The sequence below is a fragment of the Burkholderia sp. BCC1977 genome, assembly GCF_905339595.1.
Classification (GTDB): Bacteria; Pseudomonadota; Gammaproteobacteria; order Burkholderiales; family Burkholderiaceae; genus Burkholderia.
Window position 1 is genome coordinate 1 of the sequence record NZ_CAJPGQ010000015.1, and the last position, 57,671, is coordinate 57,671.

At 63.1% G+C, this 57,671-nt stretch carries 40 protein-coding genes, 1 tRNA gene and 1 riboswitch (1 of these 42 running past the window's edge); of the genes, 17 read left to right on the forward strand and 24 right to left on the reverse strand.

What is annotated here, in order from left to right; genetic code table 11:
- Positions 1–248: 248 nt before the first annotated feature.
- A riboswitch (ZMP/ZTP riboswitch) is annotated at positions 249–349 on the reverse strand.
- 180 nt (positions 350–529) lie between these two features.
- The 9 genes from U5771_RS14770 (at position 530) to U5771_RS14810 (ending at position 7,107) form a co-directional block, all read left to right on the forward strand.
- A complete protein-coding gene (locus tag U5771_RS14770; protein ID WP_322024668.1) occupies positions 530–1,276 on the forward strand; it encodes an SDR family NAD(P)-dependent oxidoreductase in 747 nt (248 codons plus the stop codon).
- Positions 1,277–1,384: 108 nt separating this feature from the next.
- Positions 1,385–1,870 (forward strand): tol-pal system-associated acyl-CoA thioesterase, encoded by a 486-nt coding sequence (gene ybgC, locus U5771_RS14775; protein ID WP_322024669.1) that lies wholly within the window; start codon positions 1,385–1,387, stop codon positions 1,868–1,870.
- Between the two features lie 144 nt (positions 1,871–2,014).
- On the forward strand, positions 2,015–2,692 hold the full coding sequence (gene tolQ, locus U5771_RS14780) for a protein TolQ (protein ID WP_010091489.1): 678 nt from the start codon (positions 2,015–2,017) through the stop codon (positions 2,690–2,692).
- Between the two features lie 15 nt (positions 2,693–2,707).
- Positions 2,708–3,157 carry a protein TolR gene (gene tolR / locus U5771_RS14785; protein ID WP_057926179.1) on the forward strand — a complete coding sequence of 150 codons (450 nt, stop codon included), beginning with the start codon at positions 2,708–2,710 and terminating at the stop codon, positions 3,155–3,157.
- Complete coding sequence (gene tolA / locus U5771_RS14790; RefSeq protein ID WP_322024670.1) at positions 3,154–4,221, forward strand: cell envelope integrity protein TolA; 1,068 nt, start codon at positions 3,154–3,156, stop codon at positions 4,219–4,221. Before tolR ends, tolA begins: the two co-directional genes overlap by 4 nt.
- 109 nt (positions 4,222–4,330) lie before the next feature.
- Positions 4,331–5,626: a Tol-Pal system beta propeller repeat protein TolB gene (tolB, locus tag U5771_RS14795; RefSeq protein WP_322024671.1), complete on the forward strand. Its 1,296-nt coding sequence runs from the start codon at positions 4,331–4,333 to the stop codon at positions 5,624–5,626.
- 17 nt (positions 5,627–5,643) lie between these two features.
- The gene (pal, locus tag U5771_RS14800; RefSeq protein WP_006753270.1) at positions 5,644–6,153 is read left to right on the forward strand and encodes a peptidoglycan-associated lipoprotein Pal; all 510 of its coding nucleotides are present in this window, start codon (positions 5,644–5,646) and stop codon (positions 6,151–6,153) included.
- A gap of 19 nt (positions 6,154–6,172) precedes the next feature.
- Positions 6,173–6,922, forward strand: a complete 750-nt coding sequence (ybgF, locus tag U5771_RS14805; protein WP_124487923.1) for a tol-pal system protein YbgF — start codon at positions 6,173–6,175, stop codon at positions 6,920–6,922.
- Between the two features lie 108 nt (positions 6,923–7,030).
- Positions 7,031–7,107, forward strand: a tRNA-Lys gene (locus tag U5771_RS14810).
- A gap of 276 nt (positions 7,108–7,383) precedes the next feature.
- On the opposite strand, the gene yiaA is transcribed toward U5771_RS14810, so the two are convergent.
- Entirely contained in the window at positions 7,384–7,758 is a 375-nt protein-coding gene (yiaA, locus tag U5771_RS14815) for an inner membrane protein YiaA (protein ID WP_322024768.1), read from the reverse strand.
- 125 nt (positions 7,759–7,883) lie between these two features.
- On the reverse strand, positions 7,884–8,831 hold the full coding sequence (locus U5771_RS14820; RefSeq protein ID WP_322024672.1) for an AraC family transcriptional regulator: 948 nt from the start codon (positions 8,829–8,831) through the stop codon (positions 7,884–7,886).
- Positions 8,832–8,961: 130 nt separating this feature from the next.
- On the opposite strand from U5771_RS14820, the gene U5771_RS14825 reads away from it, so the two are divergent.
- From U5771_RS14825 to rfbD, 6 genes are all read left to right on the forward strand, one after another.
- Positions 8,962–9,291, forward strand: coding sequence for a carboxymuconolactone decarboxylase family protein (locus tag U5771_RS14825; RefSeq protein ID WP_057926191.1), 330 nt, complete (start codon positions 8,962–8,964; stop codon positions 9,289–9,291).
- Positions 9,292–9,423: 132 nt separating this feature from the next.
- Positions 9,424–10,257, forward strand: a complete 834-nt coding sequence (locus U5771_RS14830) for a class II glutamine amidotransferase (protein ID WP_322024673.1) — start codon at positions 9,424–9,426, stop codon at positions 10,255–10,257.
- Between the two features lie 589 nt (positions 10,258–10,846).
- Entirely contained in the window at positions 10,847–11,908 is a 1,062-nt protein-coding gene (gene rfbB / locus U5771_RS14835) for a dTDP-glucose 4,6-dehydratase (RefSeq protein ID WP_322024674.1), read from the forward strand.
- A gap of 11 nt (positions 11,909–11,919) precedes the next feature.
- Positions 11,920–12,813, forward strand: coding sequence for a glucose-1-phosphate thymidylyltransferase RfbA (gene rfbA, locus U5771_RS14840; protein WP_322024675.1), 894 nt, complete (start codon positions 11,920–11,922; stop codon positions 12,811–12,813).
- Positions 12,798–13,349 (forward strand): dTDP-4-dehydrorhamnose 3,5-epimerase, encoded by a 552-nt coding sequence (gene rfbC, locus U5771_RS14845; RefSeq protein ID WP_322024676.1) that lies wholly within the window; start codon positions 12,798–12,800, stop codon positions 13,347–13,349. The genes rfbA and rfbC overlap by 16 nt, the downstream gene beginning before the upstream one ends.
- A gap of 8 nt (positions 13,350–13,357) precedes the next feature.
- Positions 13,358–14,278 (forward strand): dTDP-4-dehydrorhamnose reductase, encoded by a 921-nt coding sequence (rfbD, locus tag U5771_RS14850; RefSeq protein ID WP_322024677.1) that lies wholly within the window; start codon positions 13,358–13,360, stop codon positions 14,276–14,278.
- Between the two features lie 9 nt (positions 14,279–14,287).
- On the opposite strand, the gene U5771_RS14855 is transcribed toward rfbD, so the two are convergent.
- The 21 genes from U5771_RS14855 to U5771_RS14955 form a co-directional block, all read right to left on the reverse strand.
- A complete protein-coding gene (locus U5771_RS14855) occupies positions 14,288–14,965 on the reverse strand; it encodes a GNAT family protein (protein ID WP_322024769.1) in 678 nt (225 codons plus the stop codon).
- Positions 14,965–16,293, reverse strand: coding sequence for an aminotransferase class I/II-fold pyridoxal phosphate-dependent enzyme (locus U5771_RS14860; RefSeq protein ID WP_322024678.1), 1,329 nt, complete (start codon positions 16,291–16,293; stop codon positions 14,965–14,967). Before U5771_RS14860 ends, U5771_RS14855 begins: the two co-directional genes overlap by 1 nt.
- Before the next feature lie 48 nt (positions 16,294–16,341).
- Positions 16,342–17,274, reverse strand: coding sequence for a UDP-3-O-acyl N-acetylglycosamine deacetylase (locus U5771_RS14865; protein ID WP_322024770.1), 933 nt, complete (start codon positions 17,272–17,274; stop codon positions 16,342–16,344).
- A gap of 47 nt (positions 17,275–17,321) precedes the next feature.
- Positions 17,322–24,890, reverse strand: a complete 7,569-nt coding sequence (locus U5771_RS14870; RefSeq protein WP_322024679.1) for an SDR family NAD(P)-dependent oxidoreductase — start codon at positions 24,888–24,890, stop codon at positions 17,322–17,324.
- Entirely contained in the window at positions 24,887–26,422 is a 1,536-nt protein-coding gene (locus tag U5771_RS14875) for an LTA synthase family protein (RefSeq protein WP_322024680.1), read from the reverse strand. The genes U5771_RS14870 and U5771_RS14875 overlap by 4 nt, the downstream gene beginning before the upstream one ends.
- A gap of 1 nt (position 26,423) precedes the next feature.
- Positions 26,424–27,209 carry an SDR family NAD(P)-dependent oxidoreductase gene (locus U5771_RS14880; RefSeq protein ID WP_322024771.1) on the reverse strand — a complete coding sequence of 262 codons (786 nt, stop codon included), beginning with the start codon at positions 27,207–27,209 and terminating at the stop codon, positions 26,424–26,426.
- A complete protein-coding gene (locus tag U5771_RS14885; RefSeq protein WP_322024681.1) occupies positions 27,196–28,419 on the reverse strand; it encodes a capsular biosynthesis protein in 1,224 nt (407 codons plus the stop codon). Before U5771_RS14885 ends, U5771_RS14880 begins: the two co-directional genes overlap by 14 nt.
- Positions 28,420–28,643: 224 nt before the next feature.
- The gene (locus U5771_RS14890) at positions 28,644–30,848 is read right to left on the reverse strand and encodes a capsular polysaccharide biosynthesis protein (protein ID WP_322024682.1); all 2,205 of its coding nucleotides are present in this window, start codon (positions 30,846–30,848) and stop codon (positions 28,644–28,646) included.
- Positions 30,845–31,645 carry an SGNH/GDSL hydrolase family protein gene (locus U5771_RS14895; RefSeq protein ID WP_322024683.1) on the reverse strand — a complete coding sequence of 267 codons (801 nt, stop codon included), beginning with the start codon at positions 31,643–31,645 and terminating at the stop codon, positions 30,845–30,847. The genes U5771_RS14890 and U5771_RS14895 overlap by 4 nt, the downstream gene beginning before the upstream one ends.
- Entirely contained in the window at positions 31,642–32,643 is a 1,002-nt protein-coding gene (locus U5771_RS14900; protein ID WP_322024684.1) for a glycosyltransferase family protein, read from the reverse strand. Before U5771_RS14900 ends, U5771_RS14895 begins: the two co-directional genes overlap by 4 nt.
- A gap of 64 nt (positions 32,644–32,707) precedes the next feature.
- Entirely contained in the window at positions 32,708–35,230 is a 2,523-nt protein-coding gene (locus U5771_RS14905; protein ID WP_322024685.1) for a DUF6270 domain-containing protein, read from the reverse strand.
- A 22-nt stretch (positions 35,231–35,252) separates the two neighbouring features.
- Positions 35,253–38,645, reverse strand: coding sequence for a heparinase II/III domain-containing protein (locus U5771_RS14910; RefSeq protein ID WP_322024686.1), 3,393 nt, complete (start codon positions 38,643–38,645; stop codon positions 35,253–35,255).
- A gap of 27 nt (positions 38,646–38,672) precedes the next feature.
- A complete protein-coding gene (locus U5771_RS14915; RefSeq protein ID WP_322024687.1) occupies positions 38,673–40,025 on the reverse strand; it encodes a hypothetical protein in 1,353 nt (450 codons plus the stop codon).
- Positions 40,026–40,077: 52 nt separating this feature from the next.
- A complete protein-coding gene (locus U5771_RS14920; protein WP_322024688.1) occupies positions 40,078–43,509 on the reverse strand; it encodes a heparinase II/III domain-containing protein in 3,432 nt (1,143 codons plus the stop codon).
- Between the two features lie 117 nt (positions 43,510–43,626).
- Positions 43,627–47,850, reverse strand: coding sequence for a glycosyltransferase family protein (locus U5771_RS14925; protein ID WP_322024689.1), 4,224 nt, complete (start codon positions 47,848–47,850; stop codon positions 43,627–43,629).
- 71 nt (positions 47,851–47,921) lie between these two features.
- Positions 47,922–49,190, reverse strand: a complete 1,269-nt coding sequence (gene wecC / locus U5771_RS14930; RefSeq protein ID WP_322024690.1) for a UDP-N-acetyl-D-mannosamine dehydrogenase — start codon at positions 49,188–49,190, stop codon at positions 47,922–47,924.
- Between the two features lie 88 nt (positions 49,191–49,278).
- Positions 49,279–50,460 carry a non-hydrolyzing UDP-N-acetylglucosamine 2-epimerase gene (gene wecB, locus U5771_RS14935; RefSeq protein ID WP_322024691.1) on the reverse strand — a complete coding sequence of 394 codons (1,182 nt, stop codon included), beginning with the start codon at positions 50,458–50,460 and terminating at the stop codon, positions 49,279–49,281.
- Between the two features lie 134 nt (positions 50,461–50,594).
- Positions 50,595–52,418: a polysaccharide biosynthesis/export family protein gene (locus U5771_RS14940; protein ID WP_322024692.1), complete on the reverse strand. Its 1,824-nt coding sequence runs from the start codon at positions 52,416–52,418 to the stop codon at positions 50,595–50,597.
- A 95-nt stretch (positions 52,419–52,513) separates the two neighbouring features.
- Positions 52,514–53,620: a lipopolysaccharide biosynthesis protein gene (locus U5771_RS14945; RefSeq protein ID WP_322024693.1), complete on the reverse strand. Its 1,107-nt coding sequence runs from the start codon at positions 53,618–53,620 to the stop codon at positions 52,514–52,516.
- A complete protein-coding gene (locus tag U5771_RS14950; protein WP_322024694.1) occupies positions 53,613–54,275 on the reverse strand; it encodes an ABC transporter ATP-binding protein in 663 nt (220 codons plus the stop codon). The genes U5771_RS14945 and U5771_RS14950 overlap by 8 nt, the downstream gene beginning before the upstream one ends.
- Entirely contained in the window at positions 54,272–55,075 is an 804-nt protein-coding gene (locus tag U5771_RS14955; RefSeq protein WP_322024695.1) for an ABC transporter permease, read from the reverse strand. The genes U5771_RS14950 and U5771_RS14955 overlap by 4 nt, the downstream gene beginning before the upstream one ends.
- Before the next feature lie 332 nt (positions 55,076–55,407).
- Between U5771_RS14955 and U5771_RS14960 the strand changes: the two genes are divergently transcribed.
- On the forward strand, positions 55,408–56,220 hold the full coding sequence (locus U5771_RS14960) for a mechanosensitive ion channel family protein (protein WP_322024696.1): 813 nt from the start codon (positions 55,408–55,410) through the stop codon (positions 56,218–56,220).
- 176 nt (positions 56,221–56,396) lie between these two features.
- Here U5771_RS14960 and U5771_RS14965 read toward each other — a convergent pair whose 3' ends face one another.
- A complete protein-coding gene (locus U5771_RS14965; RefSeq protein ID WP_322024697.1) occupies positions 56,397–57,080 on the reverse strand; it encodes a DedA family protein in 684 nt (227 codons plus the stop codon).
- A gap of 171 nt (positions 57,081–57,251) precedes the next feature.
- Here U5771_RS14965 and mutL point away from each other — a divergent pair, with 171 nt between their 5' ends.
- Positions 57,252–57,671 carry the start of a DNA mismatch repair endonuclease MutL gene (mutL, locus tag U5771_RS14970; RefSeq protein WP_322024698.1) on the forward strand. Its footprint extends 1,575 nt past the window's final position, so 420 of the gene's 1,995 nt are visible here — the first part of the coding sequence; its start codon is at positions 57,252–57,254; the stop codon falls past the right edge of the window.

A 57,671-nucleotide genomic window follows, 5' to 3' on the forward strand; every position in this document is an offset into this window, starting at 1 on the left:
TTCCGACGCGATCAGTTCGATGTGATCTTCCTGGCGGCGGTTTTCCTGCTCGATCGCTGCAAAGAGTTCGGGATCGACGTTCGCGATGGTGCTTTGGGCTCTGTCAAACATACGGTTTCCGTTAAGTGTGTACAGGTTGACCGGGGTGGCCGAGTACATTGCGCTGCTGGCGGAACCAGCTCGACGTGGCGGAAGAATCCGTATGACGCGAGGCAGGACAGCCACCGGCGATGCACGCAACGGCGCACAACGGCTGCCCAGGCGAACGGCAAAAACGGCGCCCCGCGCTTCACGGTGGGATGCTCCACCTTGAACCCGAAGGGTTCTATCGCCAGTCACGCAGGGGTGATGAGCGCGTTAGTGTATTGGATGCGTCATGAATAGGCAACCGCGCGGCAGCGGCCCCGAAACAATAAGGGCCAGACTCTACACACCCGTGCCGACGCGCTTTGGCGCCTTGCCGCGGTGCGGCAATCTCAGTAGGCTTGCGGGATACTATCCGCTACTTTGTTACCGACCAGGAGCAGCAATGATCGTGTTCGTCACAGGCGCGTCCGCCGGCTTCGGCGCCGCCATCGCCCGAGCCTTCGTCAAGGGCGGCCATCGCGTCGTCGCAACCGCGCGCCGCAAGGATCGTCTCGATACGCTCGCGGCCGAACTCGGCGACGCGCTGCTGCCGTTCGAACTCGACGTGCGCGACCGCGCCGCCGTCGAAGCCGTGCCGGCCGCCCTTCCCGCCGAATTCGCGGCGCTCGACGTGCTCGTCAACAACGCCGGTCTCGCACTCGGTGTCGAGCCGGCCCACAAGGCCAGCCTCGACGAGTGGCAGACCATGATCGACACGAACTGCTCGGGCCTCGTGACCGTCACGCATGCGTTGCTGCCCGGGATGATCGCGCGCGGCCGTGGCCATATCTTCAACCTCGGTTCGGTGGCCGGCACCTATCCGTATCCGGGCGGGAACGTATACGGCGCAACCAAGGCTTTCGTCAGACAATTCAGCCTGAACCTGCGCGCCGACCTGATCGGCACGCCGTTGCGCGTAACCGACATCGAGCCGGGCCTGTGCGGCGGCACGGAGTTCTCGAATGTCCGCTTCCGCGGCGACGATGCAAAGGCAGCGAACGTCTACCAGAACGTCCAGCCGCTCACGGCCGAGGACATCGCCGACACGATCTACTGGATCGCGACGCGCCCCGCGCACGTCAACATCAACACGATCGAAATGATGCCGGTCGCCCAGGCCCCGGCCGGCCTCACGATCCATCGCGGCTGACACGGCAGGCGCAGCCGCGGGCCCGCCTCCGGCCGGCCCGCGGTGTGCTACGGCGTACTACATTCCGTTACGAATCGGTTACGAATCCGGCCTCGGCCTTCCGGTAAAATGCGCGCCATGACTCAGCCTACCCGCTCCCCGGACGCGCCTTCCGGCTTTACCTGGCCGGTACGCGTGTACTACGAGGACACCGACGCAGGCGGCATCGTCTTCTATGCCAACTACCTGAAATTCTTCGAGCGCGCGCGCACCGAATGGCTGCGTGCGTGCGGCATCGACCAGCGTCGGCTCGCCGACGACACGGGCGCGATCTTCATCGTCCGCAGCACGTCGCTCGACTACCGCGCGCCGGCGCGACTCGACGACGCACTGACGATCGCGAGCCGGCCCGGACGCATCGGCCGCGCTTCGGTGGAATTCACTCAGGAAGCCTGGCGTGGCGACACGCTGCTCGTCGCCGGACACATCCGCCTCGGCTGCGTCGACCAAACCGGCATCCGGCCCGCGGCGATCCCGCCGGTCGTGCTCGACGCGCTGCACCGCGGGCCCGTCATCGACACCGGGCAGACTGTATTGTCAACGGAGCTCGGATGAGCACCGTTTAGACAAAGCCTATGAACTTGCCTTCCTGAATCGATACTAAGCAAGGTTCGGCGCCAGGCCTGGCCGGCGCGCCGCGCCGCACGCATGCCGTGCACCCTCGCCGGGCACCCCCGAAGGGACGTTACTCAAACCTCTATGAACACTTCTCAAGACCTGTCGATCATTTCCCTCGTCCTCAACGCGAGCGTGCTGGCCCAGGCCGTGATGGGGCTGCTGTTGCTGCTGTCGCTGATGTCGTGGACCTTCATCTTCCGCAAGTGGTTCGCGATCCGCCGCGCACGCGCGCAGACCGAACGCTTCGAACGGGATTTCTGGTCGGGCGGCGACCTGCAGGCGCTGTACCAGAGCGCGGCCAACAACCGTCACACGATCGGCGCGCTCGAGCGGATCTTCGAATCGGGGATGCGTGAATTCCTGAAGGCGAAGGAAAAGCGCATCAGCGACCCGGGCCTCGTGCTCGACGGGGCGCGCCGCGCGATGCGCGCGTCGTTCCAGCGCGAAATGGACGTGCTCGAAGCGAACCTCGCGTTCCTCGCATCGGTCGGCTCGGTCAGCCCGTACATCGGTCTGTTCGGCACCGTCTGGGGGATCATGAACTCGTTCCGCGGCCTGGCGAACGTGCAGCAGGCCACGCTCGCGAACGTCGCACCGGGCATCGCCGAGGCGCTCGTCGCCACCGCGATCGGCCTGTTCGCCGCGATTCCGGCGGTGGTCGCGTACAACCGCTACGCGCACGACATCGACCGCCTCGCGATCCGCTTCGAGACCTTCATCGAAGAGTTCTCGAACATCCTGCAGCGTCAGGCCCAGTAAGGAGAGGAGCGCGCCATGGCAGGAAGTCCCATTCGATCCAGCATGCGCGGCGGCCGCTCGCGCCGCGCGATGGCCGACATCAACGTCGTGCCGTACATCGACGTGATGCTGGTGCTGCTCGTGATCTTCATGGTCACCGCACCGCTCGTCGCCCCGTCGATCATCAATCTGCCGACCGTCGGCAACGCAGCCCCGCAGGAACAGACGCCGCCCGTCGTCGTCAACATCAAGGCCGACCGCACGATGAGCGTCAAGTACAAGGGCGACGCCGGCGCGACGCAGGAAGACACGATGACCAAGGCCGAGCTCGACAGCTTCATCTCGGCCCGGCAGGCTGACCATCCCGACCAGCCGGTCGTGATCGCGGCCGACAAGACCGTGCAGTACGATGCGGTCATGACCGTGATGTCGGATCTGAAGGCGCGCGGCGTCAAGCGCGTCGGCCTCCTCGTCAAATCGCAATGAACCGGCAGCAATCCACGCGCGGCAACGCCTACCCGTCTCAGCCCCCTCGCGAGCGCGGCACCTGGCGCGCGTTCGCGCTCGCCGCGCTGATGCACGTGCTGCTCGCGCTGTTTCTCTATCACGGCGTGCAGTGGCAGAACAGCACGCCGGCCGGCGCCGAAGCCGAGCTGTGGACCGAGGTGCCCGACGTCCCCGCGCCGCGGCCCGTCGTCACGCCCACGCCGCCCGCGAAGCTCGCACCGCCCCCTCCCCCGGTCCGGGACGAGCAGGCGGACATCGCGCTTCAGCAGAAGAAGCGGCAGCAGGAAGCGGCCGCGCGCGAAGCGCTGCTCGAGCAACAGCGCCGCACGCAGCAACTGAAGGCCCAGCAAGACGAAACCCGACGCGAGCAGCTCGCGGCCCAGCAGGCTGCCGCGCTCGCCGCGCAGAAGGCCGCCGAGCGCGAAAAGCAGAAGCAGGCGGACAAGCTCAAGCAACAACAGCTCGTTGAGCAGCAGAAGCTCGAACAGCAGAAGCTCCAGCAGCAGAAACTGCAGCAACAGAAGCAGGCGCAGCTGGAAGCGCAGCAGGCGGCGAAGGCCAAGTCCGACGCGGCCGCGAAGGCGAAGGCGGAAGCCCAGGCCAAGGCGAAGGCCGAAGCGGCGGCGCACGCGAAGGCCGACGCGGCGGCGAAGGCGAAGCTCGACCGCGAACGCAGCGCCCGCCTCGCGCAGATGCAGGGCATGTCCGGCGGCGGCGAAGGCGGCGGTGAGGGCCTCGCGAAAAGCGGCACCGGCACGGGCTCCGGCGGCAATGCCGCATCGCCCGGCTATCCTGACAAGGTGCGTCGTCGCGTGAAGCCGAACATCGTCTGGGGCGGCGAGCGCGCGGGCCTCACGACCGTCGTCGCGATCCGCTGCACGCCGTCGGGCGACGTGCTGAGCGTTTCGATCCGCCGTTCGAGCGGAAATTCGGGGTGGGATCAAGCCGTGGTCAATGCGATCCAGGCGTCGGTCCCATTGCCGCCCGATTCTAACGGTCGTACCCCGTCCGACATTACGATTACCTTCAAGGCGGCGGAGTGATCGCAAATGCGCTTACACTCCGTGCGTCGCTGCCGGACGGGAACGAATCGGGTATTTTTACTGTCTCTGCGGTTGCGCAGCGATCCAAGTCACATGGGAAGCAAGAAGCATGAGTTTGATGACGAAACTAGGTTTCAGGGCACTCGTGGCCTCGTGTCTGATTGCGGCCGGCGGCGCCGCTAACGCGCAGGTCAACGTGCTGATCACCGGCGTCGGTTCGACCCAGTTCCCCATCGCCACCGCGAACTTCGCGAACGAGGCAGGCCTGCCGCAGCAGGTCACGTCGATCGTCCGCGCCGACCTCGCCCGCAGTGGCAAATTCACCAACATCGATGCGGGCAGCACGCCCGTGCCCGAGACCGCATCGGTCGATCTCGGCGCATGGAAGGCCAAGGGCGCGAACGCGTTCGTCGCCGGCAGCGTGAACCGCGAAGCGAACGGCCAGTACAAGGTGAACTTCATCCTGTACGACACCGTGAAGCAGCAAAGCCTCGGCGGCCTGTCGCTGACGGCAACCGACACCACGCTGCGCACGGCCGGCCACAAGATCGCCGACTACATCTACCAGAAGCTGCTCGGCGTGCGCGGCGTGTTCGCCACGCGCCTGTCGTACGTGATCAAGACGGGCAACCGCTACCAGTTGCAGATCTCGGATTCGGACGGCCAGAACGCGCGCATCGCACTGTCGAGCACCGAGCCGATCATCTCGCCGGCGTGGTCGCCGAGCGGGACGAAGGTCGCGTACGTGTCGTTCGAGCGCAAGAAGCCGATCGTCTACATCCATGACCTGCCGACCGGCCGCCGCTACATGGTCTCGGACCAGAAGGGCAACAACAGCGCGCCGGCGTGGTCGCCGGACAGCAACACGCTGGCCGTCGCACTGTCGCTGACGGGCAATACGCAAATCTATACGGTCAATGCAAACGGCGGCGGTCTGCGCCGGCTCACGCAGAGCAGCTCGATCGATACCGAGCCGTTCTACTCGCCGGACGGCCGCTGGATCTACTTCACGAGCGATCGCGGCGGCGCGCCGCAGATCTACCGGATGCCCGCACAAGGCGAAAGCGCCGGCGCGGCGCAACGCGTGACCTTCACCGGCAGCTACAACACCAGCCCGCGCATCAGCCCGGACGGCAAGCTGCTCGCCTACATCTCCCGCACGGGTGGGGGCTTCAAGCTGTACGTTCAGGATCTGCAATCCGGCGCGGCGAACGCCATCACGAATACCAATCGCGACGAATCGCCGAGCTTCGCGGCAAACGGCCAGTATCTTCTGTACGCTACCCAGTCGGGTGGTCGCAATGTTCTGGCTGCAGTGCCCTCCGACGGCAGCGCGCCGCCGCAAATCCTGTCCGTCCAGGGCGGCTCCGTTCGTGAGCCGTCGTGGGGGCCCTTCATGCAATGACCACAAGGAGAGTAACCATGATGTCGAATAAAGCTCGTCTGGCCCTGGCCGTGATGATGATCAGCGCGCTCGCAGCGTGTAAGTCGGGCGTGAAGCTCGACGACAAGGCCAACGCGGGTGCGGTCAGCACGCAACCGAGCGCCGACAACGTCGCGCAAGTGAACGTCGATCCGCTGAACGACCCGAACAGCCCGCTCGCGAAGCGCAGCATCTACTTCGACTTCGACAGCTATTCGGTGAAGGACGAGTATCAGCCGCTGATGCAGCAACACGCTCAGTACCTGAAGAGCCACCCGCAGCGCCACGTGCTGATCCAGGGCAACACCGACGAGCGCGGCACGAGCGAGTACAACCTCGCGCTGGGCCAGAAGCGTGCGGAAGCCGTTCGCCGCGCGATGGCGCTGCTCGGCGTGAACGACTCGCAGATGGAAGCCGTGAGCCTCGGCAAGGAAAAGCCGCAAGCATCGGGTCACGACGAAGCATCGTGGGCGCAGAACCGTCGCGCCGACCTCGTCTACCAACAGTAAGTAACGGAAGAGTTGCCGTATGACGCACCGTGTATCCTGGCTGCGCATCGCCGCAGCATTCTGCGTCGTCGGCGCGGCGTGGTCGGCCGCGCCGGCGCACGCCGGCATGTTCGACGACAACGAGGCGCGCCGCGCCGTGCTCGATCTGCGCAGCAAGAGCGACAACCTGTCCAGCCAGTTGTCGGCCGCCCAGCGTACGATCCTCGATCAATCCGGCCGTATCGACCAGCTGAACCAGCAGGTCGCCACGCTGCGCGGCGAGAACGAGGATCTGACGAACCGGCTGACGACGCTCGAACGGCAGCAGAAGGAGTACTACCAGGATCTCGACACGCGGCTCAAGAAGTTCGAGCCGCAGCAGGCGACGATCGATGGTGTCGAAGGCACCGTGCAGCCGGGTGAAACGGATGCGCTCAGCGCGGCGCAGCAGCAATTCCGCAACGGCAACTTCAAGGCTGCCGCGGCCTCGTTCCGCAGCTTCATCGCGAAGTATCCGCAGAGCCCGTACCAGCCGACCGCGCAGTACTGGCTCGGCAATGCGCAATACGCGCTGCGCGACTACCGCGGCTCGACCGCGACGTGGCAAGCGATCGTGAGCAAGTATCCGCAGCATCCGCGCGCGGCCGACGCGCTCGTCGCGATCGGGACGAACCAGCTCGAGCAAGGCCAGAAGGCGGCCGCGAAGAAGACGTTCGAGCAGGTCGTGTCGCAGTACGCCGGATCGAACGCCGCGCAGACGGCACAGGGCAAGATCGAAAGCATCAAATAATTATCGCGGCGGGTTGTTGACAGGCCTTCAATCCGTCGCTATAATTTTTTGCTCTTTGGGTCGTTGTTCAAGTTGTTGAAGCAACGAACCAACAGGTTTCAAGAACGTGGGGTGGTAACTCAGTTGGTTAGAGTATCTGACTTTTAATCAGAGAGTCGAGGGTTCGAGTCCCTCCCACCCTACCAACTATCTTTGATAGTGCAACGAAAGCCTCCCTCGCGGAGGCTTTTTTGCGTCTGCTTTCCGCGTCTGCCTCTTGCTGAGGCCAGTCATCCGCACTATCTGCACCGCCATCCGCAGCGACATGGATGAAACGACCGGACGCGGCGCACCGTTGAATGCGGGTCACCCGCGACCGGCAGCGCCAGCCAAGCGGGCGGCACTGACGGCGCCCGCCTGGCGTGCCGTCACTCCTGGACGGACGATGCGGAATCGGCGTCGGCGAAACTCGGCTTGGCGTTCTACATGTCGCGCGTATTCTTCTGCACGGTCACCGCACCGAACAGCGCGAGCACGGACGACATCGCGTAGAAGCCCTTCTCGCTCAGTTGCAGCGTCGCATTGAAGAGGCCGAGGACCAGCAGCGCGATCGCGAGCAACAGCGCTACCCAGCTGAGTCCGTAGTAGATACCGGTGACGGGAATGCCTTCCGCGCGGTCACGCACGCTCTTCTGCAGCGAGATCGCCGCATAGAGGCCGAACGCGAGCACGGTGAAGTAGTAGCCCTTCTCGTTGAGCTGCATGCCGGCGTTCCACAGGCCGATCAGGAATGCGGCGAAGCCGGCGATCAGTGCGGCCCACGACGCCGCGACGAATGCGAACGACGGCTGCTGGATGGTGGTGTGGTTCGTTGCTTTTGCCCTCTCGTTCTTGTTGTGTCTTGTTCGGAATCGATTTCGTTGTAATGCGTTTCGCACACGGTGCAGCTTTGCCGCACCGCACGACGATCGCGCTTGCAGCCTTACGCGCCGCGCTGCGCGCGCCGCCAGCGCCCCGGCGTCGTGCCGAGCACCGCGCGAAACGCTTTCCCGAACGCCGCCTCCGACTGATAGCCCACCGCCTGCCCGATCTCTGCCTGGCCGCGCTGCGTGTCCTGCAGCAGCGCGCATGCGTGCATCATCCGGATCTGCGCGACGAACGCGCCGACACTCATCCCCGCCTTCTCCCTGAAATGCCGCGCGTAGGTCGCGCGCGACATCGCCGATGCCGCGCCGAGCGATTCGACCGTCCACGGTTGCGCCGGCGCCTGCAGCACGGCCTGGACCGACGGGCCGAGCCGCGCATCGGCAGCCAGCGCGAGCCAGCCGGCCGGCACGCGCGCATCGCGGCCGTACGCGCGCAACGCGTAGGCGAGCAACGCCTGTCCGAGCGCGTTCACGATCGCGCGCGCGCCCGGCTGCGCATTCGATGCCTCGGCGCGCAGCACGCTCGTCAGCAGTTGCAGCGGCGCAAACCCCGACGCCTCGCGCAACCCGACGTGCAGCACGCGCGGCAACGTACGCATCAGCAATTCACCGGCACCGCGCGCATAGACGAAGCGCCCGCAGAGCAGATCGACGCTTGCATCGGCCGGATCCGCGAGATCGCGATTCGACTTGACCGGCAGCACCGCGCCGCCGGCCGCGCCCGGTTCACGCAGCGACGCGACCGACCGCGCGCCGCCACCCTCGACATCGGACAAATCGTGCGCATCGCCCGCCGGCAGCAGCACGAAGTCACCGTCGGCCAGCCGCAGCGTGCGCCCGTCGGCCGTGCGCAGCCGGCACGTTCCGGACAGCAGCAGGTGAAACGCCGCCTCGCCGGGCGGCAACGGATCGTGCGGCATCGCGAACGGGCCGTCGAGCAGACAGCGCACGTCGAGCTCGACATGGCTGCGGCCCAGCGACAACAGTTGACTCAACGCGTCCATGAGACGTTTGCGCTAAAAATTGACACTCTAGCGTATCGAAACCCTCAGCGCGAACGCTCAGAATAAGTCCTGCATCGCCCGAGATCGCGGCATCCGCCGCCCGACCCACCTCTTCTCGAAAGGACGCATCATGCTGAACTGGAACGAATACCGGAAGGAACTCTCGACGCGCATTGGCGATATCGCCAAGCTGTCGCCCGACACGCTGGCCGGTTACAAGGCGCTGTCCGGCGCCGGCGCCAAGACCGGTCATCTCGACGCGAAGACGCGCGAACTGATCGCGCTCGCGGTGGCCGTCACGACGCGCTGCGACGGCTGTATCGCGGTGCACACGGCCGAAGCCGCCAAGCATGGCGCGACCAAGGAGGAAGTGGCCGAAGCGCTCGGCGTGGCGATCGCGCTGAATGCGGGCGCGGCGCTCGTCTATTCGGCCCGCGTGATGGACGCGCTCGGCGAGTGACGCGCGCATGAAGGGTGCGGCGCCCGCCGCATCCTTCACTGACGATGGCCGGCGGACGCGCCGCACTCGCGTATGACGGCGCCGCGAACTCGGCTACCATGCGCGGGAAGATGCGTCGCGAAGGAGCGCTCCATGTGCCGCTGGCTCGCCTATACGGGAAATCCGATCCATCTCGAGACCGTACTGTTTCGCGCGAAGCATTCGCTGATCGACCAGAGCCTGCATTCGGAGCTGGGCGCCACGACCACCAACGGCGACGGGTTCGGCATCGGCTGGTACGGCCACCCCGACGAACTGCCGTTCCGCTACCGCTCCGTGCATCCCGCGTGGAACGACCGCAACCTGCGCGAAGCCGCGCGCGCGATCCGCTCACGGATGTTCATCGCGCACATCCGCGCGGCAACCGATACGCCTGTCCAGGAAACCAACTGCCACCCGTTTCGCCACGGCCGCTGGCTGTTCGCGCACAACGGGCTGATCCGCGATTTCCACAAGCTGCGCCGCGACCTGACGATGAAGGTCGACCCGGCGCTGTTCCCGACGCTCGAAGGGTCCACCGACTCCGAGCTGATGTTCCGTCTCGCACTGACCTACGGCCTCGAGCAGACGCCGCTGCCGGCGCTCGAGCGCATGGTCGGCGTGGTCGAGGAAACCGCCGCGCGATATCACGTCGCCGCGCCGCTGAACATGACGATCTGCGCGACGGACGGCGACCGGATCATCGCGGTGCGCTACTCGAGCGAACGGCAATCGCGCTCGCTGTTCCACAGCACGTCGTTCAAGCATCTGCACGAACTCTATCCGCACAATCCGCGCATCGCGGAAGCGGGCGACGACGCGTTCATGGTCGTGTCGGAGCCGCTCGTCGACCTGCGCGGCGCGTGGGAGGAAGTGCCCGAAAGCATGGCGATCGTCGCGCATGGCGCCGATGTGCAGCAGCGGCCGTTCAATCCGCGGCGCAAGTAGGTTGAAGCGGTGTTTAATGCACACGCGGTGATGGGCAAAATGTGTCCGAATCGAACCGGATTCGACGTGTAATCCGCCATGCGCGGCAACGGCCGCGGCGTTACCGGGATCCATGGCGGTAAAGCAGAAACACGGCGATTTTAAATCGATAAATAAAATGAACGATTCGCACCCATCGAATCGAGCATGATATAGTTATCGCCGATTTTAAGTATCGCAAAATCGCGCATCGCATTCAGCATCGAGTTCCGTCTGCAGTTTCTTTGCCGCGCTCGGCGCAAATGTTTGCGCGCGATAGCACATCTGACGAACTTCGCGCAAGCGAACGGGAAGTGGCGATACGCTGCAGACGACGGGCACCGGGCGGGTTCCGCGGTATAGAGAATTAATAGTCTTTCACCGCAGACTGCCCGATCGGCGCATGCGCCGACCCCAAGGAATATCCTAGAATAGGCTTGCAATCCAGCCCGCCTACATCCGCCGGGCCCGCACGTTTTCTTGATATTGCCCGTCCTGCATCAATCGAGGGCAACGTGCACGAACGAGAGCAAGGCAGGATTCACTGCCATTAACATATAAAAGAGGCTACATGATATTGGTTACAGGTGGCGCCGGCTTTATCGGAGCCAACTTTGTGCTGGACTGGCTGCGTCAATCGGACGAATCGGTACTGAACGTCGACAAATTGACCTATGCGGGCAATCTCGGAACGTTAAAATCGCTGCACGGAAACCCGAAGCACGTGTTCGCGCAAGCTGATATTTGCGATCGCGCGGCGCTCGACGCGCTGTTCGCCGAATACAAGCCTCGCGCGGTCCTGCATTTCGCGGCGGAAAGCCACGTCGATCGCTCGATTCACGGGCCGGCGGATTTTGTTCAGACCAATGTCGTCGGAACCTTTACGCTGCTCGAAGCCGCACGCCAGTACTGGAATACGTTGCCCGAGGCGGACCAGGCCGCATTCCGTTTTCTGCACGTTTCCACGGACGAAGTATTCGGTTCGCTGTCGCCTGCCGATCCGCAATTCTCCGAAACGACCCCGTACGCGCCGAACAGCCCCTATTCGGCGACCAAGGCCGGTTCCGACCATCTCGTGCGCGCGTATCAGCATACCTACGGCCTGCCCACGCTGACCACGAACTGCTCGAACAACTACGGCCCGTATCAGTTCCCGGAAAAGCTGATTCCGCTGATGATCGCCAACGCGCTCGCCGGCAAGCCGCTGCCCGTGTATGGCGACGGCCAGAACGTACGAGACTGGCTGTATGTCGGCGACCACTGCAGCGCGATCCGCGAGGTACTCGCGCGCGGCCAGACCGGCGAAACGTACAACGTGGGCGGCTGGAACGAGAAAACGAATCTCGAGGTCGTGCATACGCTGTGCGACCTGCTGGACGAACTGCGACCGAAGTCGGCGGGCTCGTATCGTGACCAGATCACTTACGTGACCGACCGGCCGGGCCACGATCGACGCTATGCGATCGACGCACGCAAGCTCGAGCGCGAACTCGGCTGGAAGCCCGCCGAAACGTTCGAAACCGGTCTCGCGAAAACGGTGCGCTGGTATCTGGACCATCAGGAATGGGTCGACGAAGTCGCTTCGGGCGACTACCGGAAGTGGGTCGCAACGAACTACGCGCACCGCGCGTAAGGGGAACGGACATGGCGCGCAAGGGCATCATTCTCGCCGGCGGCTCCGGCACACGACTGTATCCGATCACGCATGCGGTCTCGAAGCAGCTGCTGCCGGTCTACGACAAGCCGATGATCTATTACCCGCTCTCGACGCTGATGGTCGCGGGCATTCGCGACGTCCTGATCATCTCGACGCCGCAGGACACCCCGCGCTTCGAATCCATGCTCGGCGACGGCAGCCAGTGGGGGATGAATATCCGGTACGCGGTGCAGCCGTCGCCGGACGGTCTCGCGCAGGCGTTCATCATCGGCCGCGAATTCGTGGGCAACGACCCGTCGGCGCTCATCCTCGGCGACAACATCTTCTACGGTCACGATCTCGCGAAGCAACTCGAGCACGCGGACGCACAGGAGAACGGCGCGACGGTGTTCGCGTATCACGTGCACGATCCGGAGCGTTACGGCGTCGTCGAATTCGACCAGGACTTCCGTGCCGTGTCGATCGAGGAGAAGCCGGCCAAGCCGCGCTCGAACTACGCGGTCACGGGGCTGTATTTCTACGACAACCGCGTGTGCGACATCGCCGCCGACATCGAGCCGTCGCCGCGCGGCGAGCTGGAAATCACCGACGTCAATTCGCGGTATCTGAAGGACGGCGCGCTCAATGTCGAGATCATGGGCCGCGGTTATGCATGGCTCGACACCGGCACGCACGATTCGCTGATCGAAGCGGCGAGCTTCATCGCGACGCTGCAGAAGCGCCAAGGCCTGGTCGTCGCCTGCCCCGAGGAGATCGCGTACCGCCGGCGCTGGATCGATGCCGAGCAGGTGCAGAAGCTCGCGCAGCCGCTGTCGAAGAACGGCTACGGTAAATATTTGCTGAACATTCTTACGGATCAGGTTGCATGGCCATCACGGTAACCGCTACGGCGCTCCCCGAAGTCAAGATCGTCGAGCCGAAGGTATTCGGCGACGCGCGCGGCTATTTCTACGAGAGCTTCAACGGGCGCGAATTCGCGCAGCTCGTCGAGGCCGACGTCGCGTTCGTCCAGGACAACCACTCGCGTTCGGCGAAGGGTGTGCTTCGCGGGCTCCACTACCAGATCGAGCACGCGCAGGGCAAGCTCGTGCGCGTGGTCGAAGGCGAGGTGTTCGACGTCGCGGTCGACATCCGGCGCAGTTCGCCGAATTTCGGCAAATGGGTCGGCGTGACGCTGTCGGCCGACAACCATCGCCAGCTCTGGGTGCCGCCCGGCTTCGCACACGGCTTCGTGGTGCTGTCGGAATCGGCGCAATTCCTCTACAAGACCACCGACTACTGGTTCCCGGAGCACGAGCGCAGCCTGCTGTGGAACGATCCGGAGATCGGCATCGAATGGCCGCTCGACGGCGAGCCCGTGCTCGCGGCCAAGGATGCGGCGGGCAAGCGACTCGCCGAAGCCGAGTACTACAAGTGAGCGGTGCCGTGCGACAGAAAAAATCGCCTGAGCAGCGGACCATCCTGCTCACCGGCATCAATGGCCAGGTGGGATTCGAGCTGGCGCGTAGCCTGCAGGGTCTCGGCAAGGTGATCGCGCTCGACCGCGGCGGGCTCGACCTGTCGCGCCTCGATCAGGTGCGTGACGTCGTGCGCGACGTCAAGCCGGACCTCATCGTCAACCCGGCCGCCTATACGGCCGTGGACCAGGCGCAGAACGACGTCGCGCTGGCCACGCGCCTGAATGCGGAAGCACCGGCCGTGCTCGCCGAAGAAGCGAAGCGCATCGGCGCGGCGCTGATTCACTACTCGACGGACTACGTGTTTGCCGGGACGAAGAACGGCCCGTACGTCGAGGACGATCCCGTCGATCCGCAAAACGTGTATGGCGAGACCAAGCTCGCGGGCGAACAGGCGATCGCGGCATCGGGATGCGCGCACCTGATTTTCCGTACGAGCTGGGTGTACGGCACGCGCGGCAAGAACTTCCTGCTGACCATGCTGCGCCTGGGCGCCGAGCGTGACGAACTGAAGATCGTCGCGGACCAGATCGGTGCGCCGACCTGGTCGAAGACGATCGCCGCGTTGAGCGCGAATGTCGCCGCGCAGGCCATCGGTGCCGATGCGACCGAACGGGACGGACAGGACGAATGGTGGAACACGCATTCGGGCGTCTATCACCTGTGCGCGGCCGGTTCGACTTCATGGCATGGATTTGCCGAGGCGATCTTCCGTCTTTCGAATCTGCCGAACAAGCCGTCGGTGTTGCCCATTCCCGCCAGCGCCTATCCGACACCCGCGTCGCGCCCGGCCAATTCACGCATGTCGAATGCGAAACTGGCGGAGCACTTCGGCTTGTGCGCGCCGCATTGGGACGCCGCGCTCGAACTGTGCATGAAGGAAATCTGATGCGCGCCGTCAGCCGCGACGCGTGAGCCGCATGCGTACGGAATCGAGTTCGGCGGGCAACCGGCGCGAGCGCTGACGCGACCGCGCCAGCGCGGCAAAGCCGAGCCGCTCGTACAGTTCGCGGGCGCGCTCGTTGCGGGTCAGCACATCGAGCACGATGTCGCGGCTGCCATCGTTTGGCAACGCACCGGTCGCGAGCGCATCGCGCAGCAGTGCGGTGAAGATGCCCGTGCCGCGCCGCCGCTCGTCCGTCGCGCAATGCGCGACGAGGATCTGCGCACGCGTCGGCGCCGGAATCTCCGTTTCGAGCACGAGCCCGCGCAGCAGCTGGCCGATCGTGCGGCGCACGCCGAAAAAGCGCGCCAGGGCCCACACGACGTGAACGTCGTCGAACATCGTCCGGCGCCCGTCATGGATGGCCATCACGGCATGCACCGCGCCGTCGGCGCCGACCGCGACCCGATGCCGGCGCCACGAGAACCGGCCATGACGCGAGCGGAACGCCTGTTGCAGGAACGCAATGCAGCGCGCGTCGCTTTCACCGAGGAAGAAACCGAACTCGCCGACACCGGAGGCGAACACGAGCGGCGCGCACGCCGCCGCATCGTCCGCGCATGCGGCGCGAAACGGCGTCGACGCACCGGCTTGCAGCGCGTCGAAGGATGGCGCGAGCGCCGCGGCGGACATCACGCTGCCCGCCCCGCCAGGCGGGCCAGCACGCCGACGGTCCGGCTGATCTGCGCGGGCTCGTGCGTCGAGCAGATGAAGAAACGCAGGCGCGCGGCCTTCTCCTCGACGGCCGGATAGAAGATCGGCTGCACGTTGATCCCTTCGTCGAACATCGCGTTGGCCCACTGCGCGGCTTTCAGCGAACTGCCGGTGATCACCGGCACGACCGCATAGCCGGCGCTCGTGCCGGTGTTGAGCCCGGCGGCGCGCGCCTCGGTCAGGAACTGCCGCCCGCGCGCCTGCAGTTGCGTCACCCGCTGCGGTTCGGCCTGCAGGCGTTCGAGCGCGGCCAGCGACGCTTCGGCGAGCGTCGGCGCGAGTCCGACGCTATAGAGAAAGCCCGGCGCCAGATGGCGCAGCATGTCCACGAGCGGCTGGCAGCCGGCGATGAAACCGCCGCAACCGGCCAGCGTCTTGCTCATCGTGCCCATCCACATGTCGACCTGGTCGGACGCGACCGCGCAATGTTCGCGTATGCCCTTGCCCGTCGCGCCGAGCACGCCGAGCGAATGCGCTTCGTCGACCAGCAGGAACGCGCCGTGGCGCGTCTTCACGTCGACGAAGCGCTGCAGGTCCGGGAAATCGCCGTCCATGCTGTACAGCCCCTCGATCGCGATCAGCACGTGCCGGTATTCGCGACGCACGCGCGACAGCAGTTCGTCGAGCGCCTGCCAGTCGTTGTGCGCGAAGCTCAGCCGCTTCGCGCCGCTCAGCTGCGCACCCTGCACGATGCTGTTGTGCGCGAGCGCGTCGTGGACGATCAGGTCGCCGGGGCCGAACAGCGCGCCGATCACGGTCACGTTGGTCGCGTGGCCGCTCACGAACGCGACACAATCGTCGGTCTCGTAGAACGCGGCGAGCGAGCGCTCGAGGTCGCGTTGCACCGGACGCTCGCCCGCGACCATCCGGCTCGCGGACGCCGACGTACCGTAGCGGTCGATCGCGGCCTTCGCACGTTCGGATACGGCCGGATCGCCGGCGAGCCCGAGATAGTTGTAGTTTGCGAAGTTCACGTATTCGCGACCGCCGATTTGCGTGGTCGCGCCGGCGATGCCATCGTGCACGCGGAAGAACGGCGAGTCGACGCGCAGCTTCTCGCCCATCTCGCGCATGATCCTGACCTGCTGATACTGCGGCATCGATTCGAAACGGCTGCGCGCCGATGCGGCCTGCGCCGCCGGCGCAGCGGGCACGCCGGGCGACGCGACGGCTTCCGTCGCGCGCTCCAGCTGCCGTTTCAGGGCTTTCGCCGCCAGTTGCTGGCGAAGGTGTTCTCCGAGTGCCATTGCTTCCTTCGCTTTATCTCGAAAAAACGCTATGTTACGCCGCGTATCTTACGAAGCGGGGTATTGCGCGTTGGAAAACTCGGTCCACTGCCAGGCGTCGGTATCGGCCAGCAGCGCATCGATCAGTCGGAAATTCATTTCGTGGCTCGGCCGCACTGCGCTCACGCGTGCAAGCAGCGGGGCACCGGCCAGCGCGAGATCGCCGACCAGGTCGAGCACCCGATGCCGGACGAACTCATCCGACAGCCGCATTCCACCCAGCACGCGACTGCCGACGATCGCCGCCGTACATGACGGCCGTGCGCCGCGCAGGATCGGCACGCCGCGCACATAGCCGGCGATGATCGCCGGCACGGCCCATTTCACACGCCCGTACGAGCGCGACGGCGCAATTTCGGTCGCAAACGCGTCCGGTGTCAGCTCGCCGTCCCAGTGCATGTCGCCAAAGCCGCGCAAGTCGTTCCGCACGCTCAGTTCGTAGCGCGCTGCCGGCTCGATCCGCATTTCGCGTCGCTGATCGCCAACGCCGTCCGCGACCACGACCGGCCGCAGCACACGGATGAAGCGCTTCGGCGCATCGAGCGCGAGTCGGCCGCATGCGCGGATCGCGTCGACCCACGGCGCGGCGCTGCCATCGAGAATCGGCACTTCCTCCGCATCGAGTTCGACGATCGCGTGATCGATCTCGCACGCCAGTAGAGACGCGAGCAGATGCTCGATCGTGCGCACGCCAACCCCGTCAGCGTTGCGCAGCATTGTGCAAAGCGGCTGTGCGCGACGCAGGGCGGGATCGACTTCGAGCACACCGAGTTGGCGTCCGTTGCGCTTCCTTCGAAACACGATCCCGTGCCGGCCGTCAGCCGGCATGACCGGATGGATTTGCACCTGCACGCGCCGACCGGTATGCAGACCGTGGCCCGACAACGCGAGTGGCCGCGCCAGCGTTCCCGCGCTCGGCTGCCACCCCGCCGGCAGATTGATTCGGGCGATCTCCGCGCCGACCGCCACGCTTGTGCCCCTTGACGCGTTCAATTTGAACCCCGCTCGAGCTCGGCCCGCGCCTCGTCGCCCAATGCATGCCGCGCGACCAGCGCTTGCGCCAGTTCGTCCGCTGCCGCTGCCGCTATCTTCTCGCCGCCGTGCTGCACATCGAGCAACTCGACGATGCGCTCGGCCAGCGTATGCACCGTCGCGCCTTCCGCGATCGCCATGATCGACAGCTTGACGCCGAAGGTCTCCTCGACCGCCATGCCGAGCTCCATGCCCATCAGCGAGTCCATCCCGAGATCGAGGACCGACCGGCCGGCATCGATGCGCTCCGGCGACATGTGCAGAATCCGCGCGATCTGGCCGCGCAGCGCGGTCTCGACGAGCGCCACCGCGTCGGCGGGCGGCAACGCGCGCAACTGCTCCAGCAACACGCGATCCTCGCTCGACGTCTCGGCCGCCGCACCCGTCTGCAACGCCGCGTAACGCCGGGCGTGCGCGGCCGGCATGCCGCGCGAGATGGCACCCCAGTCGAGGCGCACGACGGCTTCGCCGGCGGCCCCGCGGGCAAGCGCGCGTTCGAGCGCGGCCATCGCCTCGTCCGACGTGATCGACGCACCGCCGATCCGCGACTGCAACGCCTCGCGCGTGCCGGCATTGCGCGCCAGGAAACCGACGTCCTCGATCGGCCCCCACGCCATGAACATGGCCGGCTGGCCGGCCGCGCGACGATGCGCGACCAGCGCCTCGAGGAAGCCGTTGGCGGCGACGTATGCGCCCTGCCCCGGATTGCCGAGATAGGTCGTCGCCGACGAATACATGACGAAGAAATCGAGCGTGCAGCGCTGCGTCGCGCGATGCAGGTTCCATGCGCCCGCCACCTTCGGTTCGAGCACGGCCGCGAAGCGCGCGTCGTCGATGTTGCGCAGCAGCCCGTCGTCGATCCGCATCGCCGAATGCAGCACACCCTTGAGCGGCGTCCCGCGACGCTCGATCGCATCGACGAGGCCGTCGAGCGCCGTACCGTCGATCACGTCGCATCGCGCGACCGAAACTTCCGCGCCGAGCACGTCGCGCCAGCGATCGACTTCCGCCTGCATCGCGGCGCCCAGTGCGCCACCGCGACTCGCGAGCGTCAGGTGCCGCGCGCCGCGCTCGATCATCCAGCGCGCGGTCGCGAAGCCCAGCCCGCCGGTGCCGCCGACGATGAGGTACGCCGCCTGCGGGTCGAGCCGCAGGGTCGGCACCGCGACGCCGCGCGTCGGTACCGGCGCGCCCGACGGATAGGTGACCAGCACCTTGCCGATCTGGCGCGCCTGCTGCATGTAGCGGAACGCTTCCTCCGCACGCGCGGCCGGGAACGCGCGATACGGCAACGGATGCAGCACGCCGCCCGAGAACAGGCCCATCACTTCCTCGAACAGTCGCGTCGTCAGCGACGGCAGCACGCCCATCAGCTGATCCGCATCGATGCCGAAATAGCTGATGTTGTTGCGGAACGGCCGCAGGCCGATCTGGCTGTTCTCGTAGAAGTCGCGCTTGCCGAGTTCCAGGAAACGGCCGAACGGACGCAGCGTATCGATGCTGCGCACCATCGCTTCGCCGGCGAGCGAATTGAGCACGATGTCGACGCCTTCGCCGTGTGTGCGCGCGATGATCTCGTCGGCGAACGCGAGGCTGCGCGAATCGAACACGTGGTCGACGCCGAGCAGGCGAATGAACTCGCGCTTCTCGTCGCTGCCGGCCGTGGCGAACACTTCCGCGCCAAGATGCCGCGCGATCTGGATCGCCGCGATGCCGACCCCGCCCGCGCCGCCGTGCACGAGCACGCGCTCGCCGCGTCGCAGCCGCGCGAGTTCGCACAGTGCGTAGTACGCGGTGAAGAACGTCGTGGGCACCGTGGCGGCTTCCTCGAACGACATCGTGTCGGGCTTGCGTGCAATCGCGGTCGCGCGCGTGACCACGCGCGTCGCGAACGATGCCGGCGCGAAACCCAGCACCGCGTCGCCCGGTGCAAAGCCGTCGACGTCCGCGCCGACCCGCGCGACGCGCCCCGACATTTCCATGCCGATCGTCGCGCCCGCGAAGCCCGTCTCGACGGCTTCGTCGGACAGCAGCCCCATCGCGTACATCACGTCGCGGAAATTGAGCCCCGTCGCCATCGGCTCGATCTCGACCTCGCCGGCGGCGAGATCGCGTGCCGGCATCGCGAACCATTCGAGGTTGCGCAACGAACCCGGCATGTCGAATGCGAGCCGTGCGCCCGGGCGGTCCGATGGGGTCGACAGCACGTTGTCACGCTCGGCCGCCTGCGCGGCCGGCAGCATGCGCGGCACGCAGCGGCCCTGCGGCGCCAGCAGCACTTCTTCCTCGCCGTCGTCGCCAAGCAGCGCCATCGCAAGCTGCCGCGCCGGTTGTTCGACGGCCTGATCGACGTCGATCAGACGGATCGGCAGCGTCGGATACTCGTTCGCCATCACGCGGCCGAGACCCCACAACGTTCCATGCTCGGGATGTGACGACGGTCCCGCAGCAAACGGCGCGCCGCCGCGCGTCACGACGCACAGTCGACCGCGCTCCATTGCACCGGCCGCTTCGAGATCGCGCGCGAGCGATGCCAGCGCGAGCGCGCCGCCGTGCTGCGCGCGCATCACGGCCGCACCGTCGGCCGTGTCGAGCGATGCGAGCGGCGCCACGAACACGACATGCGCCGGATGCCCGGCCGGCTGACGCGCCGACCATGCCGCGGCGTCGCGCACCGCAGCCGACTCGACACGGCAACCCAGCCGCTCGAGCTCGCCTGCCACGGCGATGCCGAACGCGTCGTCATCCTCCTGCACGATCAGCCAATGCGCGCCGTCACGCTCCGCCATGCAACGCACGCGCGCCTCGTCCCGCGCTGCGCCGGCCGTTTGCTCGTCGGCAACCGGCTTGCGCGCGACCACGAACGTCGGCATGCCCTCGAGATCGAGGCCTTGTTCGGTATCACGCACCACATCGACCAGTCCCGCGCGTTCGCACATCGACTCGATCGCGGCGGGCGCCAGCGCGCCGTACGAGCCGGCGGCAACTGCGCCACCGGCCGTGCCGAACACGATGTCGGAGAACCGGCTGCGGCGCGCCTCGGCGATGACGACGAGCCCGCCCGGTGCAAGCCGTTCGGCGATCGCCGTCAGCGCGGCGAGCGGATCCGGGTGATCGCCCAGCATCCGGTTGACGATCACGACGTCGAACGGCGTCGTATCGCGGTATTGCGAGAACAGCGGCGCGTCGGTCGCGAACGCCAGCGTCTGCACCTGCGCGTGCGCTTCCGCATCGAACCCGGCGAGCTGCCGCTGCGTGCCCGCCAGCAGGTATTCGCAGCGACCGGCCGGCACGTTCACGTCGAGCGGTTGCAGCACGTCGCCGCTCGCGGCACCGATCTCCAGTACACGCAAGCGGCGTGCGTCCGGCCACGCCGCGACCGCCTGCGTCGCGCAGGCAGCGAGCAGCGCGCGCGCATGCGCCCAGGTCGGCGAGGCATCGAAGAACTGTTCGACCAGGCTGCGCCCGGTCGACGACAGCAGCGCACCCTCGGGCAACGCATCGCGCAGCACGCGCGGCAGCGCCGCGCCGACGTGCGCCAGCAACGTCAGTTCGGCGACATGGGCCGGCGATGCCGCCAGCACGTCGCGCCACAGCGCGTCGCGCGCGGGCATCGCCGCGCAGGCTTCGTCATCGCGAACCAGACGATCGCCTTCGAAGCGGGCCAGCCCGTCCTCGACGACGATCTCCGCAAGTCGCGCGACCTGTTGCGGGTGGGTGTCCGTCGGCAGCACCGGCCGGACGAAGGCGCCAAGCGCATCCAGTGCATCGAGTGCATGCAGACCGGCCAGCACGTCGAGCAGCGGCAGCATCTCGGTCAGATGCTGCGTACGGCGCGCGAGGTCCTCACGCGCCGCGACCTGCGCGTTCGCACGCTCGACGAGGTCGCCCGGCGGCGGGAGCGCGTCGGCCGTGTAGCCGGCCGGCAGCGGCCGCGCTTCGAGCACATAGGCGAAGCGGGCCGGCGCGCCGTGGCGGCGCCCGGCGAGATCGACGCGACGGAAGCGGCACGCCGAAAGGCGCGTGACGATCCTGCCGTCGGCATCGATGAATTCGAACGACGCGACGATCGAATGCGGACTGCGGCGGTGAATGCGCGCCAGCACGCGACGAATCGATTCGCCGCTCAGGAAATCGACACGACCGATCTGGACCGGAACGAATGCCGCCTGCGCATCGTCCGGCGCGGCACCGGCCTGCCCGAGCACCGCGAACAGCGGATGGAAACCGCTGTCCATCAGCGCGGGATGCAGCAGATAGTCCGACCGCGCACACGCATCGGCGAGCACCGACGGCACCTCGAGCTCGGCCAGCGCGTCGTCGCCCGACACGCACAGCGACCGCACCCAGCGGAACGCCGGTCCGTAGCTCAGGCCGATTGCCGTCGTGCCCGCATACAGTGCGTCGCCGGAAAGCGCCGGACGCGACTGCAGGTGGGCGACGGCGGACGCATCCGGCGTGCTGTCCGCATCGAGCGTATTGCCGCTTTCGAGCAGGCGCCCCGTCACATTCAGGTTCCACGGGCCATCCGACATCCGGTCGCGCGTCTCGATCGTAAACGACGCGGTGCGCACGTCGATCGCGAACCGGAACAGCTTCGCGTGCTGCGGCTGGAACACGACCGGCAGGCGGATCTCGACGTTTTCGATGGCGACATCCGCTGTGCCGAAGAACGTGCGCGCCGCCGCGAGCGCCATTTCGACGTAACCGGCGCCCGGAAACGCGACGCCGCCGTCGACGACGTGATCGGCGAGCATCGGCACGCGCTGCGGATCGAGCTGGTTCTCCCAGGCGAACGCATGCTCGTGCAGGCGATAGCCGAGCAGCGGATGATCGACGCGACGGTTCACGAGCCCGTAGCCCTCGACGCTCGGCACGAGCCAGTAACGCTCGCGCTGCCACGGATAGGTCGGCAGCGCGGCGTGCGGCGCATCGGGCACAAGGCGGTCGAGATCGACGCGCGCGCCCTGCACGACCGCCGACAGGACCGCATGGGCGAGCATCTCGGCGCTATCGTGCTGGCGCTTGAGCGTCGGCACGACGACGCCCGGCGCGACGCGCGCCGCAAGCGTCTGCTTCACGTAGGTGCGCAGGATCGAATGCGGCGCGATCTCGACGAACACGCGCACGCGATCGTCGGCCAGGCGGGAGATGGCGTCGCCGAAACGGACCGGCTCGCGAATGTTGCGCCACCAGTAGCCCGCATCGAGCGCGGTGCCCGCCAGCGTGTCGCCGGTCACCGTCGACACGAACCGCGTATGCGTATCGCGCGGCGCGAGATCGGCCAGCCCGTCGCGCACGACCGGCTCGATCGCATCCATGCGGCTGCTGTGGAACGCGTAATCGAGGTCGAGCATCTGGTAGAAATGGCCGGCGTCCGCGAGCGCCACGCCGATCGCTTCGAGCGCGGCTTGCGAACCGGCGAGCGTCACCGAGTCGGGGCTGTTGGTGCCCGCGATTTCAATGGCTGCGGCGAGATCCAGACGCGCGATCCAGTCGCGCGCCGCGGCTTCGCCGATGCCGGCCGCCGCCATCCTGCCCGCGCCACGCGTCAGGCCCTGGGCAGCGCTGCGGATCCGGATCACGCGCACGGCCTCGGCAAGCGTGAGCGCACCCGACGCCCAGGCCGCGGCGATCTCGCCGACACTGTGGCCGACCGCCGCGTCGAAGCGGATGCCGCGTGCGGTCAGCACACGCGTGATGCCGACCTGCATCGCGAACAACAGCGGCTGCGCGTTCTCGGTCGCGGCGAGCCATTCGGCGTCGACGCCTTCGCACATGGCCTCGACGAGCGACGCGTTGCCGTCCGCACGCCAGAGCGCATCGACTTCGTCGAGCGCCGCGCGAAACACGGCGTCCTCGCCGTAGAGCCGCTGGCCCATCCCGGCCCATTGACTGCCGTTGCCCGCATAGACGAACGCGACCGGTGCGTCGCCTTCGACGGCCTGCCCCTGCACGGCACACGCCGGCAGCCCGCGCTCCGACGGCTCCGCCAGTTCGGCGAGCGCGGCCAGCCCTTCAGCCGGATCGGCCGGTGCGACGACCGCGCGATGCTCGAGCCACTGGCGACGCCGTGCGGCGGCGGCCGCGAGGGCAGCCCAGTCGGCACCCGCTTGCAGGCGCGCGAGATGGCGCGCGGCGACGGCTGCCAGCGCGGCCGGTGAACGTGCGGTCAGGACGAGCGGCGGCAACGGCGCATCGCGCTTTGCCGCCGGCTGCGCGGCTCGCGCCGGCGCCGCCGCTTCGGTGATGACGACGTGCGCATTCGTGCCGCCAAAGCCGAACGAGTTGATGCCGATCGTCAGCGGTGCGTCGCCGCGCTCGAGCGGCGTGAACCGATCGACCACGCGCAAGCGGCCGCCTTCGAAATCGATGCCGGGATTCGGCGTGTCGAAATGCAGCGAACGCGGCACCGCGCGGTGCTTCAGGCACAGCACCGCCTTCAGCAAGCCCGCCATGCCCGACGCCGTTTCGAGGTGTCCGATATTGGTCTTGACCGAACCGATCAGCAGCGGATCGGACTCGGGCCGGCCGCCCGACACCGCGTCGATCAACGCACGCGCCTCGATCGGATCGCCGACCGCGGTACCCGTCCCGTGTGCCTCGAGATACGCGAGCGTGCGCGGATCGATACCCGCGCGCCGATAGACGGCACGCAGCAGGTCCGCCTGCGTCGCCGCTGCCGGGACATTGATGCCGCCGTGCGAATGGCCATCCGAATTCACGCCCGAGCCGGCGATGACCGCGTGGATCGTGTCGCCGTCGGCCAGCGCCTGGTCGAGCGGCTTGAGCAGCACGAACGCACCGCCTTCGGCACGCACGTAGCCGTCGCCGGTCGCATCGAACGCGTGGCAGCGGCCGCGCGGCGACAGCATCGACGCCTTCGAGAAACTGACGAATCCGAACGGGTGCAGCAGCAGGTTGACCCCGCCGGCCAGCGCCATCGCGGTCTCGCCGGACTCGAGCGCCCGGACCGCCTGATGCAGCGCGACGAGCGACGACGAGCATGCGGTGTCGACCGACATGCTCGGGCCGCGCAGGTCGAACAGGTAGGACACGCGGTTCGACGCGATGCTGAGCGTGTTGCCGGTTGCCGAATACGGATCGATCGTGTTCATGTCGTCCATATTGCGGTTGCCGTAATCCATGCCCGCCACACCGACGAACACGCCGCAGTCGCGTCCGCGCATCGCGGCCGGACGCACGCCGGCGTCTTCGAACGCCTCCCACGCGAGTTCGAGCAGCAGCCGCTGCTGCGGATCCATTTGCGCGGCCTCGCGCGGCGAGATGCCGAAGAATTCGGCGTCGAAGCCCGCGACGTCGTCGACGACGCCCGCCGCGAACGTGTAGCTCTTCCCCGGCTCCCGTTTCGACGGGTGCTGGTAGAACGCCGTACCGAAACGATCCGGCGGAATGGCAGTCACGGCATCGCGTTCGTCACACAGCAGTTGCCAGAAGTCGTCGGGACTCTCGACGCCACCGGGGAACCGGCACGCCATCCCGATGATCGCTATTTGCTTGTTCATGCTCTTTCTGCTTTGACCAGCGCATCGCGATCACACGCGCGCGGTTCGTTCGAGTAGGTGATGGCCGACATCAGCATTCGACCCAAATCTTCTGCGCGGATATCCTGTCCGCAGGCATCGACACACGCGTCGTTCTTCCAGACGAAATAATCGCTGCGATCGGGCAGGACACCGAGCTTGTCAAATACGCACCGCAACGCCGGTACGTGATCGCCGTAGAAGCAGACGATCGTCTCGCGGTCGCTTCGCCTCAGATGGTCGAGCAGTCGCTCGATCATCCGGTTCGCGTTATCCAGATGGCGCAAGTAGGCAGTCAGGTCGTGCCACGCGTCGTCTTCGCCGAGCGCATGGTAGCGGGCGGCTTCGCCAGCGGCCACCGCTTCGAGATGCAGCGGCCCGTGGTTCTCCATCGTCATCGCGAAGATGAACGCGGGATGCTCACGCGGTGCGTCCAGCACGTCGATGATCGCATCGGCGACGGCCGCATCCGCAACGTACTGCCCGGCGCGCGGACGACCGTCGAAGCTGCGGATGTCCATGAATGCATCGAAGTGCATCAACGGAAACACGCGATCGCGCCCGAAGAAATCCACGTGGTACGGGTGCATCGCAATCGTCCTGTAGCCGCCGCGCCTGAACCACCCCGCGAGCGACGGGCACACCTTGCGTAGAAATGCGTAGGGATAGAAGCGCGCATATCCGAGTCGCTCGGCAGGTATTCCCGTGAGGACGGCAAACTCCGTGCGCATCGTATTCGCGCCCCATGCGGGAACGATCAGCGCGCCGTGCGCGATCGCTTCGCGGCGTGCACGGTCGAACCCCGCCATCAGCGAAGGCGCGACCGCCGACGTCGCGCGCCGGATATCGAAGAACGACTCGCTCTGAATCACGATGACGTCCGGGCCGCGCGGCGGCGAGCCGGTCGCGTATTGGCTCGTACCGGCCGCGGTGTCGAACGTCTTCAGCGTCGCTGGCCGCAGACCATTGAGCAGATACGCGACGAACACCGCGAAAAAACCATGTCGCCGCTGGTCCGCCGTCGCATCGAGCGTCAACGGCAAGCGCGCCGCCACGCGCGCGCCGATCAGCAGACAGGCAAGCGCGACGGCCGCAGCGGCCGCGCGCGGCGGCGCATCCGCATGGTCGAGCAGGCACCCTGCAACGAGCAGCACGACGCCGGCCGCAATCGCGACGACCTTGCCGACGCTCAGAAACGGCAGATAGAGGCGCGGATGGGCAAACAACTGGCTGAACAGGCTGAGATCGGTAAAGACGAAGGGCTCGCGCAGAGATTCGAACTTCGCGTTGCTGATGGCAGCCAGCAGCGCCACCAACGCGGCTGCGATGCCGGCGGAAAATACGGGCCGCGACGTGGCGGTCAGCACGCACGCTCCGACGAACGACACCGCCAACCCATGCAGAAGCACGGCACGCGACGGTCTGCGCAACGGCGCACGCGGTACCGCGACGGCGTCGAGGCCGAACGAGGTGGCCAATGCCATCGCGAAGACGAGTACCAGCGTGCCGGACATGCTAGCGGCCCTCGCGTGGTAGATACGACAGCTTGCCGAGAATCGCATCGGCGACCAGCGCCGGCACCAGCGTCAACAATCGCATTCCGAACGCGAGCGTGCCCGGAAACGCGATTTCTGCCCGGCCTGCATGCAGGCTGCGGCGGATATGCCGCGCGGCGCGATCGGCCGACCACATGAACGGCTTGTCCCCGGGAAAAACGTCGCTCATCGCGGTTTTCACGAATCCCGGCAGTACGATCGACATCCGGATGCCGTCGCGCGCCAATACGGGCCGCACGGAATCGCCATAGGCCTTGATCGCCGCCTTGCTCGCGCAATACGCAGGCGAAATCGCCATGCCGCGCAACGCCGCGAGCGAACTGATCATCGCAACGTGGCCGCGACGGCGCCCGCGCATGCGGGCAATTACCGGCAGCACCGCATGCAACGCACCGTACAGATTCGTATTAACCACCACGGTCGTGCGTTCGAGCTCCTCCCAGTCGTCGGCGTGCGCCAGCGTACTCGCAACGCCCGCGTTCGCGATCAGCAGATCGATCGGATGCACGTCGTCGAAAGCATCCAGCCACGTGCGCAGCGCTTCGGCATCGCACACGTCGACACGACCGCATTCAACGATCGCGCCACGCGCCCGACAGGCTGCCGCCACATCGTCGAGGCGCGCAGCGTCGCGGCCGATCAATCCGACGACAGCGCCGGGTACCGCATAGGCCAGCGCCAGCGCGCGCCCGAGGCCGGCCGTCGCGCCGGTGATCACGACATGACGCGGTTCATGCGAATGCACGACTGACCTCCACTCTGGTTGCCTCCAGTCGTCGCACGGCACCTTCCACTGCCATGTCGATGCCGGTATCCGTATAGAAGTCGCCGTTGATCTGCGTGCGATGAACCACATAATCCAGAAACGCATGGAACAGGTTTTCGTCGGGCCGTTCGGTATGCTCCCAGAAGCTGTCGAGCCCGCCTTGCCACGTCAGTCCCGGCATGTCGTAGATCGCCACGCCGAGCGCGATCAGCGGGCAATGGTGGTAAAGCGCCGACATCCCCGTCGTACTGTTGACCAGCACCACGCCGCGCGCATGATCGAGCAGCGTCGGCAAATGGCCGGCGTCGATGAACGACACGCGATCCGCGACCCCGAGTTTGCGCGCAAGCTGGCGGACGTGTCCGCGATAATCGAACGCGCCCGTGTCCAGCGGATGGTTTTTGACCAGCAGATCGTGTCCGGCGGCTGCGTGCTGCGCGAATGACTGCAGGACGAGGTCGATCGATGCGCGCACGCTGCCGAATGGCGAATGGTGGACGATTTGCGCGTCCGCGTTGACCTGGAGCGGAAACAGATAATAGGGCCGGCCGGCAAGCATGCGCTGCGTCACTCGCTCCGATTCGCGATCGAATATCGGTTGTTTCAATGCGCGTGTCGCCAGTCCCGCGTATTCGACGAAGCCGTTGCGCGGACGATGGCTGCGATAATTCGGGAAACGGGACCGATACAGTGTATTGGCGGCACGATAGCGCATGTCGTGATAGGCACGGATGCCCAGTCGATATCCGGTGGCGTGCCCGAGATCGCGCGGCGGCGTTACGCTGCGCTGGTCCAGATACCACGCCGGATCGCGCGGCAGCAGTGAACGGCCATTGACGCCATGGCGCTCGAGCGTCAGCCAATGCGGACGCACGTATCCTTCCTCGAATACATGCACGGCGACACCGTGATCGCGGGCGACAGGATGCACGGGCCGGTGAATGGCCCGGCAGTCGCCGAACAGGATCACGTCCGTCACGTCGCCGGTTCGAAGCGTTGTCGCATACCACGCGGCAAGCTCGTCTGGATGCGCGGTGTAATCGCTCGCAGCGCCATTTCCGGAATAGACCAGGTCTCCTCCACAGAAATTTATCCTGCGTACACGATGGCCGCGGCTCCGCAACGCATCGGCCAATCGGCTAAAGAACGGCGAGGCCGTGCCCTGCAGAACCAGAAAAGAGCGTCGCATTATTAATATGATTTATCATTTTTCAATATTTTTACGCATACACACGAAATGAACGCCGAATGCGTCGGCAGTTGAATCACCCCTGCCCCGATTTTTGCCCCGGATTTATAGGTGAACGATTGTATCGTTTTACGAGATAACGATACAACCTCGGCGCTCCAAAAAGCGCTATAGCTGATTTGCGTTATCGGACACCGTCAGCACCACTCCCGGATGGCCGCCGGCTAAAGCTTCGCGAGCCAGCGCTGCAGCGACATGTACAGCTTCTTGCGCGCCGAAATCCGATATTCCGAGTAAGTCGTCAACGCCCACATCTTGACTTTCCCGGACTGCTGTTTCAGTCGATTTCGCTTCAACTTGCCCTGTCCGGTCGACTGCCGCTGCGCGTGCAGTATTGCAATTGCGTATTGTGCGTCGATTACGGCCCGGGATACCGGATGGACATAACGCGGATAGCGCAGCAGCGTCCCGGCAATCAACTCGTCAAGCGTTAGCCGGCGATTGCGGCGCGACCAGACCGGATGGCCGTACGCCCCGTCGCCGGCGCCCGGCATGCGTTCGGCGCCTGGCGATACGTTCGCGAACACGTCGTGCGTCAGCCCCCAGCCGGCATAAAACGGCGCGCCGTAACAGACGACCCGCTTGCCGCGCAGCAGCGCCTCGAAGCCGGTCAACGACGTCATCGTATGCACTTCGTCGGCCTGCTCGACGCAGGCGATCACGTCGGATTCAGGCGCCACGGCGTCAGCGAGCCGACGCGCTTCGTGCAGCGGCACCGCACCCGCGCGATTGCCGCTGACGACGTCGGGATGCGGCTTGAAGACGATGAACGCGTCGGGATGGGCGGCCCGCACGCTCGACAGCAAGCCGAGATTCGTGGAGATCCACGGTGAGCCGGTCCGGATCGATGCATCATCTTCGACCTGCCCGGGCACCAGAATCACCTTCGCGGGGCGCGGCGACGGCAGCGCAACGCCGCCGTTGCCGACGTTGTACTTGCCAATGCGGGCGTCGACGAGCGCCGCGCGCACGGCGCTGGCCTCGGCGAGTTCCGCATCGTCGAAGCCACCGCGCTCGAGGATCGCTTCCAGCCGGGACGGCGTGCGCGGATCGAAGTAGATGCCGAGATCGTCGATCACGAGCGAGAGCGGCGCGATCAGATTCGAGCCGAGACCGACAGACCGGATGAACCCGTCTTCCATGCGAAGCACCGGCAAGCCCAGCTCCTGCGCGGCGGCAGCGACATCGGGACGCCGGGCACCCCACAGCACGACGCGCCGCGATGCGTCAGGCGGCAGACGCCGCAGCGCCGCCGGCGAATCGACGAAACGCACGCGTGCGCCACCGTGCCGCAAAAACGGTGCGACCACGCTGCGCTTCCACAGGCTCAGCCCGACGCACACGAGTTCGCCTCTCGTCACTTCGTTCAGCCGGCGTTGCTTCGCGAGATGGGCGATCACGTCGAAGATCGTGCCGCGGCTGCCGGTTTCGGGATCGATGTAACGGCAATAGCGCAGGTACGCCGCATCGAACAGCTGGTGCAGCGTCGCGCGACCGCGACGATCGGCAACGATCGGTGCGTCCGCATGACGATCGTCGGTGAGCCCCCAGCCGGCGTACCACGGCAAGCCGAACGTCACGACCGGCTTGCCGCACAGCAGCGCCTCAAAGCCCATTTGCGACGAAACGGCGTAAACCTTGCCCACCCGCTTCAGCAGCGATGGCGGACTAACGTCGGCCGGCAGCAGACGCACGCGCGGATCGCTGAATGACGCGTCGACGAGATAGCCGGCCTTCTTGCCGCACATCACGTCCGGATGGGTCTTGATCCAGACCGGCTTGCCGGGGTTTTCGGCGAGCGCAGCGGCAAGCATCGCGCGGAACGACGATTCGTCGGCACCGCCCAGGCGGACAGCGACGTCCCCGCGGGTCTGGTCAATGACCAGGATCGCGTCGTCGCGCCAGTCGTCGGGGGACACGAAATCGGGCGCGTGATTGTATTTGGACAAGCCGTGGCGGACGATCAGGGACATCGCGCGGCCGGCTTCGTTCCGCGAGGCATCGGCACGGCCGCCCTCAAACGCGGCGGCTTCCTTCACGAGCATCTCGAGACGGGACGGACGGCTGGCGTCGTAGTAGATGCCGAGATCGTCGATGACGATCGACAGTGCGGTGTCGCCGAGCACGCCGAGGGAGACGGAGCGGAGGAAGCCGTCTTCGATGCGCAGCACGTCCACGCCGGCACGCAGGCCCCATGCCTGGGCGCGCCGGCCGCTTTCGCGCAGGCCCCAGCCGAGAATGCCTGATACGCCGGATCGCTGCCATGGAAAGCCGCACGCAACAATACCGTCGAGCCAAGGGGTCCTGCCGCACCATGACCAGAGGCCAACGCTTTGAATCGGAACGATCCAGCGCGGCGGACTGGTCATGATTCCCTCCCGCCGCTCATTCCGCCGTGCACGACGGAACGGTCGACGTCGACGAGCGGCATCGCAAACAATCCCTTCAACTGTCGTGCGAGACAACGCGCATACGGCCCGCGCGCATAGTGATGATCGAACCGTCGGGGATGATGCCAGGATCGCTTGACCAAGCCATCCGCTCCGAGCGCATGCGGACTTGAATCGAGATACGGGACGCCATGCGTACGACAGAATTCCTCGACACGAGCATTGAATTCCTGCGCTAGTTCAGTCCGCTCGCGCTGTGTCGCCGATACCTGTTGACGTACCGCGGCCGTTTCGTCCCGCGGCGCGGCCTGGTCGGCCAGCGTCGGCAACGGCGCGCTGAGCACGGCGACCCGGTGGGCCACGGCTACCTCGGCAATGAACTCGCAATAATTGCGAACCGCCTCGTCAAGCAATACGGGAATCGGACACGACCGGAACTCCACCAGTTTCCAAAGCGAATAGGCAGTATCGACTTCGCCTAGATTGAGCAACACCCAATCGTGCTTCGACGACTGAAGGCGATTCGTGAAACGCAGGAGTGCGGACGTAATCGAATGACGGTTATCGATGCCAATTGCGGTTGCGCCCGGAACGTAGTCGATGTCGAACTGCACGTTCGGCAATCTCAATGCGAACCATGCGTGCTCGAACACGCGAACATGGGAATCCCCCAGGACCAGTACGCGCTGCAGCGGTCGCTCGTATACGCGCGCCACACATCGTCGCCACACGGGCACCAACATACGGTCGCGGACGCGTTGCATGATCGTGCTCACTGCCCTACCACCTCAGCAATCTGGCGGAGTCGATGCTGCCACGTATGGTGCTTCGCAACGTACTCCGCACCTGCTCGTGCGCGCTCGAGATCATGATTGGACGGGCCGCCGCGCAACCGAGCGAACAGCTCGCGTGCCTCGTCGCCACTGCGCACGACATGACAGAAGTCGGAGAACATCGCGTCGACCGATCGCGCCGGTGTTGTGACGGCAATTCCGCCACAACCGAGAATCTCGACCAGCCGCCGCGAGAACATCGTCGGCGAGTCCTCGACCGTGTTCACGTTCAGGGACACGACATAGTCGCGGTACATCTGGGCCGTTTGTTCGTGTCGAACTGCATGTTGGATCTCCAGATCGTCCAGCGCCGGAAAGCGATAATGCGACGCTTTGCGGCCCGAATTTCGATCAACGACAGTCAGGCCCAGACCACTAGCGGATGCCGCACCAAACAACGCGTCCTGCCACGCACGGCGACGCGCGTGGTTCTCGCTGCTATAGCTGCCGACGAAGTTCGCACGCCGGAACTTGAAATCGAAACCGGTAAAGCCGTGCGTCCTCGGCTGAATCGCGAACATCAACGTGTGAACCGATGCCTGCTCGCCCATCACCGCCTTGTAGCGTGGCACGGCATTGGCGTCCACCGTAAACACGTGGTCGAACAGCTTCGCACTATCCACGAAACGATCGAAGTGAACCGAATCCTCCTTGTTCCAGAACACCGTCGGAATACCGCGATCCCTCGCGGCTTCGACTAGCCGGATCAACGCGTGATTCGTCCGCTCCGGGTGTCGCGGGTACGCGGCGATCTTGTACTTCCAGCGATCGCGAACCCCCGACCATGCCGACTCGACCAGCAAATAGTCCGGACGCGAAAACGCCAGGCGCCAGCGAAATCCACGGGGACCCAACGGAATGACGCGACTATCGAAAACGAGGCTCGATGATGTCAGGCCGTCTGCAACCAGAGCGACAGTCGGATGCTTTCGGATACTCAAGTCCACTCCCACCGGCAGACGCACGGCGAAGTGCCGCGCGCAGCCGAAGCGGTTCGATCCGGCATCACGCCACCTTCTCCAGCACAAGCACCCCGTCGAGCAGATCGGCGGCATCCTCTTCGATACTCAAATAGGCGAGTGCGCGCAAGCTGCCACCACGGAATCCGACCGAGAATCCGTCATCGGGAATCGGGTTGCCTTTGAAACGTTTGGCTAAATAGCGTGCAACATCCGGATAGCTGTCTTCGGCCGCACGGCTCGGAAACGGGACCAGAAAACATGCGCCCACCGGATGGGTGTCCGTGCTTTCGGCCAAGCCGACAGAACAGAACCGCGCAAAGTCGCCGTCGGCCGGATACGCCAGGTCGACGCATGGCCGACCCAGGAGCGAATCGAGCTTTGCGGCCAGCGATTCCCGCTGTACCGCTTCCCGCACGAAATTCCACTTCTTCAGCTTGAAACGTGACTTCTGGCCTTCACGTGAAACGGCCGGAGCCGGGTCGGAGCGCAGTTCGTCCGCTTGTTCGGTCTCGCGATACGAAATCGCATCCAGCGTGCTGTCATATGCGATGAAACGCTGCGAACGAAAGCCGACGCTGCGCTTGAAAAGGTTGATCCCCATCCCGTCATCCACGACGTACAGATAATTGATCGATTTAACCCACGAATACCTCTCGATCAACTCCTTCACGACGTGAAATACATTCAGGTTCATGACCCCGTTCTTCACGTGCTCCTTGTGACACAGAATATGATTGATCTGTGCGAGCTCGCCGAACATGAAGAGCGTGATGTACGAAACCAGACGTCCTTCGTGCAAGACACCGAAGAATCGCTCCGTGTGATATTCACACCCGGCGGCACTCGGGTTCAGCACATAAACGGGCGGATTCGAATAGTAGTACTCGGGAATCGGCCGCCCCTGGCGCATCGGGTCCGACGTGCGAATTTCGTAGATGTCCTGGTCGAAACCTGCATGGCCACCTTCATGGAACCGGTATCCGAGGCGATTCGCCTTTTGAATCATGTTCCGTGACTTGTCACCGATCGATCGCAGGTACGCTTCGATCGTATCGGGAATCGTCAGAAATGCAGGCCGCGCCTTCTGAAGGCTGGCCGGCATCAATTCCCCGCCCTCAGCCTCGAGGAATACGGGTTCCCGACCGAAACGATTGACATCGTGCCGTGACGCGAACGCGTCCATCGACGCAAACCATTTATCGCAATGGACGATACATTCCGGGCCGCAGCGGTGCCGCTTGAGCAGCAGATTCGCGCGAATCGCAGGCTCGCGCGTGATGTTGACCGACTGGCTGCCATCCTTGCGCTTCGCGGTCAATGCAGGACTATCGAGCACCGCGCTGCCGGATTCAAAGTTGACGTCCGAGAGGACGAACGGGCCATCGAAATTCCAGGTCAACACCTTGAGCGACGTGATCCGGCTGTCGACCGGGATCTCCGTCGTCAGTCGCTCTTCGCGCATGTCGCTCTTGAGATACCGGAAGTAGCCGACCCACGACTTCATGTACCCCATCGCATGCATGTCGGCATCGACCAGATTCTCGCCGGAGACGACAAGCAACAAGTTGCGGTTGCCCGACAGATCACCGTTGACGATCGCGCTCAGACGGATACGCGTCGCTGCCGTCGCGCGTACCGAAACCTCGAGACCCTGCATCGCCTTCTGCAACGTCACACGATCGGCGTGCCAGGCAGTCGCCGGGGTTGAGTCTTCTTGACGAAACCGGTTTCCGGCCAGCCGCAGCTTGTCCCGGACGTAGCTTACGAAACCCACGCTGCTCCCTTGCTTGTCAGAAGTTCCCGCGGCGGCGGCCCCGATTCGCGTCACATACCGATCGAGACATTCGAGCAAATGGGTGTAATACGCGGTCACATAGTGAAACGGGCTCTTTCCCCACTGATGATCGATTGCGCCGACGAGCAATGCCGAATCGAAATGCAGGAATTGTCCGTCGGCGAGATCCTCGCGCATCCGCGCATATTGCCGCGACAGGAAAGCGTTGGCCTGTGCAACGTCGTCGGGCGAATAGGCCGGCGAGAAATTGGTGCCATCGGAGCAGGCCGAGCTCCAGTACACCTCGTTCACGATCAGCGCGTCAAGGCGCCCGTGCGCCTTCAACGTTGCGACGAGGTGGCGCCAGCCCGCCTCCCAGCGATCGAAGAACGCATCCGTGAAAGGCTTGATCACCGTGCCACGACGCATCCCGGCATCGAATCCGGACGACAGCAGTTCACCCGACACGGTGCAGCACGCGCCGTGCTCGTCAACGAACACGCTGAATCGCTCGTCGATCAGGTCCATCAGCAAGAAATCAAATCCGCCTGCGGCCAGTACGGCCATCAAGCCGTGCTCGACGTCCGATTGCACCATCCTGCGCTGAAACGGTGACGCGATCGCGTCAAAATCGACCTTCTCCACCACGCCCGACGAAAATGCGGTCGCCAGCGAACTGCGCGCGAGATAGCCCGCCAGCTCGTACCGTTCCGCTTGCGGAAATCGATCGGTAAAGGCGTCTCGGCTCACGCAACTTCCATGAATCAGAAGCTTCGGTTTACTGCGCGCCATCCATTTTTCCTCGTACTTGCTTTTAGTTGTCGTCATGCAATCGCGCAGCGCCCGTCTCGAAGAACGGGTCCGTGCGCGCTGCGAAATTCATCGCTGCCGGCGAGCAGTCGGTCAATCCGCCCTCGCCGAGGCGAATGATCGTCGCATATGCCATGTCTCCGCCTCGCGAGCGCAGATCCACGCCAGTGGTCGGCACGACCTTGCCGAACTCGAAGGCCGTCCAGCCACGAATCCTGTCGTCACCCTGGCCCCTGTATATATCGGCATTTGCACCCCGATGGATAAGGGTGCCAGTGAATTTTTGTGCGCTCAGGCGAATGCACTCGTCGTCGCTCGCCACGTCGATCTCCGGGCCAAGGAGAAAGCGTTGCACCACATCGGCCGTATCGGGTGCGTCGAACGTGTCCACCACGACGACTTCGTCCGATCGCCCCACAAACACGTAACGATTGAGCGTCGCATCATATCCCGGCACCGTATACGCACAAGCGATTCGGACACCGTCATCCGATTCCTCAAACTGCTCGATGCGCCCCGAGACCGGGCCGAACTTCGACTGGACCTCGTGTCGCGGCAAGCCATCGAGCGTCGCCGGAACAATAGCACTATGGCCCGTGGTTGACGTAATGCAGCGCGAATAAGGATCGCTCTGATCGTATGAATAGCTGCCGGCATCGACTACGACGTCGACCCCGTTGTACTGCAAGTAGATCGACGAATCGTCCATCTGCTTGTGCCATTCGGTCCGCCCGCCACACACCAGCGAAAAGTAGAAGCCGTCACGCTTCACCACGGCAAATCCTGACTCGGAGAAGCAAAACGCGCCATCACGCGACGGCAGTCCGAGATCGTAGCGCGGCGAATCGCCTATCGGCGGAATTTTACCGTCAGGCAGCACGCACAGTTCGAGTGCATGGGATGCCCTTCCGATCAGTGCATCGATTCCGTCCCGCAGATCACCCGCGATCTCGAGATTCGCGAGTATGGCGCGCAGCTTGCGGTACAGCGACAGGTTAAAATTGTGATAGCCGATCGTGTTCTCGTTGCACAGACCGTCCTTGTCGAACGACTGCGCGGCAAGCGACAGAATCCGATCCGTTGCAATCTCCAGATAGGCGCGGCCTTCACCATCTGCCAGTAACGCACATACATAGATCAGTGATGTCGCGCCCATCAGCTTGTGGTTTCCGACACCAAGATTCCGGTCGTCGGCAAGCCACTCGGCCCAGCGATGAATTTCCCGCAGAAGACGCACGCGCAGCCCAGTCGACGCGCCGACCTCTTCGAGAACCTGGTGGCAGGTCAGCAGCACCTTCAACCGCTCGCTGGCCGAATGGTCGGCGGACGGAATACGACCGATCGCAAGCCGATTCTCGGCAATCGCCGTGAAATCCATGAAGCTCGAGATCAGGTCGATTGCCAGCTTGCGTGCATCGGCGTCCTTGCGCTGTGCCCAGGTTGCCAATAGACGGCCAACATAGGCGAGCGAGTAATACCACATGCGATCGGCATTCAATGCAAACGTGTGGTTCCACGGAAAGCGCGTGCCGACCTTGACGTCGATACGCGTCGCCCCTGTCATGAACGACATTTGAGCGGTGCCGGCCGTCAGCCAATCCGCTGCGAGTGGCTGGTAGTCGTCGACCAGACGCACCCTCTCCAGTCTTGACGGACGGACAGCCGTGGCTGTCAGGAAGTCGGCTTCGGCCTTGACCTGAACGTCCGGCGTCTCGCCGGTCTCCGATGCGGTGCACGGCGACTGGGTCACCTTCTCAAGCACCAATATGCCGTTGCAGAACTGTTCAGCCCAGTCTGTGATTTCAAAGAACGCGAGCGCACGCAACTCGCCTCCCTTGAAACCGGACTGAAAGCCGTCGTTTCCAACCGGGCTCCCTTTGAAACGCCGCTTGAGATAGTCAGCAACGCCGTGGCCGGTATCCGCGTCGGCCCGACCGGGAAACGGCACGGCAATGATCGTCCCGGCCGGCTGAACCGTGACAGACCTCATGAGTCCCTTGCCGATGTACTCGACAAATTGTTCCGGGATCGGCTGCGGCATCTCGACGACGGCGCGCCCGATCCTGTCGGCGACATGTGCGAGTGCACCCTCAGCCTCGATCGATTCGCGAATGAACGCCCATTGCGACAACCTGAGCTTTTCCTTTCCTTTACTTTCGTGCGGTGCGCTCAGCACATCGTCCGCGTTCTCGGACACCGATTTCGCGGGGATGTCGGCAAACATCGCCGGCGCACCGTCGTACGTCAGGAAGCTGCGAGGTGCAAATCCGACGCTGCGCCGGAATGTATCGATACCGCTATCTTGGCCGGCGATGTACATGTAGTTCACCGCCTTCACATGAGGATGATGCGTGATCACCTCATCGACCATGTGCAGGACGTTGAGATTCATCACGCCATTCGTGGCATGCGCCTTGTGGCAAAGAATATGATTGACCTGCGCCAGCTCGCCGAACAGAAATACGGTGATATACGACACCAGTCGGTCACCGAGAAAAATTCCGATAAATTTCTCGGTATGGAGCGCGCAACCCACCGGACTCGGTGCGATGACATACTGCGGCGGGTTCGTATGGAAATATTCTGGAATCGGGCGCCCCTGGCGCATCGGATCGGAGGTCCGGATCTCGTAGATGTCCTGGCCCAGCATCTCGGGTTCGGCGCACCTGAACGCGTAGCCGAGCTTCCGGGCTTTCCGGATCATGTTTCGCGACTTGTCGCCGATCGATTTCAGATACGCGTCGAGCGACGCCGGGATCTCGAGAATGGCAGGTTGCGCACGCTGCAGTGAAGCCGGGACCAGTTCCCCCGTGTGCGCCTCAACGTACACGTCATCGCGACCGAAGGCGTCGCTACGAGCCCGAACCGCGAACTCGTCCATTGACTCGAACCAGCGATTGCAATGCGCAACGCAACGAAACCCACAGTTCGTCTTGCGAATCAAAAAATTGGCCGACAGCGGCCGGCTGCCGTCCGCGGTCAGCGGGTGCCACCGCTTCACGACCCTACGCGTCGAGCCGGGAAACGCGGGAACGGCATCTGCACTCGTCAGTACGACGTCTTCGAGTACCACAGGCGTCGTCATGTTCCACGGCCGAATCTGGAATCCGGTCACCTCCGGAATCACCTCGAAGTCGAACGCGAGCTTTCCGTCCTTTATGGACGGCAGCAGATACCGATAGAAACCGGACGATGTCTTGATGAAGCCGATCTCTGCTGCCTTTGCTTCGGTCAGATGCTCGCCCGTGATCACGAGAAGCAGGTTGCCCTTTTCAGGCGGCGTCCATCCCACCACCGCGGACAGACAAACCACGCTCTTCCGCTCGACGGTGAACATACCGTTGAGCACCCCACGCCCGCGACTCAGTACAACTCGATCGATCCATGCTTCATTCATAGCGACACCATACCTTGCTCATTGTTCTCAGGCCCGCGGCCCATCTTCGGTCACGTGCGAATCAGGCGACACCCCGACATGATTCGGCATTCGGTCCGGCAGGACGCTGACTGATTCGATCGCGTCTGGGCCGGCCTGCGCAAGCCTGACCAGGAACGCATTGATAGCCTCTTTCGGTGGCGGTTCGTGTCCTTGCGCGAGACTGCCGAGGTGCAGGAAGAACCGCTCTTCCAGCCAGCCCCAGAACTCGGTTCCACGAACATCACGAAAGCTCGAATTCGACAGGAACGGTTTCAGGTGATAGTCGGTATGCCAGTCCGTGAAGTTCTGCAGATAAACCACTCGATTCCCGTCGCTTGGATAGACTTGCCACAAGTCGACCACGGCCACTTTCTCGAGCCGTGCGCGAAGCGTCACGAGATCGTCCGTACCAAAGCAGACGCGGCCGAAATTCCGCACGGCCATTTCCTCGAATGCCAGGATCGAAGTCTGCGGATTCCATACGAAGGCGGTGGAATCGGCAAACCTCGTCGACAGATACAGCGATGCGAACCCGCCGCCCGACCCGCCCCAGAAAACCAGCCTCTTGGGAGCGAGAACGGAACGAACCTTCTCCGTGATCAATTCATACAGGTATTGCAGCGGCGTGGTCGACGTGCCGACGTGCCATGCAAGCGTCAAATTCGGATCCAGCAGCAACGCAGGATCGGAAAATATGAGGACGGAACTGTTCACGTCGGTCATCATCGAAACGCCGCTGAACACGGGCAGCTTGAACACCTCGGAGCGCGGTGCATTGCCATGAAGAAAGCAAAATAGCGCCGGGCTGCGTCGATCGACGAGCAGGAATTCGATCAACAGATCATTGACCGGGATGATATGTGCGGAATTTGGCAGCGCTGTCGCAGACAGAAACTCGCTTATGCTGGCCCATACCTTCGGCGGATATCGCGCGGCATCGCGCGCAGCGGCATATCGTGCCGCCAGTTGATCGGCGGCAGGACTCGTGAGTGCGACGAAGGAGTGAAGACGCACGAAGTCGTTTGCCCCCCACGTCACAATCTTGAAGCGAACGGTACCTGCAAACGGCGTGGCTTGGGCAAACTCCCAGTCGAGCGATACACGTCCTGCGCAAGTCGGCACGTATCGATACCACCAGCCATGGTGGGAATATACAAGCCCCAGTCGTTCGGGCTCGCTCGGCAGTTCGCTGAACTCGACCTGAACCAATGCGCAATGGGTCCCGATCTGTGACCCGCAGACCAGGTCCATGCAGACGGAAAACCGTTGCACGCCCGTGATGTCGAGCGAAAATTGAACACCCGCATCGGACAGCTGAATTCCATCAGTCGAGTGATAGCAGTTTGAAATATCGTTCATAAGGCGAGACCGTGAATCCGGGAAAGGCAGCGCGACAACCGGTGACAACCGATCATCTCGTGAAGAACGGATCGGATTTTTTCGCAAATGCTCGCGCCCTGTCGGAACAACCTTCCGGATCAGTGCCGTTCAACACAACGATCGACGAGAATTCCCCGGCAACCGGTCCTCCGCTCAGATCAATACCCGTGGTCGGCGAGATTTCACCGAAGTCGTACGTACTCCAACCGCGCACTTTTCCATCCTGCTCGCCTCGATAGAAGTCCGCATGGTGCGACGAATGAATGATCGCCCCTGTGAACGTTTCGCCCTGCAGCCGGATGATTCCCTGTTCCGCGTGCGCCGAAACGTCCGGCGCAAGAAGAAAGCGCTGCACGGCAGCCGAAGGATCCGGCGACTTCACCATGTCCACAATGACAACCTCGCCGATCCAGTGGACAAACACGAATCTCCGGAAGCTTGTCCAGCACCCGGGAACGGAGTAAGTGCACTCGATCCGCACACCATCATCGCTTTCCTCGAACCGCTTGATGCTGCCCGACACCGGTCCATACTTCGCGATCAGTTCGTATCGCGGCAAACCATCGAACTGGGAAAGAAACACACCGCTATGGCCGGCCGACGAACTAATGCAGCGCGTATGCGGGTTCCGCTGATCGTACGAGTAGCTCCCGCCGTCGATAAACACGTCTTCACCCCTGTACTGCAGATAGATCGCCGTGTCATCCATGTGCTTGTGCCAGTTCGTCCTGCCGCCGCAGATCAACGACATATAGAAGTCGTCGCGCTTGACGACCGCGAACCCGGACTCGAAAAAGCAGAACGACTCATTGACGGAGGTAACGCGCGAGTCGTAGCGCGGCGAGTCGCCGATGGGCGGAATCATGCCGTTGGGGAAAATGGCGAGCCGCAGCGCGCGCATCGCGTTGTCGAGCACGGGTTCGATGTCGTCTCGCATCGGCGCTGCAATATCCAGTTTTCCGAGCGCCTCGTGAATCTTCGTGTACAACGACAGGTTGAAGTTGTGATAACCGATCGTATTCTCGTTACACAGCCCGTCCTTGTCGAACGACTCCTCCAGCAGCGCGCGCACACGGCTCAGCGCCGTTTCGAGATAAACCGTGCCGGCCTCGTTCGACAGAAGCGAATACATAAACATCAGGGACATGCAGCCCATGAGCTGATGGTTGCCCACACCGAGATTGGCCTCCTCCGTCAGCCACTCGGCGCAGTAATGCATTTCCGCAAGCAATCGCGGCAACAGGGCGACGCATCGAGGATCGTCCGAATGCCTGATGATCTGATGCAGCGTCAGCATTACCTTCAATCGTTCGGCCGTGGCATGATCTGCGGATGCAATTCCGTTCACGCTAGTGCGATGCTCGGCAACGGCTACGTAGTCGAGATAGTCGGACGTCAACGACAACGCGAGATCCAGGGACACGGAATCGTTGGATTGCTGGTAGGTTGCAAGCAGTCGCCCGATATAGATCAACGAGTAGTACCACATGCGCACCGAGTTGTTCGGTAGTTCCGAGTTCCATGCGAACGTCTTGTTCAGCTCGACATCGACGGTTGCCGTCGAATACGGGAACGACATCTTCACGATGTTTCCGAGGCGCCACCCATTGGCCAAGGGCTGATACTCGTCGGCAAGGCAGACACGGTCCAGGGGTGACACATCCGCCGGAACAGACGCCATGAAGCGATCTCGCGTAAGGAAGATTCCCTGAGGTTTGTTGCGCACGATCGAATCCGGACGCAAACCGCCTTTTCCGAACTTCTGGAACGCCTCGGTCAGACCGCGAACATTGCTCTTTCCTACTGGTGTCAATTTCTCGACCACCAATAGCCCCCGGAAGAACAACGCGTCGTCATCGCTGACCAGGAAATAGCCCAACACGCGAAAATCGCTGCCCTTGAACGCGGTTTCGAAACCGTCGTTCGATATGGGGCTCTGCTTGAAACGCCGGCGCATGTAATTGCAGAGATCATCGTCGGCATCGGGAATCCGGTCCGGGAACGGCACCGCGAAGCAACTTCCCTCCATCCAGTCGATTACCGTCTCGCTCAAGCCGCGTGACAGATAGCGCTCGAATTCCTGATAGATCGGCATCGGCAGACGCGCAACGCGTCGGCCGATGCGGCTCTCGATCGCCTGCATGACGTCACCGCTCACCTGCTCGCGCAGAAATGTCCGGTCGGCGTCTTTGGCCTTGGTCCTGAACGATGGCGCAGTTACCGCCGATGCCACCGTCGAACCACCGGTCGGCAACCGATCCTGCTCATGCCGGGCGTACAACTCGACCACGCTGTCGTACGTCATGAAGGCGGTATCGCGAAAGCCGACACTCTCCTTGAAATGATTGATCCCACCCGCGGCTTGACCGATGTACAGATAGTTGAGGATGCGCACCTCAGGCTGATGCCTGATGAGCTCGTCGACGACGTGAAACACGTTGAGATTCATCGCGCCGCTGCTGGCGTGGTCTCGATGGCAAAGCAAGTGATTGACCTGCGCAAGCTCACCAAAGAGAAAGAGCGTGACGTACGCGACCAGTCGATCGTCCTTGAACACACCATAGAATCGCTCGGTATGCAGCCGGCAACCGACGATACTCGGCTTCATTACATGCTCGGGCGGATTCTTGTAGTAGTACTCGGGAATCGGACGGCCCTGGCGCATCGGATCCGACGTCCTAATCTCGAAAATGTCCTGCCCATATTCGTCAGGGTCGATTGCCCGGTATTCGTAGCCGAGCCGTCTTGCCTTTCGCACCATATTGCGCGACTTGTCGCCGATGCCGGACCAATACAAGTCGATCGATTCGGGAATCTCGAGCATCGCGGGCGCCGCTCGCTGAATGCTCGCCGGAATCAGTTCTCCGGTGTTTCGTTCAACATAAACGTCGTCGCGTCCGAACTCGGCACGCTTCGTCCGCTGCTCGTAGCCATCCATCGAGTCGAACCATTTATTGCAATGCACGACGCATGCCGGCCCGCATGCATGCTTTGCGAGCAACAAATTCGCTGCAACCGGTCGGCGCTGCTGCCCACCGAGCGACTCCCATTTCTTGATGATGCGGCGCGGACGAGCGGACAGGAATTGAACGCTGCCCTCTGCGGCGCCCGTCATGCGAACGTCGTCCAGCACGACGGGCGGCACGCCAATGCCCCACAGTCGAATACTGACCGACGTGACTTCCGGCAAGATATCGAATGCATGGCACAGTCGTTCGTCCTTCACCGACGGCTTCAAGTACTGGTAATAGCCCCCCTTTGTCGGCACGAACCCGATTTCCGTCGCGTGCTGCTCGGTCAGTGCATCACCGTTGATCAGGAGAATCAGGTTCGTGCCATCCGGCAATCCCCCCGCGATCGTCGCACCGAGTTCGACCGACGTCTTCTCGGCGACGTTCGCCGCGCAGTAGATCATCGAGTTTCGCTCGCTCAGTACGACGCGATCCATGTATTGGTCTGCCATCTTTCCCCGCCGCAGTTCTTGTCGACGGTGCGGTTCCAGTCGTCAATGCCCCGCACCATTATCCTTTTCAGGCTCACCCGTCTTGGGTATGCATGAATCCCGATGCAACTTCGAGAATCATTGCGAGACCGATGTCTCTCCCGGCCTAGCCGCTTCCGGATCGCCCGCAAAGCACGCCAGTTCGCGTTGAATCACCGCATCATGGGCACTCTGCCGTCTCACGCGCCGTGCCGCGCTGGCACTCATGTCTGCAAACAGTCGCGGATCCTGAATCAGCGCCAGCAGTCCCTCGGCAAGTGCGTTCGCATCCTCCGCCGGCGCGAGCACACCGCATGTTTCGTCGACGAATTCGGGGATGGCCGCGACTGCACTGGTAACCGGGACAAGGCCCGATGCCATCGCTTCGTCGCGCGATACGCCTTGCGTATCCATTCTCGACGGGCACAGGAATACCCCGTATTCTTTGTGCAAATCGGCGATTTCGCGTTGCGTCAGGAAACGCCGTTCGATTCGGACATTCGGGAATCCACGCAGCGGCGCCACGGTTTCGTCAAATAGCGCGCCGTCGCCGATCAGGTGGAATTGCATGCGGTCGAAATCCGGCTTGGCCGACAGCGCAAGAATCGCGCCGACGCTCAGGTCATTGGCATAGACCTTCGACGCATAAGGACGAATCGACAGCACCTTCCAGCGCAGTTCTGCGCCCTTCTCTACATAATCGAATCGCGCGGTATCGATCGGGTTATGGATGACGCTGTACGCATCGTCCGGTAGCGCCAACCCGAGGTCCTCCATTGCGGTGGTCGCGAGATACTTCGAGACGAAGACGAAGTGCATCGATCGCGGCCGGTCCGTCAGCAGGCTCCGCCAGAATTCCGAACGCCGTTCGCTCTTCAGCGCAGCGGCCGAACGTTGCTCCACATCGTCATACAGGAACGCGCGACGCTCGAAGCGCTGGATGTCCGCGCCGTGAACCCAGACGACGATCTTCAGTCGGTCGGCATAAGGCTTAAGCGCGCGCCACATTGCATCATCGAGGAAGTGGACCAGAACCGAGCGGTATCGCCCCGTCTGAAGCAATCTATCCAGCACCTCCGCGCCCCCCGTCATCACATCGACGTTTTCGAACTCCTGGTACTCCACCGTTTGTTCGTCACGGAAGCGGAACACGTCGCATCGCACGCCATTTTCGCGATAGGCGCGCACCCGGCTATGCACGAACGCATTGCGATACAAATCGTCGTAGGACGGATAGTGGTTTGTCAGTACGAGATGTTGGCCCTGAGAAAACACATCCGCTGGCAGAAGTGAACGATGGCCGAGCAACAGCGATTGCACGCGCGCAGATCCGCCTGCGTACACCCGCAAGCCGATCCGCAAGAACGTCGTACCTGCAGGCAACTCGACATCGTGATTGCGATTCGAAGCCTTCACGACATGGCCGATCCGCGCCTTTGCACCCCCGAGAAACAACACGACTACCTGAATGTTCAGACCCGGCGAAACTTCGAGATGGAACTGAAGTTTCCCGTTTTCGACGGACAGATCGGACGGCGAGAAATCGCGATCGGCGTACCAATATTCGTGTGAGCCGTCCGGTAACACCGAATCGACCTGCAGGCAACCGCCGCGCTCAACCATCGACACGCGGCTGTTCGCCGGCGCCCTCGCGAGCAGCGATGCCAGATCGCTACCGCGCAACTGCGGAAGGGCATTGCTGTCGAGTCGCTCGGCAGCGATCGCTTCCGCCCTCCGCTGCATTTCGTCGAGCGTCAGTCCATGATCGGAAAGAACCACGTCGTCGACAGCCGCGCGGCCAGCCTCGTCCAGTGCGACACCGCTTCGGCAGTAGTTGAATTCGTCAACCGCGAAGCACGATTTGTGCTCGAATCGCGCGGTATACAGTTCCCTCATCCATTCGCGCAACGATACTGCGGGCAAGGTATCGAAACGCGCGATACCCGATCGCGCGTCAACCTCGGCAACGGGCGTATATGCTGCGTCCTCGCGAAGCAGGGACAAGCCTTTGCTACCCGACCATACATACTGGGCAACCTTGCCGATCGCAAGCGCCTGCGAGTAGCGCGTCGCGAGTGCAAGATCCGTCAGATAGTGAGCGCCGTAATAATCGTCCGCGACCATGACGGAAAGCCAGGCAGCCGGCGATGCCAGTGCGTGCAACATGACCGTATCCGACTCAAGCGACGACAATACGCGCACCGTGTCCCCGTCTGGCACGCCGGTGAGTTGGAACTGCTCCGGCACAACGAGCACCAGCGTCTTGGCCTGATATTGCTGCCGCTCGAACGCTTGCAGCACGCAGTCGGCTTGCACTTGATCCTTGGCGTGGGCGATCACGATGATCTGCGGCAGCAGTGACGGCAATGTCTCCTCGCTGACCTTCGAGATCACATAAGCCAGCCGGTCCTGATACGTATGCTCGTGCATCACCTTGCGAAGGGCAGCAAGGCGGAGCTTCCGTGCGCCCGCTTCGTCGCTGCCCAATGCCTCGAGGCGTCGCCGGATCTCGGCACCGCTGTCGCTCGTCACGACGAGATCGCCGAACATCAGCTGGACGCCGCGCGAGAAGTTGCTGATGGTGATCGTATTCGATGCCAGCAGTTCATAGACGCGACGTGCGAACATCGACTGCGATTGCTTGATCGAGTTGAGGTTGATCGCGTATCGATAACCCTTGTACGCCTTGTCGATCTCCGCATACGGCAAATTGCCGACGACGAACGGCTGGTATTCGTCCGGAAACTGATAGTTGGCGTCGCTTTTCCCGTAGTTTCTGTCGTAGATTTCCAGCGGACGGAACTCGGGCAGGTTGACGATGAAATTGCCCAGATCCCGCGTCCGCTCCGGATATCGGACGTAATAGGCCCCGGCAAAGCAGAACGCATCCTTCCGTTCGTACTTCTCGACGGGATTGTTGACGAGCGGTTGAGCAGCAAACGGCAGCAGATAGACCCGCTCGTGGCCGAGCGCGGCCTTGTAGCGGTGAATGCAGTCGATATCCGTCGTGAAGACGAAATCGAACAGCTTCGCCGTCGTCAGAAACGTCTCAAAATGAACCGGATCCTCCTTGTTCCAGAAGATCGTCGGAATCTTGTGATCGCGGCACCATCGAACGATACCGACGACTTCCTGACTCAAATGGCCGACCTTGCTCCCCCAGAGATCATCCTTGCCGCGCCACGCGGATTCGATGAACAGCATGTCCGGATTGAACGCATTGAGTTCGGTCTGCCAGTGGGCAGGCGTCAATTGCAACAGATTGCACTCGGGATCGTACGAGCCGAACGTGAACTCGTCCACGATCGCCGCGATCTTGAGTTGCTTCATCCGCTGAGCAAGCTGCTGGCTGTCATCGTCGTGCAAGCCCTTCAATCGCGCGCGCGCAGCGACCGCGACATGCTCGACGGTGTCCGGGAGCGATGAAGCCGGCACCGTTTGCAACATGGGACGAACGTTTGCGCTCTTCAGCCCCTTGGCTTGCCTGTCATCGCGACGTTGCTTCGACAAACGGTGAATCGCGAGCAGCTTGCCCGGCAGTGCGAAGAACCCGTTCCACGACTTGGTGCTGAATATCAGCGCGTGCCCGAGCTGAAACGACAGTGTGTTCTTCGTCCGAAGTACCTGCTGATTCGCAGCGATCAGTTGCTGACGCAAGCGCTCGATCTGTGCGTTCGCTTCGGTGAGTGCCATCCTGTTGCGAACCGCGTCCAGCTTGATCTTCTCGAGATTAGCCGACGACGACTTGCTCTCCGAGCGCGACACCGAGAGCATCGAACCCATTTCCTGCCGCTCGATCGCGCGGGCATTGCGTTCGGTCTCCAAAGCCGCAATTTTCTGTTCGAGCGCCGCAACGTCCGTCGCGCGCAACTGCTTCTGCTGCCGCGCAACGCTCCTTGCCGCATCGACTTCGCTCGTCAGGCTGCCGATCGTCTCACCGTGCCGCGACAACTCGGCCGCGAGCGCTTCGATAGTGGCGCCCGTGTCGGTGCGGTATTGCCGGAAAGTCGCCTCCTCCCGGTCACGTTGTGCCTTCAACCCGTCGAATCGGCCCTTGAGATCGATGATCGTCTGCTGATACCGGGCCATCTCGGAGGCGCCGTCGGCGTGCAGCGATGCCGGACCCGCGTCGATACTTGCCAAGGCCTCGTGAAGCTCGCGCAACCGCGCGGTTTCCGCTTCGAGCCGCGACACAAGTTCGTCCTGCGCAGCGCGCTCTGCCCGCAGTGTTGCGCATAGCGCAGCATATCGATCTCGCTCCCGTCGCAAAGCGGCGACCTTGCCCCGACCCTCACCTGCACCGACATCGATATTCACGCTCATCCCGACTTCCCTGCCTTTTCAAATTCGTCTTTGCTATTCCGCGTCGTGCGCGGAGCGCCGACAGGAGTCATTCAACCCCAGATGCCCTTCGTATCGACGAGTCGCTGCGATTCGCGCAGGGTCGGTTTCATCGCCTTGAATTGCGCGTGGTCGACCAGCATGACCAGGACGTCCGCGCGCGCCAACGCACCGTCAAGATCCATCAATCGCGCGCCGCCGAACTCCAGCTTCTGCGGAATCGCATCGATATGCGGCTCTACGACGAAGACTTGTTCCGGATACGCGTCGGAGAGCTTGTGCGCGATATCGATCGACGGGCTTTCTCGCAAATCATCGATATTCGGCTTGAACGCGAGGCCGAAGCACGCAATTCGAATGTCGCGTTGTGCCTTTCCGGCTTCGCACAGCGAGTCGACCGCCGTGCGCACCTTGTCGATCACCCAGTGGGGTTTCGAATCGTTCACTTCGCGAGCCTGTCGAATCAACTTCGCCTGGTCCGGCGTGTTGTTGACGATGAACCATGGGTCGACCGCGATGCAGTGACCACCAACGCCCGGCCCGGGCTGGAGGATATTGACGCGCGGATGGTGATTCGCGATGCCGATCAATTCCCAAACGTTGATGTTGAGCTTGTCGCAAATCAGTGAAAGCTCATTGGCAAACGCGATGTTGACGTCGCGAAATGCGTTCTCGGTCAGCTTCGACATCTCCGCCGTACGAGCGTCCGTAACAAGCAATTGACCACTGACGAACGTACGGTAAACCTCTTGTGCACGAACGGCGGACTGCGGATTCACGCCACCGATCACACGGTCGTTTTCAATCAGTTCGCGAATGACCTGCCCGGGGAGGACCCGCTCCGGACAATAAGCGACGTAGACGTCGCACTCGGCCCCGTCCTTCACCGGAAATACGAGGTCGGGCCGAGCCCGCGCCAACCATTCCACCATCTGCTCGGTCGCACCTACGGGCGAGGTTGACTCGAGAATAACGACGTCCCCCTTCTTGAGAACCGGTGCGATCGATTCGCTGGCTGCCTTGACATATGACAGATCCGGCTCGTAGTCGCCGTGAAACGGCGTGGGCACCGCGATCATGAAGGCGTCAGCAGCTTCGGGCCGGGTCGTCGCGCGCAGCCACCCCTCCTTCACGGCCGCATGCACAACGATGTCCAGCTCCGGCTCGACGATATGAATCTCACCCCGATTGATCGTATCGACGGCGTGCTGGTCGATGTCGACACCGACAACCTTGATCTTGCGCGACGCGAGCACCGCGGCAGTCGGAAGGCCGATGTACCCAAGCCCGATGACAGAGATGGATTGAATGGAATTTTTCACGGAACGTCCTTGAAGGTATGGAGGCGCGGTGCCTCTTCGGCACGCCGCGCGAATCAGAGCTGATCGGTCACAGTCACTGCACGGGGCATTAGCCGGCGAACGCCCGGGCCACATCCCGGGTCGACGAGAACGACTGTGGATCATTGCGATCGCTCTCACCGACAAGATGGCGAACGATGCGCTCGCATGCACGGCCATCGCCATACGGATTGTGCGCACGCGCCATTTCCCCATAGCGCTCCGCGTCGTCGAGCAGTTCCCGACACGCCGCGACGATCCGCCCACTGTCAGAGCCAACCAATCGAACCGTGCCGGCCGCAACGGCTTCGGGACGCTCCGTCGTGTCACGCATGACCAGCACGGGCTTGCCGAGTGACGGCGCCTCTTCCTGAATCCCGCCGGAGTCGGTCAGGATCAGTGTCGAACGCGACATCAGATAGACGAAAGGCAAGTAGTCCTGCGGACTCAGCAGATGGACGTTAGGCAGGCCCGACAGTATTTCCTCGGCCGGCAGCTTGACCTGTGGATTCAGGTGCACCGGATAGACGAAATCGACGTCCGTATAGTGTGCGGCGAGCTCGCGGATCGCCTGACAGATATTCCGGATCCCTTCTCCGAAGTTCTCTCTGCGATGAGCCGTAACGAGCACCATACGACGCCCGTCTTCAAGCGTCGGAAATGCATCGCGCATCTGCCGCCGGAGTACCTGATCGTGCTCGAGCCTGCGCGTCACTTGCAGCAGCGCGTCAATAACGGTATTGCCCGTCACGACGATGTCCTGGTCGCGAACACGTTCGGCGATAAGGTTCTCGCGCGACGCCTCGGTCGGCGCGAAATGAATGTCGGCAAGCTGACCTGTCAGCTTGCGATTACCCTCTTCGGGCCACGGCGAGTACATGTCGCCGCTACGCAGCCCGGCTTCGACGTGACCCACCTTGATCTTCAGATAGAACGCCGCCAACGCGCTCGCGAACGTGGTCGTCGTATCACCATGCACGAGCATGTAGTCCGGCCGATACGATGAAAGAACGGGCGTGATCTCGTTCACGATGTCGCACGTGATCGACTGGAGCGTTTGCCCCGCCTTCATCAGATTCAGATCGTAATCCGGCTTTATCTCGAAAAGTTCGAGCACCTGATCCAGCATCTGCCGATGTTGTGCGGTGACGCATACGCGACAGTCCACACCCGGCTTCCCCCTAAGCGCGTGTACCAGCGGCGCCATCTTGATCGCCTCCGGCCGCGTGCCAAACACGGTCAGAATTTTCATGATAATTATCGTTGCTATTATTTTACGAGCCCCCGAAGGAGCAAACTGCCGGTGCGCTCGTGCCAACGAGCGCCCGCGGCCCTCTCGGTGTCACATGACGCACTCTCTACGCGTTATGTGACGTGCTGCAACCATCACCAGAAGATCAGCTTCGCGGCCACTGCCATCTGATACAGGATCTGCGTAATCCCGCGCGTGATCTCGATACTCTTCGACTTCACCTTCGGTAACACCATGAGTTCATCGCCGGCCTCGATCTTCGTACCGCTGTCGGCCAGCTCAGCCTTGCCGTTCTGATGAATCGCGATGATCTTGCTGTTGTCGGCCTTCTGCGTATAACCGCCGACGTGGGCAACATAGTCACTCGCCGTCATGCCCGATTGCCATTCAACCGCGTTCGGGAAGAGCACCTCTCCATGCACCATGACGACACTGGTTCTTTCGGGGATGTTGATGACGTCGCCGTCTTCGAGAATCACGTTCCCCATCGTCTGCTCGTTGAGTACGACCTGCCCCTTGAACTCGGTCTTGCTCGCGAGCGCAGCAAACTTCGTGATGTTCTCGGCTTCCTTCGAGCGCAGATTGGCCTCCTCGCTCGTAGCAGACGGCGCGGACAACGCCGCCTCCTGAAGCTTCTGCAGTTCGACACCCAGCATTTCCTTTTGCCGGTCCGCAACCGACTTGCGGAACAACTGGGCTTCGTCCACGCGTGATAGCGGATTGGTACGAATCCGGCCCAGCACCTGCGCCATCGTCGAACCATACGGGAGCACCAATGCGTGCTCTCCTGAATGGGCACCTTCGACACGCACCTGAATCGTGCCGGCGTAGCGATCCGAAGTGACCGTGAGCTGATCGCCGTCGTTGAGCCTGACGTTCGACGCGTTCGAAATCGCGTAATACTCGGTAGTCCGCTCGGTGCCCTGGCGACGCACGATGCTGACATGCGTTGCACCGGGTTTCGGACGCGCGACCGCAAGTGCCTGCTGAAGCGTAATGACCGGCGTGGCGAATTCGAAGTCGTATGCGTTGTAGACTTCGCCTCGCACCGTAAAAACATGTTCGCGCGGCCCGACGACGATCACATCGCCATCGGCCAGTTGCAACTGATCGATCTCGCCATTCAACAAGAAGTCGTACAAGTTGAAACGCTTGCGCACCACACTGCCGCGCTTGACCGTCACATCGACATAGCTGCCTCGGTCGACGTCGACGCCACCGGCCTTGTCGAGGTAGGACAGGATGCTTTCTGATGCAATGCCGCCATACATACCCGGCTGCTTGACATATCCGGTGACGAACACCTTCACCGGCTGCGCAACGTCAAGGCTGGCATAAACGTTCACGTTTGCCTTGTAGACCTTGCGCACTTCATTCAACACACGCCCGTTCAAATCAGCATTCCGAACACCGGCGACCGTGACTGGCCCGACATTCGGCACGAAGATGTTTCCTTGAGGATCGACGGTCAATTGGCCGTCGAATGCGAAAGCACCCCACATCCGGAGCGTAACGGTATCGCCAATGCTGACCTGATAGCCCGGATTGAATCCGGTCCCCCGGCTGTTATGGAATGTCCCGCCAAACAACTGCGAGCCGAACATGCTATTCGGCGCCTGCGGGGCGACACTGACGTCGACCGGACTCGGAGCCGCACCTCCGGGTCCGCCTTGCTGACGGGACACCTTGCCGCCTTGAAGCATCATCGCGCCGGCTGCTACGTCGCCGGGGTTATACCCGAAGCCTGTCGAAGCGGCACCGCGTTGCCCACCGTCGGCCGCGACCCTGGACGACGTTGAGCCACTATCGCTGTCGGTTCCCGAGAGCCCGAACAGCGTATCGCTGATCCCGGCCCAACCTGCGGTGCTCGCGGTGCCCAGCATCAGGGCAATCAATGCCTTTCGGCCTCTTGATAGATTGATCATCTCAATATTTGCGTGGTCGATGCCTGCTTGCATTCGCTTCCCCGTCACGGGCAACGACGCTGTCCCAGCCATTCAATTTCGTCCGAACTGCCACCCAACCCGAAACCCCGGCAGCAGTCGTATCCGTTTTACGTCCGGTGATCTTCGATAATTGCTTGCGCCAGTCTCACAACACCGAACAACAGCAACAGTCCAACAACAAGGGACATCATGATGTGAAGCCTGCGCGGGTATTCAGCCTCTTCCGGCAGGTTGGGCGTCACGATCACGGACAAGCTCTTTGCCTTGTGTCCCGATTCGATCCGAGCCTTTTCGAAAGTCGACAGCGATACCTTGTACAAGTCGGTCGCAAACTGGAGACGAGACTTGAGTTCCGCGTACTGCGCGGCCGTCCGGTTCATCTTGCCGTCGCCGGGCGCACTGAGCTTGGCTCTCTCGACGGCGATCTGCGCGACAAGCGCCGACAGCGCGTTACGCTTCGCCACGACCGGTGGCGCGTCATCGTTCATGTACGTCTGCAGGTTGCGCAATTCCGCTTCGAGCTCCGCCTGCTTCGATTGCATTTCGACCACCATGCGCCCGCCTGCTTCGGCGCTCGCCGTCGGGTCCAGCATGCCGGTCTTGTTTTCGAATGCGATCACCGAATCACGGGCAGCCTTGACTTCGTCATACGAACGGTCGATTTCCTCACGGGCGAAAAGCATGTCGTTGCGCGAAATGCGATGCGACAACTCGTTCAGGAAGGTTTCGCTTTCGCTCAGCAACGTTCGATTGAACGTCTGCGCGAAGGCCGGCGACATACCTTGCACCCGAATCGTCAACAGCCCCGTCTTGTCGTCTACATCCACGCTGACACGCCGAAGGTAGTACTTCAGCGTTTCCTCCCGCGTTGCGTGCGGCGAAAGTCGGTTGAGCAAGTCGAATCCAACATGGCCGAATGCCTCCTTCAGCTTCAGCCGCGCATCCACTTTCGCCAGCATGTCCGGCGATTCGATGTACTGCTTGAGCACCACCGCGTCGTCTCGCGCCGACGCATCGCCCCCTCCTCCAAGCAGCGCCTGAATATTCAGCCCCGTCCCAACAGAACGGCCGGAGTCCTTGACCAGCACCTGCGATTCACTGACGTAGCGATCCCGGGAAACCAGCCCGAGATACAACCCGCAAACAACAAGCGGTACCGCGATAAGCGATACCTGCAGCCGATGCCCACGCAGCTTCCCCAACCAATCAGACATTGTTCTCTTGCTTGTAAACTTCGATTGCCTCATTCACGTCGGGGTAGTACGTGACTTTCCCGTTGCCGATCAGCAATCCGACATCGCAGACCCGACTTACCTCGTCGAGGCCGTGCGACACAAAAATGAACTGGCTGACGGCACGCCTTGCCATCATCAGCGCCTCGCTTTTTTTTCTAAAGACGGCGTCGCCGACCGCCGTCACCTCGTCAATCACGTAGTAGTCGAAGTCGAACGCCATCGACAGCCCAAAACCCAGTCGGGCGCGCATGCCCGTCGAGTAACTGCGGATCGGCATGTCGAAGAACTTGCCGAGTTCGCAGAAGTCCGCGACAAACTGCACCTTCTCCGCCAGTTCGGCCTTGCTCGCGTACAGGCGCGCGACGAACTTGACGTTCTCGCGTCCCGTCATGCTGCTTTGAAATCCGTTCGCAAGACCAACCGGCCACGAAATGCGCCGGTTCGTCACGACCCGACCACGATCGGGTCGATCAATACCGCCAATGATGCTGAGCAACGTGCTCTTGCCAGCACCATTACGCCCGATAAGGCCAATACTCTTCCCTGACGGCACCTCGACATTGACGTCCTTGAATACGTAATGTCGACCCGACGGCGTCTTATACGATTTTGTGAGATTCTCGAGTCGAATCATGATCGCAGCAGGGATGGTTCACGTGCCTTGTACAGGGCCATGCCGGCGAACAGAACGACAAGCGCGCAGAACGCCGGGTATGCAAGTCCAACGCTTTCGACCGCGTATGCCGGCACGATCGTATGCCGCAACAATTCGAGAATATGAACGAGAGGATTCCACAACACCCACCCGCGGTATTCCGCCGGGATTGTCGTCAGCGGATACATCACCGCACTGGTGAAATAAAGGGGACGCATGAACAACGGAATGACCTTCTCGCTAACCGGGAATTCGTGGCCGATAACCATGAAGATGATCCCGACACCCAGCCCGAGAAGAACAAGTACCGCCCAAATTCCAGCGAGTTCCGGAATATCACCCAATTGAACGGGTTGCCCACCAAGGCCCAGAATAACCAACAATACAACCAGGACAACTGCGCTGATAATGCATTCGAGGCCCGCACGCGCAATCAATGTATCCAATGGATGCACCGGACGGTAGCTCAGCAGCCCGAGATTCGCTTCCAGCGCGTTCAACGATCGCAGCGCGATGTTGATGAACATGAAATACGGTACCAAGCCGCAGATGAGAAATACGGGAAATGAAATACCGGGCATCGTATGTTTCGCGATCAGACCCAGGATCGCGAACAAGACGAGCATGTGAACGATAGGCTCGAGAAACACCCACAGATACCCGAGCCGATGCTTGCCGAACCGGGTCTTCAGTTCGCGCAAAAACAACGCATAAACGACTCTTCGCTGAATCGCAAATGCCTCGCCCAGCCTGGAATCCCCGTTTGGCGGTTCTGCCATACTCAACCCCGGTCATACTTTTATCGTTTGCGCCCCGTGCACGATGGACTTTTTGCCCCATGCCCCTCAATTTTTAAATCACCTCAATCTACCGAGGCGCCGCATTGTACCAGCTTACATGCAAGAAAACTTCCTTACCTTTAAACCTGTTAACGCTTCTACACATGCTTTCGATTCGCGCGACGCATCTACCGGTTCAGCAGTAAAAAATACCTTTCTTTAGTCGCACAATGCAGCCCCGGGAGTTATCGCCGAGATGCCTTGTAAAATCCGGTAATAATCAGACCAGATTCGGCTTTAAACTGCCACATTCCCCTCACCACGGAGCCCACATGCTCGATCTCGCCACCGCCCAGCAATTCCTGATGACCCGCGGCCTCGACTTCGGCCTCAACCTCCTCGCCGCGATCGCTCTGTGGTTCATCGGCCGCTGGGTGATCCGCATCGGCACCCGCCTGCTCGGCAAGGTCGTGCGCCGCAGCGGCAAGGTCGACCCGACGCTCACCGACTACCTGACCTCGGTGGTCGGCGTGCTGCTGACGATCCTGCTGATCCTCGCGATCCTGCAGATCTTCGGCGTGCAGACCACATCGTTCGCCGCGCTGCTCGCCGGCCTCGGCCTCGCGATCGGCACCGCCTGGGGCGGCCTGCTCGCGCACTTCGCCGCCGGCGTGTTCATGCAGGTGCTGCGCCCGTTCAAGATCGGCGACGTGATCAGCGCGGGCGGCGTCACGGGCACGGTGAAGGAACTCGGCCTGTTCGGCACGACGATCATCACCCCCGACAACATCGTGACGATCGTCGGCAACAACAAGATCTTCTCGGACAACATCGCGAACTACAGCGCGACGGCGCATCGCCGCGTCGACCTGAGCGCGAAGATCGCGAACGGCGTCGACGCGGTCGATGCGATCAACCGCCTGAAGACGCAGATCCAGCAGATCCCGAACGTGCTGACCAATCCGGCGCCGGACGTCGGCGTGCTGCAGTTCACGCCGGAAGGCCCGCTGCTGTTCGTGCGCCCGTCGACGCAACCGGAGCACTACTGGCAGGTGTACTGCGATACCAACCGCGTGATCCTCGAGACGTTCCGCGACGCGCAATACCCGACGCCCGAAACGCCGATCTTCCATCGCACGACCTGACGGAGCGGTGTCGCCCAGCGGTTCACGGGATTCTGACTGAAGCAGCCGGCGTCGAGCAGCCGGATCGGCCGATACCGCACATCGGCAATCGATCGGACCGGACGAACCGCACGGACGAAAAAAAAGCGTGGCAACCGCCACGCTTTTTTACTGCGCCGAAGCGAACCCGCGCCGGCTCAGTGGCCTCGCGTGTTCTGCGTACCGCCCGAATGCCGCCCGCGCACCAGCTTCCACAGCGCGCCGAGCGCGACCGGCACGATCGCCGCGCCGATCCCCGCCAGCACGATCACGTTCAGGTACTGGCGGATGAACGGGATATTGCCGAAGAAGTAGCCGAGCAGCACCAGCAGCAGCACCCACACCAGCGCGCCGATCACGTTGAACAGCTGGAAGCGCGCGACGCTCATCGACGACGCGCCGGCGACGAACGGCGCGAACGTGCGCACGACCGGGATGAAGCGCGCGAGCACGATCGTCTTGCCGCCGTGCTTGTCATAGAACGAGTGGGTCTTCTGCAGCGCCGCGCGATCGAGGAAGCGCTCGAGCACCGGGATATGGGTATTGAACACCTTCGGCCCGACCCAGCGGCCGATCATGTAGTTCACGGTATTGCCGGTAATCGCCGCGACCAGCAGCAGCGCGATCAGCACACCGACGTTCATGTCGCCCGTCGCCGCGAACGCGCCGCCGATGAACAGCAGCGAATCGCCCGGCAGGAACGGCAGCACGACGAGCCCCGTCTCGCAGAACACGATCAGGAACAGCACCAGATACACCCACGCGCCGTACTGCCGGATGAAGTCGCCGAGGAACGCGTCGATATGCAGGACCAGGTTGACGAAATGAAGCAGCGTATCCAAATGCGATTCCTCGAAGGCGAAAGGGCCGGAACGGCCGAAAAGCGGAAGTGCCCGCCGGACAAGGCGGCGCGCGGAACGGAGTCATCATACCGAAACTACCTTAAGGCTCCGTGAAAAAACGTAACCGGCCGCGGCCCCGGCATGCCCCCGCCGCCTCGCTATAATTCGGCCATGTCCGAAATCACCGAAACGGCCGCGGGCGCCGCGCCCGCCCCCGCTCCGCGCCCGCTGCGCGCGATCCAGCCCCTGCCCGACCAGCTGATCAGCCAGATCGCCGCCGGCGAGGTCGTCGAACGCCCGGCGTCGGTCGTCAAGGAGCTGCTCGAGAACGCGATGGACGCGGGCGCGACGACGCTGCGCATCGTGCTCGAGGAAGGCGGCGTCAAGCGCATCTCGATCACCGACGACGGCTGCGGGATTCCGCCCGACGAACTGCCGCTCGCGCTGATGCGCCACGCGACGAGCAAGATCCGCTCGCTCGAGGAGCTCGAGGCGGTCGCGACGCTGGGTTTTCGCGGCGAAGCGCTCGCGTCGATCGCGTCGGTCGCCGAGATGTCGATCACGAGCCGCACGGCCGACGTCGCGCACGCG

Coding starts and splice junctions, on each gene's coding strand:
- U5771_RS14770 (WP_322024668.1), top strand. CDS start 530: ATGATCGTGTTCGTCACAGGCGCGTCCGCCGGCTTCGGCGCCGCCATC.
- ybgC (WP_322024669.1), top strand. CDS start 1,385: ATGCGCGCCATGACTCAGCCTACCCGCTCCCCGGACGCGCCTTCCGGC.
- tolQ (WP_010091489.1), top strand. CDS start 2,015: ATGAACACTTCTCAAGACCTGTCGATCATTTCCCTCGTCCTCAACGCG.
- tolR (WP_057926179.1), top strand. CDS start 2,708: ATGGCAGGAAGTCCCATTCGATCCAGCATGCGCGGCGGCCGCTCGCGC.
- tolA (WP_322024670.1), top strand. CDS start 3,154: ATGAACCGGCAGCAATCCACGCGCGGCAACGCCTACCCGTCTCAGCCC.
- tolB (WP_322024671.1), top strand. CDS start 4,331: ATGAGTTTGATGACGAAACTAGGTTTCAGGGCACTCGTGGCCTCGTGT.
- pal (WP_006753270.1), top strand. CDS start 5,644: ATGATGTCGAATAAAGCTCGTCTGGCCCTGGCCGTGATGATGATCAGC.
- ybgF (WP_124487923.1), top strand. CDS start 6,173: ATGACGCACCGTGTATCCTGGCTGCGCATCGCCGCAGCATTCTGCGTC.
- U5771_RS14820 (WP_322024672.1), bottom strand. CDS start 8,831: ATGGACGCGTTGAGTCAACTGTTGTCGCTGGGCCGCAGCCATGTCGAG.
- U5771_RS14825 (WP_057926191.1), top strand. CDS start 8,962: ATGCTGAACTGGAACGAATACCGGAAGGAACTCTCGACGCGCATTGGC.
- U5771_RS14830 (WP_322024673.1), top strand. CDS start 9,424: ATGTGCCGCTGGCTCGCCTATACGGGAAATCCGATCCATCTCGAGACC.
- rfbB (WP_322024674.1), top strand. CDS start 10,847: ATGATATTGGTTACAGGTGGCGCCGGCTTTATCGGAGCCAACTTTGTG.
- rfbA (WP_322024675.1), top strand. CDS start 11,920: ATGGCGCGCAAGGGCATCATTCTCGCCGGCGGCTCCGGCACACGACTG.
- rfbC (WP_322024676.1), top strand. CDS start 12,798: ATGGCCATCACGGTAACCGCTACGGCGCTCCCCGAAGTCAAGATCGTC.
- U5771_RS14855 (WP_322024769.1), bottom strand. CDS start 14,965: ATGTCCGCCGCGGCGCTCGCGCCATCCTTCGACGCGCTGCAAGCCGGT.
- U5771_RS14860 (WP_322024678.1), bottom strand. CDS start 16,293: ATGGCACTCGGAGAACACCTTCGCCAGCAACTGGCGGCGAAAGCCCTG.
- U5771_RS14870 (WP_322024679.1), bottom strand. CDS start 24,890: ATGAACAAGCAAATAGCGATCATCGGGATGGCGTGCCGGTTCCCCGGT.
- U5771_RS14875 (WP_322024680.1), bottom strand. CDS start 26,422: ATGTCCGGCACGCTGGTACTCGTCTTCGCGATGGCATTGGCCACCTCG.
- U5771_RS14885 (WP_322024681.1), bottom strand. CDS start 28,419: ATGCGACGCTCTTTTCTGGTTCTGCAGGGCACGGCCTCGCCGTTCTTT.
- U5771_RS14890 (WP_322024682.1), bottom strand. CDS start 30,848: ATGACCAGTCCGCCGCGCTGGATCGTTCCGATTCAAAGCGTTGGCCTC.
- U5771_RS14905 (WP_322024685.1), bottom strand. CDS start 35,230: ATGGCGCGCAGTAAACCGAAGCTTCTGATTCATGGAAGTTGCGTGAGC.
- U5771_RS14910 (WP_322024686.1), bottom strand. CDS start 38,645: ATGAATGAAGCATGGATCGATCGAGTTGTACTGAGTCGCGGGCGTGGG.
- U5771_RS14915 (WP_322024687.1), bottom strand. CDS start 40,025: ATGAACGATATTTCAAACTGCTATCACTCGACTGATGGAATTCAGCTG.
- U5771_RS14920 (WP_322024688.1), bottom strand. CDS start 43,509: ATGGCAGACCAATACATGGATCGCGTCGTACTGAGCGAGCGAAACTCG.
- U5771_RS14925 (WP_322024689.1), bottom strand. CDS start 47,850: ATGAGCGTGAATATCGATGTCGGTGCAGGTGAGGGTCGGGGCAAGGTC.
- wecB (WP_322024691.1), bottom strand. CDS start 50,460: ATGAAAATTCTGACCGTGTTTGGCACGCGGCCGGAGGCGATCAAGATG.
- U5771_RS14940 (WP_322024692.1), bottom strand. CDS start 52,418: ATGCAAGCAGGCATCGACCACGCAAATATTGAGATGATCAATCTATCA.
- U5771_RS14945 (WP_322024693.1), bottom strand. CDS start 53,620: ATGTCTGATTGGTTGGGGAAGCTGCGTGGGCATCGGCTGCAGGTATCG.
- U5771_RS14950 (WP_322024694.1), bottom strand. CDS start 54,275: ATGATTCGACTCGAGAATCTCACAAAATCGTATAAGACGCCGTCGGGT.
- U5771_RS14955 (WP_322024695.1), bottom strand. CDS start 55,075: ATGGCAGAACCGCCAAACGGGGATTCCAGGCTGGGCGAGGCATTTGCG.
- U5771_RS14960 (WP_322024696.1), top strand. CDS start 55,408: ATGCTCGATCTCGCCACCGCCCAGCAATTCCTGATGACCCGCGGCCTC.